At 40.2% G+C, this 57671-nt stretch carries 54 protein-coding genes, 1 pseudogene and 1 riboswitch (1 of these 56 only partly in view); of the genes and pseudogenes, 36 read left to right on the top strand and 19 right to left on the bottom strand.

Annotation, left to right across the window (positions count from 1 at the left end):
• The 3 genes from rnz to AA0Y26_RS13385 form a co-directional block, all read right to left on the bottom strand.
• On the bottom strand, positions 1-870 hold the 5' portion of the coding sequence (gene rnz, locus AA0Y26_RS13395) for a ribonuclease Z (RefSeq protein ID WP_413362450.1). The gene continues 69 nt to the left of window position 1, outside the view; the window shows 870 of its 939 coding nt (coding positions 1-870); it begins with the start codon at positions 868-870; its stop codon lies beyond the left edge, outside the window.
• An 18-nt stretch (positions 871-888) separates the two neighbouring features.
• Positions 889-1695: a S1C family serine protease gene (locus AA0Y26_RS13390; RefSeq protein WP_413362448.1), complete on the bottom strand. Its 807-nt coding sequence runs from the start codon at positions 1693-1695 to the stop codon at positions 889-891.
• 76 nt (positions 1696-1771) lie between these two features.
• Entirely contained in the window at positions 1772-2500 is a 729-nt protein-coding gene (locus AA0Y26_RS13385) for a sulfite exporter TauE/SafE family protein (RefSeq protein WP_413362446.1), read from the bottom strand.
• A 470-nt stretch (positions 2501-2970) separates the two neighbouring features.
• On the opposite strand from AA0Y26_RS13385, the gene AA0Y26_RS13380 reads away from it, so the two are divergent.
• A complete protein-coding gene (locus AA0Y26_RS13380) occupies positions 2971-4179 on the top strand; it encodes an NAD(P)-dependent malic enzyme (protein ID WP_413362444.1) in 1209 nt (402 codons plus the stop codon).
• A gap of 52 nt (positions 4180-4231) precedes the next feature.
• Here the strand turns inward: AA0Y26_RS13380 and pepF are convergent, their stop codons facing one another.
• The 4 genes from pepF to gdhA all read right to left on the bottom strand — a co-directional run bounded on the left by pepF (position 4232) and on the right by gdhA (position 9442).
• The gene (pepF, locus tag AA0Y26_RS13375; RefSeq protein ID WP_413362442.1) at positions 4232-6031 is read right to left on the bottom strand and encodes an oligoendopeptidase F; all 1800 of its coding nucleotides are present in this window, start codon (positions 6029-6031) and stop codon (positions 4232-4234) included.
• A 187-nt stretch (positions 6032-6218) separates the two neighbouring features.
• Positions 6219-6866 carry a Yip1 family protein gene (locus tag AA0Y26_RS13370; protein ID WP_413362441.1) on the bottom strand — a complete coding sequence of 216 codons (648 nt, stop codon included), beginning with the start codon at positions 6864-6866 and terminating at the stop codon, positions 6219-6221.
• 337 nt (positions 6867-7203) lie between these two features.
• On the bottom strand, positions 7204-7890 hold the full coding sequence (locus tag AA0Y26_RS13365) for a phosphoribosylaminoimidazolesuccinocarboxamide synthase (protein WP_413362439.1): 687 nt from the start codon (positions 7888-7890) through the stop codon (positions 7204-7206).
• Between the two features lie 178 nt (positions 7891-8068).
• Positions 8069-9442: an NADP-specific glutamate dehydrogenase gene (gene gdhA, locus AA0Y26_RS13360; RefSeq protein WP_413362437.1), complete on the bottom strand. Its 1374-nt coding sequence runs from the start codon at positions 9440-9442 to the stop codon at positions 8069-8071.
• Between the two features lie 175 nt (positions 9443-9617).
• On the opposite strand from gdhA, the gene AA0Y26_RS13355 reads away from it, so the two are divergent.
• The 3 genes from AA0Y26_RS13355 to AA0Y26_RS13345 are packed head-to-tail and all read left to right on the top strand — an operon-like array spanning position 9618 to position 11762.
• On the top strand, positions 9618-10073 hold the full coding sequence (locus AA0Y26_RS13355; RefSeq protein WP_413368197.1) for a YaiI/YqxD family protein: 456 nt from the start codon (positions 9618-9620) through the stop codon (positions 10071-10073).
• Between the two features lie 5 nt (positions 10074-10078).
• Complete coding sequence (locus AA0Y26_RS13350) at positions 10079-11401, top strand: D-serine ammonia-lyase (RefSeq protein ID WP_413362435.1); 1323 nt, start codon at positions 10079-10081, stop codon at positions 11399-11401.
• Between the two features lie 10 nt (positions 11402-11411).
• Positions 11412-11762, top strand: a complete 351-nt coding sequence (locus AA0Y26_RS13345) for a DUF4181 domain-containing protein (protein WP_413362433.1) — start codon at positions 11412-11414, stop codon at positions 11760-11762.
• A 186-nt stretch (positions 11763-11948) separates the two neighbouring features.
• Here AA0Y26_RS13345 and AA0Y26_RS13340 read toward each other — a convergent pair whose 3' ends face one another.
• Positions 11949-12782, bottom strand: coding sequence for a squalene/phytoene synthase family protein (locus AA0Y26_RS13340; RefSeq protein WP_413362431.1), 834 nt, complete (start codon positions 12780-12782; stop codon positions 11949-11951).
• Positions 12783-13011: 229 nt separating this feature from the next.
• Here AA0Y26_RS13340 and AA0Y26_RS13335 point away from each other — a divergent pair, with 229 nt between their 5' ends.
• The 4 genes from AA0Y26_RS13335 (at position 13012) to AA0Y26_RS13320 (ending at position 16666) form a co-directional block, all read left to right on the top strand.
• The gene (locus tag AA0Y26_RS13335; RefSeq protein WP_413362429.1) at positions 13012-14073 is read left to right on the top strand and encodes an exonuclease domain-containing protein; all 1062 of its coding nucleotides are present in this window, start codon (positions 13012-13014) and stop codon (positions 14071-14073) included.
• 57 nt (positions 14074-14130) lie between these two features.
• Positions 14131-14958: a type II pantothenate kinase gene (gene coaW, locus AA0Y26_RS13330; protein WP_413362427.1), complete on the top strand. Its 828-nt coding sequence runs from the start codon at positions 14131-14133 to the stop codon at positions 14956-14958.
• A 131-nt stretch (positions 14959-15089) separates the two neighbouring features.
• Positions 15090-15488 carry a MarR family winged helix-turn-helix transcriptional regulator gene (locus AA0Y26_RS13325; RefSeq protein ID WP_413362425.1) on the top strand — a complete coding sequence of 133 codons (399 nt, stop codon included), beginning with the start codon at positions 15090-15092 and terminating at the stop codon, positions 15486-15488.
• Positions 15485-16666, top strand: a complete 1182-nt coding sequence (locus tag AA0Y26_RS13320; protein WP_413362423.1) for an MFS transporter — start codon at positions 15485-15487, stop codon at positions 16664-16666. The genes AA0Y26_RS13325 and AA0Y26_RS13320 overlap by 4 nt, the downstream gene beginning before the upstream one ends.
• A 224-nt stretch (positions 16667-16890) precedes the next feature.
• On the opposite strand, the gene AA0Y26_RS13315 is transcribed toward AA0Y26_RS13320, so the two are convergent.
• Together AA0Y26_RS13315 and AA0Y26_RS13310 are read right to left on the bottom strand one after the other, a co-directional pair.
• A complete protein-coding gene (locus AA0Y26_RS13315; RefSeq protein ID WP_413362421.1) occupies positions 16891-18291 on the bottom strand; it encodes an aldehyde dehydrogenase family protein in 1401 nt (466 codons plus the stop codon).
• A 252-nt stretch (positions 18292-18543) separates the two neighbouring features.
• The gene (locus tag AA0Y26_RS13310) at positions 18544-18936 is read right to left on the bottom strand and encodes a ribonuclease HI family protein (RefSeq protein WP_413362419.1); all 393 of its coding nucleotides are present in this window, start codon (positions 18934-18936) and stop codon (positions 18544-18546) included.
• A 107-nt stretch (positions 18937-19043) separates the two neighbouring features.
• Between AA0Y26_RS13310 and AA0Y26_RS13305 the strand changes: the two genes are divergently transcribed.
• Complete coding sequence (locus tag AA0Y26_RS13305; protein WP_413362417.1) at positions 19044-19238, top strand: zinc-finger domain-containing protein; 195 nt, start codon at positions 19044-19046, stop codon at positions 19236-19238.
• 97 nt (positions 19239-19335) lie between these two features.
• On the opposite strand, the gene AA0Y26_RS13300 is transcribed toward AA0Y26_RS13305, so the two are convergent.
• Together AA0Y26_RS13300 and AA0Y26_RS13295 are read right to left on the bottom strand one after the other, a co-directional pair.
• On the bottom strand, positions 19336-20322 hold the full coding sequence (locus AA0Y26_RS13300; RefSeq protein WP_413362415.1) for a YecA family protein: 987 nt from the start codon (positions 20320-20322) through the stop codon (positions 19336-19338).
• Between the two features lie 249 nt (positions 20323-20571).
• On the bottom strand, positions 20572-21474 hold the full coding sequence (locus tag AA0Y26_RS13295) for a DMT family transporter (protein WP_413362413.1): 903 nt from the start codon (positions 21472-21474) through the stop codon (positions 20572-20574).
• 127 nt (positions 21475-21601) lie between these two features.
• Here AA0Y26_RS13295 and AA0Y26_RS13290 point away from each other — a divergent pair, with 127 nt between their 5' ends.
• The 3 genes from AA0Y26_RS13290 (at position 21602) to AA0Y26_RS13280 (ending at position 24306) form a co-directional block, all read left to right on the top strand.
• Entirely contained in the window at positions 21602-22489 is an 888-nt protein-coding gene (locus AA0Y26_RS13290) for a LysR family transcriptional regulator (protein WP_413362411.1), read from the top strand.
• A gap of 118 nt (positions 22490-22607) precedes the next feature.
• Entirely contained in the window at positions 22608-23504 is an 897-nt protein-coding gene (locus AA0Y26_RS13285; RefSeq protein ID WP_413362409.1) for a diacylglycerol/lipid kinase family protein, read from the top strand.
• Positions 23497-24306, top strand: a complete 810-nt coding sequence (locus AA0Y26_RS13280) for a VOC family protein (protein ID WP_413362407.1) — start codon at positions 23497-23499, stop codon at positions 24304-24306. Before AA0Y26_RS13285 ends, AA0Y26_RS13280 begins: the two co-directional genes overlap by 8 nt.
• A 244-nt stretch (positions 24307-24550) precedes the next feature.
• Here the strand turns inward: AA0Y26_RS13280 and AA0Y26_RS13275 are convergent, their stop codons facing one another.
• Positions 24551-24751: a cold-shock protein gene (locus AA0Y26_RS13275; protein WP_413362405.1), complete on the bottom strand. Its 201-nt coding sequence runs from the start codon at positions 24749-24751 to the stop codon at positions 24551-24553.
• A 188-nt stretch (positions 24752-24939) separates the two neighbouring features.
• Between AA0Y26_RS13275 and AA0Y26_RS13270 the strand changes: the two genes are divergently transcribed.
• From AA0Y26_RS13270 to AA0Y26_RS13245, 6 genes are all read left to right on the top strand, one after another.
• Entirely contained in the window at positions 24940-26613 is a 1674-nt protein-coding gene (locus AA0Y26_RS13270) for a formate--tetrahydrofolate ligase (protein ID WP_413362403.1), read from the top strand.
• 288 nt (positions 26614-26901) lie between these two features.
• A complete protein-coding gene (locus tag AA0Y26_RS13265; protein WP_413362401.1) occupies positions 26902-28488 on the top strand; it encodes a catalase in 1587 nt (528 codons plus the stop codon).
• A 311-nt stretch (positions 28489-28799) separates the two neighbouring features.
• Positions 28800-29429, top strand: coding sequence for an HD domain-containing protein (locus AA0Y26_RS13260; RefSeq protein ID WP_413362399.1), 630 nt, complete (start codon positions 28800-28802; stop codon positions 29427-29429).
• Positions 29426-31312, top strand: coding sequence for an ABC-F family ATP-binding cassette domain-containing protein (locus tag AA0Y26_RS13255; RefSeq protein WP_413362397.1), 1887 nt, complete (start codon positions 29426-29428; stop codon positions 31310-31312). Before AA0Y26_RS13260 ends, AA0Y26_RS13255 begins: the two co-directional genes overlap by 4 nt.
• Positions 31313-31326: 14 nt before the next feature.
• On the top strand, positions 31327-32448 hold the full coding sequence (locus AA0Y26_RS13250) for a conserved virulence factor C family protein (protein WP_413362395.1): 1122 nt from the start codon (positions 31327-31329) through the stop codon (positions 32446-32448).
• Positions 32449-33106: 658 nt separating this feature from the next.
• The gene (locus tag AA0Y26_RS13245) at positions 33107-34789 is read left to right on the top strand and encodes a methyl-accepting chemotaxis protein (protein WP_413362393.1); all 1683 of its coding nucleotides are present in this window, start codon (positions 33107-33109) and stop codon (positions 34787-34789) included.
• A gap of 123 nt (positions 34790-34912) precedes the next feature.
• Here AA0Y26_RS13245 and AA0Y26_RS13240 read toward each other — a convergent pair whose 3' ends face one another.
• Positions 34913-35758 (bottom strand): DegV family protein, encoded by an 846-nt coding sequence (locus AA0Y26_RS13240; RefSeq protein ID WP_413362391.1) that lies wholly within the window; start codon positions 35756-35758, stop codon positions 34913-34915.
• Between the two features lie 201 nt (positions 35759-35959).
• On the opposite strand from AA0Y26_RS13240, the gene AA0Y26_RS13235 reads away from it, so the two are divergent.
• On the top strand, positions 35960-36487 hold the full coding sequence (locus tag AA0Y26_RS13235) for a sigma-70 family RNA polymerase sigma factor (protein WP_413362389.1): 528 nt from the start codon (positions 35960-35962) through the stop codon (positions 36485-36487).
• Positions 36480-37994: a hypothetical protein gene (locus AA0Y26_RS13230; RefSeq protein WP_413362387.1), complete on the top strand. Its 1515-nt coding sequence runs from the start codon at positions 36480-36482 to the stop codon at positions 37992-37994. The genes AA0Y26_RS13235 and AA0Y26_RS13230 overlap by 8 nt, the downstream gene beginning before the upstream one ends.
• Positions 37995-38152: 158 nt before the next feature.
• On the opposite strand, the gene AA0Y26_RS13225 is transcribed toward AA0Y26_RS13230, so the two are convergent.
• Positions 38153-38299: a hypothetical protein gene (locus AA0Y26_RS13225; RefSeq protein WP_413368383.1), complete on the bottom strand. Its 147-nt coding sequence runs from the start codon at positions 38297-38299 to the stop codon at positions 38153-38155.
• Positions 38300-38880: 581 nt separating this feature from the next.
• Entirely contained in the window at positions 38881-40344 is a 1464-nt protein-coding gene (locus AA0Y26_RS13220; RefSeq protein WP_413362385.1) for a bifunctional metallophosphatase/5'-nucleotidase, read from the bottom strand.
• A gap of 164 nt (positions 40345-40508) precedes the next feature.
• Positions 40509-40690: riboswitch (cobalamin riboswitch) on the top strand.
• A gap of 276 nt (positions 40691-40966) precedes the next feature.
• On the opposite strand from AA0Y26_RS13220, the gene AA0Y26_RS13215 reads away from it, so the two are divergent.
• From AA0Y26_RS13215 to AA0Y26_RS13165, 11 genes are all read left to right on the top strand, one after another.
• Entirely contained in the window at positions 40967-41191 is a 225-nt protein-coding gene (locus AA0Y26_RS13215; RefSeq protein ID WP_413362383.1) for a glutaredoxin family protein, read from the top strand.
• On the top strand, positions 41188-41553 hold the full coding sequence (nrdI, locus tag AA0Y26_RS13210; protein ID WP_413362381.1) for a class Ib ribonucleoside-diphosphate reductase assembly flavoprotein NrdI: 366 nt from the start codon (positions 41188-41190) through the stop codon (positions 41551-41553). The genes AA0Y26_RS13215 and nrdI overlap by 4 nt, the downstream gene beginning before the upstream one ends.
• Positions 41553-43646, top strand: a complete 2094-nt coding sequence (gene nrdE / locus AA0Y26_RS13205) for a class 1b ribonucleoside-diphosphate reductase subunit alpha (RefSeq protein WP_413362379.1) — start codon at positions 41553-41555, stop codon at positions 43644-43646. Before nrdI ends, nrdE begins: the two co-directional genes overlap by 1 nt.
• On the top strand, positions 43634-44632 hold the full coding sequence (gene nrdF / locus AA0Y26_RS13200; RefSeq protein WP_413362377.1) for a class 1b ribonucleoside-diphosphate reductase subunit beta: 999 nt from the start codon (positions 43634-43636) through the stop codon (positions 44630-44632). Before nrdE ends, nrdF begins: the two co-directional genes overlap by 13 nt.
• Positions 44619-45152 carry a hypothetical protein gene (locus AA0Y26_RS13195; RefSeq protein WP_413362375.1) on the top strand — a complete coding sequence of 178 codons (534 nt, stop codon included), beginning with the start codon at positions 44619-44621 and terminating at the stop codon, positions 45150-45152. The genes nrdF and AA0Y26_RS13195 overlap by 14 nt, the downstream gene beginning before the upstream one ends.
• 23 nt (positions 45153-45175) lie before the next feature.
• Positions 45176-46108: an ABC transporter substrate-binding protein gene (locus AA0Y26_RS13190; protein WP_413362373.1), complete on the top strand. Its 933-nt coding sequence runs from the start codon at positions 45176-45178 to the stop codon at positions 46106-46108.
• Between the two features lie 174 nt (positions 46109-46282).
• Positions 46283-46870: a dienelactone hydrolase family protein gene (locus AA0Y26_RS13185; RefSeq protein WP_413362371.1), complete on the top strand. Its 588-nt coding sequence runs from the start codon at positions 46283-46285 to the stop codon at positions 46868-46870.
• Between the two features lie 183 nt (positions 46871-47053).
• Positions 47054-47521: an HXXEE domain-containing protein gene (locus AA0Y26_RS13180; RefSeq protein ID WP_413362369.1), complete on the top strand. Its 468-nt coding sequence runs from the start codon at positions 47054-47056 to the stop codon at positions 47519-47521.
• Positions 47522-47633: 112 nt separating this feature from the next.
• On the top strand, positions 47634-48014 hold the full coding sequence (locus AA0Y26_RS13175; protein ID WP_413362367.1) for a group-specific protein: 381 nt from the start codon (positions 47634-47636) through the stop codon (positions 48012-48014).
• Between the two features lie 7 nt (positions 48015-48021).
• Entirely contained in the window at positions 48022-48531 is a 510-nt protein-coding gene (locus AA0Y26_RS13170; RefSeq protein WP_413368195.1) for an RNA polymerase sigma factor, read from the top strand.
• Complete coding sequence (locus AA0Y26_RS13165) at positions 48518-48769, top strand: hypothetical protein (protein WP_413362365.1); 252 nt, start codon at positions 48518-48520, stop codon at positions 48767-48769. Before AA0Y26_RS13170 ends, AA0Y26_RS13165 begins: the two co-directional genes overlap by 14 nt.
• Before the next feature lie 174 nt (positions 48770-48943).
• Here the strand turns inward: AA0Y26_RS13165 and AA0Y26_RS13160 are convergent, their stop codons facing one another.
• Entirely contained in the window at positions 48944-49831 is an 888-nt protein-coding gene (locus tag AA0Y26_RS13160; RefSeq protein ID WP_413362363.1) for a DMT family transporter, read from the bottom strand.
• A 635-nt stretch (positions 49832-50466) separates the two neighbouring features.
• Between AA0Y26_RS13160 and AA0Y26_RS13155 the strand changes: the two genes are divergently transcribed.
• Complete coding sequence (locus AA0Y26_RS13155) at positions 50467-50994, top strand: RNA polymerase sigma factor (RefSeq protein ID WP_413362361.1); 528 nt, start codon at positions 50467-50469, stop codon at positions 50992-50994.
• A complete protein-coding gene (locus AA0Y26_RS13150; RefSeq protein ID WP_413362359.1) occupies positions 50978-52189 on the top strand; it encodes a DUF4179 domain-containing protein in 1212 nt (403 codons plus the stop codon). The genes AA0Y26_RS13155 and AA0Y26_RS13150 overlap by 17 nt, the downstream gene beginning before the upstream one ends.
• Positions 52190-52365: 176 nt before the next feature.
• Here AA0Y26_RS13150 and AA0Y26_RS13145 read toward each other — a convergent pair whose 3' ends face one another.
• Together AA0Y26_RS13145 and proB are read right to left on the bottom strand one after the other, a co-directional pair.
• On the bottom strand, positions 52366-53628 hold the full coding sequence (locus tag AA0Y26_RS13145; RefSeq protein ID WP_413362357.1) for a glutamate-5-semialdehyde dehydrogenase: 1263 nt from the start codon (positions 53626-53628) through the stop codon (positions 52366-52368).
• 10 nt (positions 53629-53638) lie between these two features.
• Complete coding sequence (gene proB / locus AA0Y26_RS13140) at positions 53639-54724, bottom strand: glutamate 5-kinase (RefSeq protein ID WP_413362355.1); 1086 nt, start codon at positions 54722-54724, stop codon at positions 53639-53641.
• A 550-nt stretch (positions 54725-55274) separates the two neighbouring features.
• Between proB and AA0Y26_RS13135 the strand changes: the two genes are divergently transcribed.
• The 3 genes and pseudogenes from AA0Y26_RS13135 to AA0Y26_RS13125 all read left to right on the top strand — a co-directional run bounded on the left by AA0Y26_RS13135 (position 55275) and on the right by AA0Y26_RS13125 (position 57495).
• On the top strand, positions 55275-55757 hold the full coding sequence (locus tag AA0Y26_RS13135; protein ID WP_413362353.1) for a sigma-70 family RNA polymerase sigma factor: 483 nt from the start codon (positions 55275-55277) through the stop codon (positions 55755-55757).
• Positions 55758-55885: 128 nt separating this feature from the next.
• Entirely contained in the window at positions 55886-56068 is a 183-nt protein-coding gene (locus tag AA0Y26_RS13130; RefSeq protein ID WP_413362351.1) for a hypothetical protein, read from the top strand.
• Positions 56069-56138: 70 nt separating this feature from the next.
• Positions 56139-57495: pseudogene (locus tag AA0Y26_RS13125) on the top strand (IS3 family transposase).
• Positions 57496-57671: the final 176 nt, after the last annotated feature.

Genomic DNA, 57671 nt, shown 5'->3' with positions numbered 1-57671 from the left:
GAAGACTTCACGGCTTTCATTAACTAGCCGTTCTACATCGGTCTTTAGAAAACGTGCGCTGATATGTGTAAGAATGAGGTTTTTTGCATTTGCCAGTTTGGCCACAGTTGCGGCCTCAACATTGGTCGCATGCCCGTAACTGGCTGCTAATTCAGCTGTTGAAGAGTCAAATGTTGCCTCATGAACGACAATATCCGCTTCTTTCGAAAGGTCAACGGAGGCGTTGCAATACTTTGTATCTCCGAGAATTGTTACTGTAAATCCTTTCTTTGCTTCGCTTAGAACCTCGCTTGCTTTCACGATTGTTCCATTTTCAAGAGTAACATCGCGCCCTGATTTTAAATCCCGGTAAAGCGGGCCTCTCGGAACACCTTGTGCCTGAACTTTTTCAATAAGTAATTGACCAGGCAGATCCTTTTGCTCGACACGATACCCAAAGCATTCAATAACATGCTGCAGTTTTTTTGCATGAACAATAAAATGTTCATCCTCAAAAATGACACCTTCCTGTACTTCTATATAGTGAATTGGATAGGTAATATGTGTCTTGGAGTAACGGATGGCAGCTTCAATAAAATCTTTTGCTTCTGGAGGTCCGTAAATTGTCAGCGGGGATTCACCGCCGAGGAAGGAACGGGATCCCAAAAAACCAGGAAGACCATAAATATGATCCCCATGCATATGGGTAATAAAAATTTTATCAATTCTCCGCGGTTTGATTGATGTTTGTAATATTTGATGCTGGGTCCCTTCCCCGCAATCAAACAGCCATATACTGCCGATTTCATCCAATAATTTTAGCGCGATAGAAGTCACATTCCGCTCCTTGGAAGGCATTCCGGCTCCTGTCCCTAAAAATTGTAATTGCATAAATATCCCTCTTTTCTTTTATTGATTGGCTTGATGAAAGGCGTCGATTGGTACAAATAACCCAACCTTGCCATATTCTTCAGTATCCAAAGTGGCGAAAACAATGCCTGTTACTTCACCTGATTCTGAGATGACTGGGCTGCCGCTATTTCCTTTATATACGGGTGCGTCCATCATCATGACCGGTTGCTCCCAATCATCTAACTGTACCCAATCAAGAACCGTTCCTTCATTTGCGATACCTGTGAAATATAGAGGGTTTCCGATAAAGTATACATGTTCTTCTGCGTCATATCGATAGGTATCTGCAATATCTAAATGCGGTAAATCGACTCCCTCGACTTTAATAAGTGCTGTGTCGATATCAGGATAAGAAGCAATTACTTCCGCTTCATAAATGCCGTCCTCTGGAAAGACAACTGTCAATTGCAGGGCCTGATCAATAACATGATGGTTTGTCAAAATAAGGCCGTCAGTAGAAATCGCAAAGCCGGTTCCTTTACTGTTTCCTGTAGAAACTTCAACAACGGCCTTCTTGTATTGTTTAATATCCTCTTGTGAAGATAATCTTGTAGAGACTTGTATAAATTCCACTGCTGGAATTGAAAAAATATTCAACAAAAGGGCAAAAGTATTAAAGACGAGGGCAAGCGCTATGATCCATACGAGGATACGGGCAAAGGGCTTTTGTTTTTTAGGTTTATTGTATCCTTCTAGCCTGCGTAAACGCTCTTCCTCCAAAGCTTTGCGCTGCTCCTCCAATACAAGCTCTAAAAATTCTTCCTCTGTTAATTCCTCATGCCTATCTGTATTGGTTTGCGTCATCTAAATCCCCCTTATCCCCAATTTAAGTGTAATAGAAGAAATTGAGCACATCAATGGATAAGTAGGGGAGATACTGTTAAAACAGCTCAATAATCAATTGAATAATTAAGATAGCAGTGATGACACGCAACAAATATTTAGCGAGCAAGGCGCTTACTTTTCTTGCTAAAGTAATCCCAATCTGCGAACCGATAATGGAACCGATCATTAAGGCAAAAGTTTCAGCCCATAAAACCTGCCCGTTAAGTACATACATAATAGCTGCCCCGAAGCATGTAGCGAAAATGCCGACTCGACCAAGTACGACCGCCTTCATATATGCTAGCTTTTCATTTGCATAAATGTAGAGAAGAAGAGTACCGCTGCCAGGTCCAAAAAGTCCGTCGTATACGCCAACTCCTACTAGCAAGCTTGCAGTACGCTTCTTCAAGCGGAGTTGTAATTCTTCTCCGAAATCTGTTTTTCCTAAAAATGAAAGGATGAGTGCGAACAGTAACAGGCAGATAGCAATGACTGTCAATGTTTGTTCTGTAAAGAGAGAGGCAAGGCCTCCACCGAGCAGACCTCCGATGAAGCAAAGTGCAAGAATAGGGAGCACCTCATTTAAAGTAGCCTCTTTTCGTTTAAATACGCTATAGAAATTGGAAAGAGTGGAAATAGTATTTGCCACTTTATTAGCCCCGATTGCCGAATGGACTGGCATACCAAGTAATAGCATAGTGGGCAATGTAATGAGCTCCCCTCCGCCTGCAAGAGTTCCAATTAAATTTCCGACGAATCCAATTATAAATAAAATACCTAGCATGCCGAAGCCTTCTTTCGATTATTATTGACGTTCTCACTTTACAGGAAGTGGAATAGAAAAGAAAGATAGAATGAAAAACTTCAACATAGTAAGAAAAAACCTAGCTGAATTGTGTATAAAATGTGTCTTTGTGTAAGTTTTCACAAATGAATTTCCGAAAAAGTTTGTGAAACTTTTCATATATTGCATGAAAAAATGAAACGTGTAAAGTTTCACAATAAAAGTAGAGGCAGCTTAACGTTTTTAAAATAAGCAAGAGATTTTTTATTATTTAAAAATAATAATTTTTATTCTCTTTATTGTATAAATTACATGTGAAAAAGTGAGCAATATGGTAGTAAATTAAGTATTGATAAGGTTTTGTGATATTTTTTCTAAAAATTCTAACATTATCGTTGACTTTATTTAATTAAAGCAATATGATACTGGAATATAAAGAAAATTCTGATATATTGAAAGGATGGATGAAAATGGATTTAATGAAAAAGGCCTTGGAAATGCATGAACATTTCGGTGGGAAAATGGAGATTCGATCCAAAGTGCCTCTGCAAGACACTTATGACCTCAGCTTAGCGTATTCACCGGGAGTAGCTGCACCATGTATAGAGATTGAAAAAAACCCCTCTCTTGTCTATGACTATACAATGAAAGGAAATTTAGTGGCCATCATTACGGACGGAACGGCAGTGCTTGGGTTAGGCGATATTGGACCTGAGGCGGCGCTTCCAGTAATGGAAGGGAAGGCGCTGCTGTTAAAACGGTTTGCCAACGTAGATGCAGTACCAGTCTGTTTGGATACAAAAAACGTGGATGAAATTGTACGTATCGTCAAAGCAATTTCACCAACCTATGGCGGCATTAATCTCGAGGATATTTCAGCACCGCGCTGCTTCGAAATTGAAGATCGTTTACGTGCTGAATGTAACATTCCTGTTTTCCATGATGATCAACACGGAACAGCAATCGTAGTAGGTGCAGGACTAATCAATGCAAACAAAATCATCGGCAAAGAGGTAGAAAAGATGAAGGTTGTCATCAACGGTGCTGGTGCTGCAGGTATTGCGATTTTACGTATCCTTCTTCAAATGGGATATAAAAATGTCGTTATGTGTGATACCAAAGGAATCATTTATGAAGGACGCAAAGAGGGCATGAATCCAATTAAGGACGGAGTTGCCCATTTGACAAATCCAGAAGGTCTTCGCGGCTCATTGGATGTTGCGTTAGAAGGCGCTGATGTATTTATTGGTGTCTCTGTAGCGAACTTATTGACAGAGGCTCATATTAAGTCGATGGCTAAGGACCCGATTGTATTTGCACTAGCAAATCCAAATCCCGAAATTACGCCTGAAAATGCAAAAGCGTGGGGTGTGCGTATTATTGGTACCGGACGTTCTGACCATGCGAACCAAATCAACAATATGTTAGCGTTCCCTGGTATATTCCGAGGAGCTCTCGACGTGAGAGCAACAGATATCAATGAGTCGATGAAGTTAGCCGCTGTTGAAGCAATTGCTTCATTAGTAACAGATGAAGAGCTGAAGGAAGAGTTTATCGTACCAAGTTCAATGGATGAACGCGTGGCGGGGGTTGTAGCAAAAGCAGTAGGGTCAGCTGCCATTGATTCAGGTGTGTCTGAGCTGTTTAATCAGCCAATTAACAATTCGTTGGCTATTTAATAGGTATAATTATAAAAATGGGTGCCCGTCTTGAACAGGCACCCGCTTTTTATTAGTTTAATTGCGCTGTCAGTTGTTCCAATTCGTCGATTAGGCTTCCGATGTAGGCAATTGTATCCCGTAACGGCTGCTCTGTCGTAATATCGACACCTGCATGTTTGGCAAGCTCAACAGGCGTTTTTGTTCCGCCCATTTTTAATACTTCGATCCAATCTGCCACAGCAGTTTCGCCCTCATTTAAAATTCGATTGGCTACTTGCGTAGAGATTGTTAAACCTGCAGAATAAGTATAAGGATATAGGCCCATGTAATAATGCGGTTGGCGCATCCATGTTAGCTCTGCACCTTCATTAATGAAGACCGTATCACCCCAGAATTCCTCCAGTACTCCACGCTTTAATTCGTTTAGCCTTTGGGCAGTAACAGAGCCGCCTGTATCAATAATTTCATAAACTTTCCGCTGATAGGCTGCTTCAAGTAAATGAGTAACAAAGTTATGATAATACGTACGTGAAATAATTGTAGAAATCACCCATCGTTTAAAGCGTGCATCATCAGAATTTTTTAATAGATGATTTGCCATCAGCATTTCATTCATAGTAGATGGGGCCTCAATAAAATATAAAGATGGGCGTGCATTATAAATATTTTGTTCGGCATTTGCTAGATAGAAATGTCCTGCATGACCTAGTTCATGGGCAAGTACAAACACCTCGTTCATTCGGCTTGTCCAGGAAATTAATATATAAGGATGGTAGCCAAATGGACTTGAACAGAATGCGCCTGTCGACTTTCCTTCATTTTGGGCAAAATCGATCCAACGCTCATCGAATGAACGGTCCAACATCTTGCTGTAATCTTCTCCCATAACAGCTAGCCCATCTTTCATATATTTACGAGATTCTTCTATTGTAATATTAGGTTCAAAGTCCGGATCAAGTGAAATTTTTAAATCTGCAAAGGTCATTTTATCCAATCCATGTACTTTTTGCAGAAGTTTTGCATAGCGGCGCATATGCGGAGCAAGCTCAGACATAATTAAATCAATTTGACGGTTGTAGAGATCACGATCTACCTCCTGTGATTCTAATAAAAAGTCGAAAATAGAGGAATAGCCGCGCAGATCGCTTTCTGTCTTTTCGATTTTTAAATGTGTGTCATATGTTTTTGCTGTCGTATGCTGATAGTCACGTAATTTGGAAGAAAAAGCGTCGAATGCAGTCCGGCGTATCTCCCGGTTACTTTCAAGCTCCCAATCACCCTCAAATAGATTATAACTCAAAGGATAGCTATTCCCATTCACTTCAAAATTGGGAAATTTCATATCTACTAGCTTGGTTGTATTGTAAAGTCCATATGGCGCATTGAATGTTGTACTAAAAGCTGCAAGGGCTTTTTCGGCTTCTGGATGAAGCTGGTGAGCTTTTTGCTTTAGCAAATTTTTAATATAGCGCGTATAACCGGGTTCAATCGTACTTACTTGTTGCAGCTCCGACTCCTCCAACGCAAGTAATTCACTTTGAATGAAAGAAAGTTTTGCACCAATGGCACCAGATATTTGACCAACCTTTGCCGAACGCATTTGCGCATCGTTATTTGTTTGGTCAACGTTGAGAGCAAGATTGGCGTATGTACTGATTGGCACAAGTTTTTCGTACAGCTTTTCATATGCAGCAATCACATCGACAGCCTCTTTACTTGTTTGAATATTTCCCTTAAATTTTGTTTCTAACGAGTCAGCATCTTTTTTTACTTCCTCAATAGCGTTGTCGAATGCTTCTTCTGTTTTAAACAAGTCTTCTAAATTCCAAGTTTCCGCTAAGTTTACTTCATGACGCTTTAAAGTCGACATAGTAGTCCTCCTTAAATATTACGGTTTACGAAATGAATTGTACCATATGTTTGATTTTTTAGAAAGTTCACAGAAAAACAAAAATATATTTTAACCCCAAACCTCTTGTTCCATTGTCCGGCTGAATATTTTTATACTTCTAAATATAAAAAAGCCCAGCAAACAATATGCTGGGCATGTAGCGGGATCATCCAGAAAAAATACTAAAGAAGGCGATACCGACAATGGCAATGATGGCGATAATGAAAACAACTACTATAATGGTTGGTATTAGCAACGTAAAGAATGCTCGCCAGTTCGAGTAGCGATGTGCTTCGGAGAGAGCTGCAATGTTAATGACAAAGCTCCAAATGCCAAGCCCGAAACTTATTAAAGGAACAATAAACGAAAAGGCGCTTGTTTCATATACACTAAAGTAGCTTTCAGGGGAAAGGAACATCCACAGATAGTAGAAAAAACCTGTAATAAGCGAAGGGATATATGTTAGAGAACCAGCCTTAAAAACGTCCCAAAAAGATCCTGTCCCTCGAAGCAGTTTTCCGCACAAGTATAGAACTCCACCATAAATGAACATCATAATAATACCGAAAATCGGTCCAATAAATAGGGAGATGAAAACAAGAATCGCTATGGACATAGTATCGTTAAACTCGCTGTTAATATAGCCGCTTCCGAAAGCAGCAAAGGAACCGATTGCAATCAATAGAAATACAAACCATAATGGTTTGTTGTCAATCATGTCACGCGCAGTTTGCTTTGGGTGCAGCCAAACAGTTAAAAACGGATTCAAAATGATCACCTCTAAGTTGATTTCTTCTGGTAAAACATTTTCCAATTTTGTAAATCGTACATAAAATCATAGGCTTTGGCATTGATTATCTACCCAGCGACTTAACATTTAAAACTAGACAGCACAAATTCAACAAAAACAGAGAAATTCTTTATTTGGAACCTTACCATAGTATGAACGCTTATACATGCAATAATCGGGCGGCATATGATAAAGCAACAGGATTAAATTATAAAGACAAGGTATGCAGTTCCAAATTAAGATGTTCAATCAAATATATGCTGCCGCGGTGAAATCAACACTTAAATAAAGCAATAAATATGAGAGCAGGCTAGTTGAAAAGAAAAAAGCCTCCCTATTGAATAGGGGAGGCATGTGCAGATTAATCGGCTAACATAATTTTTTCAAGTTCAAGAGGTTCAATGTATGTGCCGTCCTTATAGGCACGCATATTTCCACCTGAAATCTCATCAATTAGTAAAATTTCATTTGTTTGTGCATCACGGCCGAACTCCAGCTTAATGTCATAAAGAGTTAACCCTTTTTTCTCCAGCTCTTCAGCAACAAATTTTGAAATTTCAATTGTGCGTTTCTTTAAGATAGCGTATTCCTCTAATGACAGAATACCAAGCATATCCAAAGCATCTGCAGAAATAGGCGGATCAAGTCGCTCGTCATCTTTAATTGTTACTTCAACATAAGAAGGAAGCTCTTGACCCTCTTGTACGTAGGCACCATAACGGCGAAGGAATGAACCGACAGCCTTGAATCGGCATATTACTTCTAAACCTTTGCCAAAGACGGCTGCGGGTTTCACGGTCATTGTGGCATCACTAAAATTGGCATCCACGTAGTGAGTAGGAATGCCCTGTTCGTTTAATTTGGAGTAGAAGAATGAAGTCAGTTTAAGACCGGCTAAGCCAGCACCATCAATTGTGAGGCCAACTGTGTTTGCTCCTGGATCGAATACGCCGTTTTCGCCAGTGACATCATCTTTAAATTTTAACAAATAATGACCGTCCTCTAGCCTGAAAACATTCTTTGTTTTACCTGTATAAATTAATTCCATAAAAAACCCTCCGTTATGTAAGATTATATTTATTATAATACGAACGTTGATTAGTTGTAAGTATAGAAATGTTCGTTTATCAAAGAAAGACGGCTACCGATTGCCGGAGAAAAAGATGATGACGAAAGTCACCATCTTTTCCGAACAAAAGGCAGCTAGCTTTGTTTCTAAACTTTACTTAATAAACACCTTCAGCGACCATGCCATTTGCTACTTTCACAAAACCGGCAATATTGGAACCAACAACAAGATTGCCCGCATAACCGTATTTTTCAGCCGCTTCACTAGATTCAGTATAAATAGATTTCATAATGTCTTGCAGCTTTTCATCTACTTCCTGGAAAGACCAAGCTGTTCGGCTGGAGTTTTGTGCCATTTCCAACGCGGAAACTGCAACACCCCCAGCGTTAGCAGCCTTGGCAGGGCCGAAATAAATATCATTTTCAAGGTAGATATTGATTGCTTCTAAATCAGAGGGCATATTAGCACCTTCCGCAACAAATTTTGTACCATTTGCTAGTAATAGGCGGGCTGAATCGCCATTAATTTCATTCTGTGTTGCACATGGAAGGGCAATATCACATGCTACAGTCCAGATATTTGTACAGCCTTCGTGGTATTCTGCATTTGGACGGTAATTTAAATAAGTTTGTATACGATCGCCTTTTACTTCCTTAATTTCTTTAACCGCTGCAAGATCGATGCCTTCAGCATCATAGATATAACCTGAAGAGTCAGAGCATGCAACAACTTTGGCACCGTAGTGCTGGGCTTTTTCAATTGCATAAATGGCAACATTACCCGAACCGGATACAACCACCGTTTTATCAATGAATGTTTCGCCTTTTTCGCGTAGCATTTCTGCTACGAAGTATACTAATCCATAACCAGTGGCTTCTTTACGAGCTAATGATCCGCCGTAGCCAGGCTTTTTCCCAGTCAATACGCCTGCTTCATAAGCACCGCGTAAACGCTTGTATTGGCCCCACATAAAGCCTACCTCACGCGCACCTACACCGATATCCCCGGCTGGAACATCGACATCTGGACCGATATGACGGTATAATTCAGACATGAAAGCTTGGCAGAATCGCATAATTTCTGCGTCCGACTTACCTTTCGGATTAAAATCAGATCCGCCTTTACCGCCGCCGATCGGCTGCCCGGTTAAAGCGTTTTTGAAAATTTGCTCAAAGGCAAGGAATTTCATGATTGATTCGTTTACTGTTGGATGGAAACGCAGACCACCTTTGTATGGTCCGATGACATTATTGAATTGGACACGATAGCCGCGATTCACCTGTACTCTGTTATTGTCATCCTGCCAGGATACTCGGAATGAAATAATTCGATCCGGCTCCACGATACGGGCTAAAATGTTATGCTCAATATATTCAGGGTGCTGTGCTAGCACCGGAGTCAGTGAGAATAAGATTTCTTCTGCTGCCTGAAGAAACTCAGGCTGATGTGAATTTTTTTGTTTTAGTTGTGTAAACACGTTATCGATATATTCTTTGGCACGTGCATCGTTTGTCATTGCAATTGTCGTCATTATGTTACCTCCCAAAAAATTAGATAGCAGTATCGTATTATGATTTTTCGAACAATTCAATATAATTTTCATCTCACATATCCTTGTTAGATACATGTGAGGTGAAAGGAATAACGTAAATTGATATTTTAAAATAATAAAAATCAGTCAGTTTTGAATGGAGTGGATTTGAGTGATTCAATTGTTAATTGATGCAGATGCTTGTCCCGTTATTGATTTGGCGCTGTTTGTATCATCTCGATATGAGATAAAACCTATCTTATTTTGCGATACTTCGCATCGTATAGAACGTGAAAATGCAATAACAATTATTGTACCGAAAGGACCAGATTCGGTTGATTTTAAGCTGGTGAATACGCTTACAAAGGGGGATATTGTCATTACAGGTGATTATGGTCTTGCTGCAATGTGCATCGCGAAAGGAGCGTATGTTATTGATTCAAATGGAAGAGAGTTGACATCAGACAATATCGATCAACTACTTGCTTTTCGTTATGAAAGTGCAAAAATAAGACGCGCTGGTGGTAGGTTGAAGGGACCGAAAAAACGTACGGAAGAAAATAATATTTCATTTGAAAATAAATTTCGACAACTTTGTGAACGAGCAAACTTAACAAAGAAAGAAGGATAGAAAACATGAACAATTCAATCAACTTAACACAACTATATTCGGATTTCCCATCTGTTAAACAGCTGCAAAAAGGAGAGTATGTGTTTTGGGTGAATAAAAAGCGAAATGCTGCATACTCCATTTTTGATGTTTCAATGAAGGATGTTTTGGATGCTGAGGGAAGGTTACAACGCTTTTCTTCTTATTTAAAATTAGCATTTCCTGAGACGCGTATTTTAAACGGTATAATTGAATCGGATATTAGGGAAATTGCTGAAATGAAAGCATTGATTGAAGGCAGACGAGCGATTGAAATTCCTGGCAGGCTCCTGCTAAAATGTGATCATGCCTTACCAATATCAGGATCCATTAAAGCCCGCGGCGGCATTTATGAAATACTGAAATTTGCTGAAACACTAGCTATTGAGCATGGCTATTTGAAGGAGACAGATGATTACGAGATTTTATACTCAGATAAAATGCGTCAATTCTTCTCTAAATACAAAGTCGCGGTAGGTTCTACAGGCAATCTTGGCTTAAGCATAGGGATTATTAGTGCGAAGTTAGGTTTCCAAGTAACTGTGCATATGTCAGCAGATGCAAAGGAGTGGAAAAAGAGGCATCTCCGCGATCTTGGTGTAAAAGTAATTGAGTATAATCAGGATTACAGCGTGGCTGTGGAACGCGGTAGAAAGAAAGCTGAAAGTGATCCGATGTGCCATTTTGTAGATGATGAAAATTCAAAGGACTTATTCGTCGGCTATGCTGTAGCTGCTCTGCGTTTAAAAGAACAGCTTGTTTCGCTGAATGTAAAAGTTGATGAAGATCATCCATTATTCGTTTATCTTCCATGTGGTGTAGGGGGAGCTCCAGGCGGTGTTGCATTCGGTCTGCAGCAGATGTTCGGTGAGCATGTGCATATCTTCTTCGGGGAACCGGTTCAATCCCCATGCATGCTGCTTGGAATGATGACCGGGCTTCATGATGAAATTTCAGTAAAAGATATTGGGTTAACGAACGAAACCGAAGCTGATGGGCTGGCGGTTGGCCGACCTTCAAAATTTGTTGGTTCGCTTATGGAAACAATAATCAGCGGCTGCTACACTGTCGACGACAGCTTTTTATGCAGAAGTATGAAAGCAATGTTTGAATTAGAAAATATTTTTATGGAACCATCAGCCCATGCCGGTGTATTTGGTCCAATTCAGCTTGTATCAGAAGGAGCTGCCTATCTAAAAGAACATCAGCTAATGGATAAAATGAATAATGCGGTACACTTGGTCTGGTCTACTGGAGGAAATATGGTACCTGAACCGGTCCGACAGGAGTATTTACAAACAGAGAAATAGGAGATTCATAATGTTAGTAACCATTTTAATAGGTGCTGTCATTGCAGCCGGAGTGTTCGATCTATATTTACGAAAAAAGTTTACTATTGAAAAAAATGAAAAATTTACTGATCAATTCATCAATAAAAAGCACATGCTTTTTGAAATAATCGCATGTGTCTTCTTTCTTTCATTTATATCTGCAAGTGGAACGACTGGAAAGCAGTTATATTTCCTGGTTTTTTTATTCTTCGCTATGTTATACGCGATTCGCACGCTGCTTGAACGTCTGTTTTATAAAGAAAAGAAAAAATATATCATTTCATTTGTTTATGTATGCATTTGTTTAGTGTGTGCCTTTGGTATTCTTGTATTTTTATAATATGAGCAATATAAGAAGCAGTGTGTATAAAGTTAACCGAGGAGTGTTTGACTGGGAATAAAAGAAGATGAACCATTCTAGAAGGCTAAATGTAAGGGCAGATGATGAGGACGAGCTTCTACAAGGATTATATAAGAGGAACAAAAAGAAAAAAGGAGGCGGACTAGGCCGCCTCCCTTAATTTAATTATTCGTCGCCTTCTTCGGCTTTCACTTCTTCTACTGTTTGTTCCACTTCGGCACGTGTCATTTTTTCACGGCCTTCCTTCATTACGGCCAGCGTTTTATGTGCCAGCACATGGGGAAGCTTTGCAAACATATATACTTTCTTTTTGCTGCGAGTACTTTCAATATAAGCGTCGCCATGAGTCAGCTGTTCGTCCGCATATGCGAATAAATCGTCCCGTGTCCAGCCATCAGGTACAAAACTTACACCACGCTCTTCCATATCCTCTTTTTCATTACGTAGGATATTTACGGCTTGCAAGCCTCTACCGTAACCGATTGCAAGGTCATAATCAGTTTTTAAGCCGGTATCCCATTCAAACATTTGTGACAGCATACGTCCGACAAGACCGGCTACATAGTATGTATATTCATCTAAATCTTCTCTTGTCTTCACATTAAAGTCTTTTAGAGCCCATTTTCCCATACCATACGCCATTTCTTCACACGACTTAAACATAATCTCGCGTGCGCTTTCAGGACATACTTCAATCCAATCCTTCATACGCAAAGTAACTTCCGGCATTTTATCTTTTTCTTCACCTAGTGCTTCTAAGTATGCTTCCTCATTGAATGGATATTGGAATAAATCCTTTACCTTCATTAACATATCATGTTTTTTGGAATTGGCTACCTGTTCATTATCTTCAATTTCGTCTAATGCACGCATGCATAAGTACGCACAGCCCACGGCATATTTTAAGTTCGTACCTAAAAAAGTAATAGGAATATAAAATGTACGACTTGTTTCTTTTAGTACACGCATGGCATCCTTTTGCAGTGCCTTTTCGTTCATTGAGTGTTCCTCCAGTCTATCTTACATACTTCTATCGTATCGCAAAATCTATAAAAGATAAAATATAAAGTATAACAATCTAGGTGTTGCTTTCATAAAAATAAAATGCTGAAAGGAAAAATAACCTAAATTCTAAACAGGGGCGTGTCCAATACTTGGATTTTGCGTTACAATATGAACAGGGAGTTGGGGTGCAAAACTTCATCTCGGAAAGTTGTAGGTGGGAAAATTGACAAGAAAGCATACATATATTTGTGTCGATATAGAGGCGGCGCTTATCCGCGGTCGACAATACATAATTGAACTAGGGGCTGTTAAGTGGAATGCAGATGGGACAACTGAAACATTTACCCAACTTATCCAGCCGTACAAGTTCAAGAAATTGAACCCTCATATCCAAAAGCTCACTGGCATTAAAACAGAACAGCTGTTGGATGCCCCATCCTTTAAAGAAGCAATGTACAAGTTTAAGCGCTGGTGCAAGAGGGACTGCATCTTTCTTACATTTGGGGAATTTGATCGAAAAGTACTGGAGTCTGAGCTGGAGAGGAATTATATGAAAAATGATTTCATATTCCCGATGATCGATTTCCAGCAAAAATACATGATCGCCCATCATATAAAAGAACAGCCAAGCTTACTTGGTTTGATGGGACAATTAGGATTAGAAGCAGAAATACAACATAGAGCACTGGCTGATGCAGATAGTTTGCGCCAAATTTTTGAGGCGACCAACGGAGAACAGCTTATCGAAGAGCAGAAAACAAACGAAGTGCGGGTGCTGCTTTCTAGTCTGAAGCCTGCTGAAACTCATTATGATTTACTCATTTCCTCTATTGATCTTCGCGTTTCTCCGGAGGGCATTGAGAGAGAAGGAATAACGACACTTTATGAAAAGTTATCGTTTACGACTCGGGAGGAGAAGCGAACGGATGCAGAAGGTAAAGTAGAAGTGATACAATTAACAACAATCCACCCAAGTAAAAGGGCAAAGGAAATGTTGGCTAATATTGTAGCAACAGTTGATGGAAGAGTTATTTTGACACGCGCAGGATTGAGACCGCTTTCAAAAGTCTTCCGTCTACATGGTTATAGCTTACCGAAAACAGAAGTAATGACGCTTCAGCAGCTTCTTCTTGATGAGGAAACATTAGGCCGTTTTTCTATGCAGGAAGAGTCTACCCATGCATTTGAAGCGAAGGTTTGCCGTTTGCTTAAACAATATGAACACCTTATTATAGAAGAGTTTAATAAACGAGATTTATTCCCGAAAGAAACAATTGAAGTGTAGCGATGTTCGTGATATACATAGGGTGAAAAAGGCGCTGCATAAAAAGGAGTAAGGCGAATGGCTAAGGTAATAGGCATTGATACGGGCGGTACTTTAACGAAGCTTGCCTATATCAATCAAGAGGGCGAATTAACATTGGAAGTATTCCCGTCTAATGAAATGGAGCGGGTAAAAGAGTGGATAGAAAGACATCCGCAAGTCGATGAGATTGGTGTGACAGGCGGACGTACAGAGCAGCTGCGTGATGTGTTGAAAACAATGAAGTCGATCCAGTATATCGTCGAGTTTGAAGCAACATTGAAGGGCGTGCGCTATTTGCTCGAAAAAGAGGGGCACCAAATCGATAAAAGTATCATTACTAACATCGGTACTGGTACATCAATCCACTATATGGACGGGGAATCCCATTCGCGTGTAAGTGGGACAGGTATCGGCGGAGGAACACTCGTCGGACTTGCCGGACTGCTTACGGGTATTACTAGTTTTGAGGAGATTACTACACTTGCTGCAAAAGGAGACCGTTCCGCAATCGACTTATTAGTGAAGGATATTTTCCAAGGTATGGAGTCACCAATCGATGGCAGTCTTACAGCGAGTAATTTTGGCAAAGTAGGTATTACACGCTTAGTTGAACATCCGATTGAAAATGTATTAGCCACTGTCCAAGGGCTTGTTGGTGAAGTGATTACGACGCTGAGCATCCAGCTTGCCGAAGAACGGGATGCCAAATACATCGTTTATATTGGTTCAACCCTGACGGATAATGAGAATTTACAAAAGGTAATCTCTCATTACACGATTTTAAAAAAACATACACCAATTTTTTTGAAGGACTGTGGTTTTTCGGGAGCAGTAGGAGCGCTTTTGAATATTACTGGACAATAAAATTAACGCATATTTGCTTGGTCTGTATCCAGAATTTCTGGATACAGGCTTTTTTGTTGTCAAAATATTATAGTAGGCGTAGACTATGAAAGTGATTATTTACTTAGGTAAATAAAAATGGAGGGATAAGGATGAACCCATTATTTCATACTTTTTTTCAGCAAAACCGTTTTTTAGTTAACCACTTGAATGAGGCATTAAAGGAGCATGGTCTGTTTAGTTCACAGTGGACAATTCTTTTTTTGTTGAAAAAGGAAGGTCCGATGACATTGACGGCTATTTGGAAGTATTTAAATGTAGAAGCCCCTACCATTACAAGAACAGTGGCACGTCTGGAAAAACTGGGCCTTGTCAGGAGGGAAGAAGGAGCGGATCGCAGAGAAAAAATTGTCTATCTCACAGAAAAAGCACTCCAGCAAATGCCGGCAGTCGAAGCTTCCGTGTTAAAATTCGAAGCTGAAATGACAAAAAACCTCTCAGAAGAAGAAACAGTACAGCTAATACAATTACTGGACAAAATGAAAGGATGACCTTCTTGGAAGTAAAGAATCAAATATTTACAAAGCGTTTTATCGCACTCTTTTTGACCAATTTATCGGTCTTTTTAATTTTTTATGGACTTATTACTACGTTGCCGCTCTATGTAACGGGCAACCTTGGCCGCACAGATGATGATGCTGGTCTTTTAGTAACTGCGTTTCTTATCTCAGCAATTCTTGTGCGCCCGTTTAGCGCAAAAATGTTAGATATATATGGTAAAAAGAAAATGCTGGTAATCAGTATGATCATCTATCTGCTATGTACCATCTTGTATGTATTCATAAAACCATTTGCTATCCTGCTTGTTTTACGTTTCCTACAGGGAATTTGGTTTAGTATCGCAACAACAGCCACAGGTTCACTCGCAGCAGACATAATTCCGAATAATCGGAAAGGGGCCGGACTCGGTTATTTTACAATGTCCTCAAATCTTGCCGTTGTTATTGGCCCATTTGTTGGCCTATTTATTGTGCAAAGCGCGTCTTTTGAAACACTATTTATTGTTCTATCGGCAATTGGGTTACTAGGATGTGTTGTTGGCTTAACAATTAATACTAGTGACATAGCTAGACCGGAAGTGAAGCCGAAGTTGAGCTTCTCCTTTAATGACTTATTTGAGCGAAAGGCACTTCCGATAGCCTTGCTTGCATGCTTGCTGGCATTATCATATTCCAGTGTCTTGTCCTTTATCTCAATTTATGCAGAACAACAGGGAATGCTAAATGTAGCAAGTTATTTCTATGTTGTCTTTGCGGCAGCTATGCTGATTATTCGTCCATTTACCGGAAAGATATATGATCAAAAAGGTCCAAAATACGTTGTCATTCCATCTTTTATTTTGTTTGGAATCGGTTTATTTATGCTGGCCTATATGGATAGTTCATGGGAATTCCTTGTAGCTGCAATTTTTGTCGGCAGCGGCTATGGGACGCTCACAACAAGTATGCAGTCACAAGCTGTACAGTCAACTTCTGTTGCACGCAGCGGTTATGCAACAGCCACGTATTTTACATTGTTCGATACAGGTATCGCAATCGGATCCTACATTCTCGGCCTAATTGCTATGTCTTTCAGCTATCAGGCAGTGTACTTACTTTGTGGCGTGCTATTGGCAGTAAATATGATCATTTATATACTTCAATTTTCAAAAAAACCGAGCGCTTCTTAGCGTTCGGTTTTTGTTTATTTAGAGAGTTAAAGGAAGGGCCTTAAGAGCGGGAAGGCAGTTAAAAAGAGATATGGAATTTAAATGGAAAGAAAAAAGGAGAGGCGGGATCTTTTTGGTATAGAGGGCCGTTAATGTCTCCTCTATAAAATGGAGTAAAAAACCGGCTGTCAACATAGCTTGACAGTCGGTTACTAATCTACTGTGAGCTTTAAATCAAAAGATGTTTATTGGTCGGTGTTCTGCAGAAACATTTCAAGCTTCCCTTTGTAGGGAGGCATCATAAATTCTTCATAGGGATTTGCCGCTGCCTTTAGAACAGCCCTTGTATGAGAAAATTCTTTGAATCCGTGAATACCATGATAACTCCCGATACCTGAGTGGTTGACACCACCAAATGGCAGATTAGGCTCCGTGTTATGCATCATAATATCGTTTACACAAACTCCACCAGAAGGTATGCTCGAAATAGTTTCTTGAACAAATTTTTCATCTTCACTAAAGATATAGAGTGCAAGCGGCTTCTCTTGATTGCGTACATATATGATTGGTTCTTGAACGTTTGTATACGTCATAATCGGAAGAAGGGGGGCGAATATTTCCTCCTGCATAATCTTCATCTCCGGGGTAACATTAATAAGTAGTGTCGGTTCCACTAAAAGATTGATATCATCAAATTCACCACCGCTTAGCACAGTTGCTCCCTTTTCAATTGCATCAGTATACAGCGAGCGAACACGATCATAGTGAATGCGATTGATAATTTGGGTGCGGTCCTCACTGAGAAGCTGGCCGTTTTCGTCCCGGTAGCTAGCTGTTATCCAGAAAGAGAACGCTTCTGTAAATGCTTCTACATCATCTGTATGCAAATATAAGTAGTCAGGGGCAATGCAAGTCTGTCCGCTATTCATCATTTTCCCCCATGCGAGTCGTAGAGCCGTTCGCGTAAGATCAACACCGCGGTCTACAATTACCGGCGTCTTTCCACCCAACTCAAGGGTAACGGAAGCAAGATGATTTGCTGCTGCGCGCATGATAATTTTTCCTACACGGGAGCTTCCTGTAAAGAAAATATGATTGAATGGCAGTTCAAGTAACGTACCGGCAGTGGCTGCATCTCCTTGTACTACAGCTATTTCCTCTTCATTGAATATCGAACGAAGGATACGCTCAGCTAAAGCTCCGATGGTCGGCGTGTATTCAGAAGGCTTAATAATCGCACAGTTTCCTGCCGCTATCGCATCTACTAGTGGATGGAATAAAAGGGTGAATGGGAAGTTCCAAGCCCCAATTATACATACGACACCTTTTGGTTCGTACACCACAAAAGCTTTTGCGAGGGGATTTGCTGCGGGCACCTCTTGTGGCTGCAGCCACTGTTCTAAGTGAATCCCTGTATGCTGTATTGCGCCTAATACTTGGCCTACTTCATTAAAAACTTCATAGGAAGGCTTTTGTACGTCCTGAATGGTTGCAGCAATGATTTCCTGCATATTTTCTGAAATAGCCTTTGCCAGGCGCGCCAGTTTGTCTTTTCTTGTAGCAGCGTTTGTTTGACGGACTGTCCATTGATAGCTCTGCTGTTTTTTAAAAATCTCCTGTATACGGCTTGCTGTCGTTTGAACCATAAATTGACCCCTTTCAACTGATAGCTTCCCATTTCATACTTTATCCCAGTGGTAATAGTTCCAAAGGAATGTATATTGTCCAAAGGTAATGCATATTCATTACTTCAAGGTATTGTTAATACTAATAGATATGAATAGAATGGGGGGTATATGCCTTTTCTTCCCGATAGGATGGGGAAGCAGGTGGGCAGGGGTGATTTTCAAATGAAAAGAGCCTGCAAAATGGTTTGTCATTCTGTAGGCTGCTTGTTGTCATTTTTTATTTTTATGGATAGCTTCCCGGGCGAGAGCATCCGCTGCTTTGTTTTGACTATCCGGTATCCATTTGATGAAAAATAGCTCGATCTCCTCGACCAGCTGTAAGGCACGTTCTAAATAAGGCTTATACTCCTCGTTTTTTACATATTCTTTTTCTAACGAACTGACAACGATTTTTGAGTCAGAACGCATAGAAACGAGCTGAGATCCTAACTTGACAGCCTCTTCAAGACCGCGTATAAGCGCGGAAAATTCCGCGATATGGTTGTTTGTTTCTCCGATGTACTCGCTTATCTTTAATTGATGGCCTTCTCCTTTTATATAAATGCCAATGCCGCTCGGCCCAGGATTACCTGCGCTTGCAGCATCAATATAGATTTCCAGCATATTCAACCCTCATTTCCAAGATTACTACCAGTATAGCAGACAATTTTAATGGACAAAAGTTTTTTCAGCGTAGTAAAATAGTAAGACGTCTACAAAGGGGGCCGCATATGAATAAAGTTTCTGTTATGAAAGAAATAGATGAATTAACTGACGTTTATTGTACAGATTGCCTTGTCTTACGCGATCTTCGAAAAACGCGCGGCAAGACGGGCGCCCACCGATTCTGTATTGAGCAATGTACGGTCGGGGAACAACTCAAATTTTTAGGCGAAGAGCTGATGAAAGTTACTGACGATCAATAATTATTTCTGTTTAATATACAAAAGGACTGGCATGAAACGGTAATATCCGTCATGGCCAGTCCTTTCTTTATATGTTCCTAAAAAGAGTATCTGTAGCTTATGCGAGAACAGCTTGATATTCAAGCAGCTCTTGATAGTATTTATTAAGTGAAGAAGACGAAACGCCGAAGCTTTCAGAAATTTCCTTCACCGTAAATGTTTTGCCTTCAAATAGGCCGCGTTCCTGGCCGTAGCGAATTGCACCAGCGGCAATTGCTGAAGATTTACGTGCTTTTGGCTGCTGCTCCACTAAATAATCTTCCAGTACAGCAATTAGTTTATCCCCAGCAAGCTCCTGCTCTTTTAAGAAGCCTTTTGCTTGCTGCAGAACATCCTGTTCGAATGTCGTGAATTCTTCCCCTTCATATCCACCTGCAACAAGCTTTGTCCAAAGTGCCAGATGGTTATCTTTTAGGAAAGTGAGGGCATTCAGCTCCTGCGAATCAAAATCCCTTTTAATTTGTTCAAAAACTTTTGCATGGTCAGCTGGGAAGAAGATCAACGTAGAAACTGCTAATTTATGCTGTTCCTTTTCTGAACCATCAGGTAGTAAGAATGCGAATACATGCATACCTTCAGGAATTGGCTTGTTATTTTCACGACGGATCATCACAGCTTCTTCTGTTAATGTATGAACTGCTTTAAAGTAATGATCTTCAATAGAATCCACTTTGCCGATGAAAATTTCAGGTGAAGCCCATTGCTCATATAAAGCAATTGTCTGCGGACGAACTGTGCGCTTCATCTGACGTTTTAGGTAACCTTCCCAAATATCTGGACGCTCATGGAAGAAAAATTCATCCAATACAACTGCTTCAATTAGTTCACGTTGAAGTTTACCGTTCATGGCTGGAGACCACTTTTGTAACAATTCGATATACTCGCGAATATCTTTTCGTTCTGGATATACAGAGTAGAATGTTTGTAATGTGCTTTCTATTTCTTCATTAAATAGATTTTCTACTTTTACCTGTTGTTTGCCTTCACAGCATTTTTTATATTTTTTCCCGCTACCGCATGGGCACTGGTCGTTACGTCCTACCATGTAAACACTTCCTTCGTTTGTTTAATAAAATATACGATAAAAATAGTACATACCTAATAATAACGTCAGTTTGTTGGAATGAAAAATGATTGTATATTGAAAACGTTCTGACATTTGCGGCCTATTAGCTAGTCTATGTTTTTTCTAGCAATTATATGACAATATAGATGGTATTCTAGAAAAGTCGAGAAAAGCTAATAGAGAGCGTTTGTTCTATTTAAGAGAAATAAAAACGGCTTAAGGGTCTCCTTAAGCCGTTTTTTCATGCGTTTTCGATTTACGTAAAAATCTAGTTTGATGAAGCTGTTCCCACTGTGCAACCAGATTGCCTGCTAAAATAAGAGCTCCTCCGACAAATAGCTTAAGCGTAAATGGTTCAGCGATAAACAAAATTGCGAAAAGTGCGGCAAAAATCGGCTCCAGTGAAAAAATGAGGCCCGTATGAGTAGGGGATGTATACTGTTGTACTACAGATTGTGCGATAAAGCAGAAAGCTGTACAAATCAATCCGAGTCCAAGAATAGCTATCCAGCTTTTCGGTGATGAAGGCATCGCCGGTGTCTCAAAAGTCACCATACAAATAATACCGAATAGGGCTGCAAACCCTAGTTGATACACCCCGTAAGCAATTGAATCAACAGATTTTGTGAATTTACTATTGAGTATTAAGTAAATAGAATATGCAAACGCTGCAACAGCTACTAGAATATCTCCAATTTGAAAAGACAGCGATTCCTTCAACGTCAGGAACGTGATTCCTGCCATAGTACATATAACGGCAATACTTACAGCACCTGATGGAAGTTTTCGTTCCAATAAACTTGAGAAAATAGGAACAATCACGACTGTCAAACTTAAGATGAAACCAGCATTAGAGACGCTCGTCGTTTCTAAACCAAAGAGGCTCAAGGAAAATACAGCAAATAATAAAAATCCTTGAATACCTGCATAAGTCAATGTTTGCTTATTTATATTTTTCATTCTTTTGTAGAAAATGAATCCCGCAACAATAAAAGCGATCGAGCATCGCCATGCAACAATATTAAATGTTTCAAGCGATTCTAAACCCATTCTCATAAATGTATAGCTTACGCCCCAAAACATTGTGACGATGACCATAAGTGTATTTGCTTTTCCTTGTAAACTCATCATTCCACCACCAACTATCAAACTGTTATAACACAACTATACGGCGGTATTTGCGATTAGTAAAACGAATGTTTATAATAATTAACATTAAAAAAATTCATGTTTATTAAATAAAGAAGGTGTAAATCATATGAGTTTAATAAAATATCAGATTTTACAAAGGGTTGCAGAAGCCCAAAGTTTCACAAAGGCGGCTAGACAGCTTGGTCTCACACAGTCCGCAGTCAGCCATGCTGTGTCTAATTTAGAGAAAGAATTTGGGTTTCCATTGATTCACCGGAGCCGCTCGAGTGTTACTCTGACATCAGATGGCCATACAATGCTTATTGCTATGCGAAAAGTGCTGCAAGCTGAGGAGCAGCTTCAACAGGAAGCCTCCCGTATTAATGGTTTAACGAAAGGGACAGTACGTGTTGGCTTAATTTCGAGTATTTCAACGAAATGGATGCCAACGATCATTCGATTAATGGAACAGGAATATCCAGGAATTCGGATTGAGCTGAGGGAAGGGGACTATTATCAAATCGAAAAGTGGCTAATCGCCGGGGAAATTGATTGTGGGTTTTTAAATCGGCCAAGCTCTAAGCAGTTCCAGTATATTCCCCTAATAAAGGACCCGATGCTGTGTATTATATCGTCTGATAGTCCGCTGTATAATATGACACAAATTAACTTGAAGGATATTGAAGGGGAAAATTTTATCATGCCTTCTTACAAAGGAACAAATGATGTTATAACGATTTTTGAGAAGTATGGTATTAAACCGAATATTCGATTTGAACTGTTTGATGACAAAGGAATTATTACAATGGTAGAACACTCGTTGGGAATTACAATTATGCCGAAACTTGTACTAGGCAGCTTACCGGACAATGTAAATGCCGTTTCTTTTGAACAAGAGACTTTCCGTATTATAGGGTTATCAACATCTTATAATGTCTCTCCAGCAGCAGGAAAATTTATTGAAATCCTTCAAGACTGGCTCCGTCAAAACGAGGAGAACTTCTATATTATGTAAATATGGTGTTTTGTTCTATATATTTCATAGTAGCCTCGTTATAATGGGTACAAAAGGGTGACATATTTCCTCCTAAAGGGGTATGGATAAGAATCTATCGCTACTAGGGGGAGTAAGAATGAAAAAAGCACTAATTATTTTAAATCCGACATCGGGAAAAGAAGAGAGTCTTCATTATGAGCAAAAGATTTGTGACCAGCTCTGTGCCACGCATGACATAGAAGTCGTAAAAACTACATGTGAAGGCGATGCAAAACGCTTGGCTGAAAAAGCCTGTGAGGAACGATTTGATACTGTCATACTTGTTGGAGGAGACGGAACGGTGAATGAAGGAATTAATGGGATAGCAGAAAAGCCTTTCCGCCCTAAAGTAGGCATTGTTCCGCTTGGTACCGTTAATGATTTTGCCCGAGCCTTGAATATCCCACTAAGTCCAGATGAAGCAATTAAACTTCTTGGAGGAATGACGGCATATGCAGATATAGGAAAGGTAAATAATGAATATTTTACGAACGTTGTGGCCATCGGTGCTCTTCCAGAGGCAGTTGGTGAAGTATCCATTGAACAAAAAACAAGACTTGGTTCCCTTGCTTATTTAATCGAAGGGGCCAAAGCGATTTTTGACAACGAGATTTTTACCCTTCGCTTATCGTATGATGACCAAGTGGTTGAAAAGGAAGCTATTCTATTTCTTATGGCGCTTACAAATTCGGTAGGGGGCTTTTCCACTATTGCAGATGAGGCAGATGTTACAGATGGTCTTGTGCATTGCTTCGTTATTAAAAGCGACTCTACCTTCCAAACATTGAAAATTGCAACAAATATGCTCTTTAATTCATTGAAGGATGATGAGAATGTGCACTATTTTAGTACAAAAGAGTTGTACGTTGAGGCTGATCGGCAGCTGGAATTGAATGTGGATGGCGATATGGTTGGTAAATTACCAATTTCAATTTCTGTCCTGCATAGACATATTGAAATATACACTAGAAAAACGGAGGGATTGGATGTATAAATTGGATCATATTGTCCATTTTGTTGAAAGTCCGGAAGAAGCCGCTGAGGGATTGCGCTCTGAGGGGCTTCACGTTGTGCCAGGGGGAAAACATGAGCAGTGGGGCACATATAATGCGCTATGTTATTTTGAAGAATCTTATATTGAATTGATCAATATTTATGATCAAGAAAAGTTTAAAGAGGCTTCGACTATTCCATATACACTTCATGAAACATATGCCCGAAACCAATTTGAGAATGGTTTAACACGTGTGGCTATCAGCACAACGACAATCGAACAGGACGCTGAACAGTTTAAGAGAGCGGGATATGATGTAATAGGGCCTGACCGTTTCTCTCGTACCAGACCGGATGGATCGATTGTCAGCTGGCAGCTTCTTCATATAGGAGATCAAAATAATCAAATTGACTTGCCGTTCTTTATCCAGTGGGACCAGCCAGAGGAAGACCGTGTTCAAGATATGAAAGAGCGGGGGATCATCCATGAACATGCTGCTGGCCCTTTGCAAATTGCAGAGGTATCTTACATAGTTTCAAACTTCGAAATGGCTCGTATCCTGCTGCAGCTTTGCCGTCTGGAAAGTACTTTAATAATAGATGAGAAAACGAATGCAGAGGTTCTGACCATATATACTCCTTCCGGTAATCTGTCTTTTTATCGTCCTTATGATGATGGAGCGGTATGGGATGTTCTCTTGGAGAACGGGCCGGGTCTCCATACAGTTGTTCTAAAAGGAGCAAGGGAAGAACGTGTTCTACATTTTCAAAATGCCATATACATGTTCACAGAAACGTATTAATTATTTGGAAAGCTCTTATTAAAAAGAACAGTACGGCGGACCACAGTATTTTTAAATGGATATGGGAAAGATGAGTCCGTCCACTACAGTGCCAGCATCCAGAATGTCGTGACGACAATGAGGGGTAAAAATGGCAGAAGGGATTTTGTTCTTGTAAAGAATAGAAATAAAGGCTGCTCGAAATTTTCATCGAGCAGCCTTTTCTAATGGAAAATAAAAAACACCGACGGAAGCCGGCGTATACTTAATCTGTAAACACATTTGAAGCCTGGGGACCTCGGTTCCCCTCTACAATTTCAAATGTTACTGCCTGTCCTTCCTCCAGTGTACGGAAACCTTCACCTTGAATGCCAGTGAAATGCACGAAAACGTCCTCACCATTGTTACATTCAATAAACCCATAACCTTTTTCGTTATTAAACCATTTTACTTTCCCTTGGTGCATGAGCGTTCTCCTCCCATACTTGCAGTTATAATAATCTTAATCGAAAAATTAAGACAATTATGCTTAAAAATATACAGGAACAGATATATACTGTCAACAAATTGGCTATATTTCTTCAAGATGAGTCGGTTGCAGCCTTCTTATTTTGTATATAATAAATAAGATTACATGTGAAAGTAGGGTGTACAATGACAGTAACGAAACCATTAACAGACCTAGAAATCGCCAGTAAAGCCGTAATGAAGCCAATTACGGCCATTGCTGAAGCAGCAAAGATTCCTGAAGAAGCAATAGAGCAGTATGGAAGGTATAAAGCAAAGCTAGACCCTTCTAAAATTCCAGGCTCTTCAACAGGGAAAGTTGTACTGGTGACAGCAATCAGTCCTACCCCTGCTGGAGAAGGGAAGTCAACTGTGACAGTAGGGCTGGCTGATGCATTACAACAGTTAAACCAACAGGTGATGGTAGCTTTACGAGAGCCTTCTCTTGGACCAGTAATGGGTATTAAAGGAGGAGCAACAGGCGGCGGTTATGCACAAGTATTACCAATGGAAGATATTAATCTTCATTTTACAGGAGATCTTCATGCAATTACGACAGCAAACAATGCACTAGCTGCAATTATCGATAACCATATCCACCAAGGCAACTCCTTAAATATTGATCCACGTCGCATTTTATGGAAACGTGTGATGGACTTAAACGACCGTGCATTGCGGAAGGTTGTCATCGGTCTAGGGGGTCCGGTGCAAGGTGTACCTCGGGAAGATGGATTTGATATTACGGTGGCATCTGAAATTATGGCGGTATTCTGCCTAGCTACTAGTATAGAAGACTTGAAAACACGTCTGGCAAACATTGTCATCGGTTATACGTATGAGCGTGAGCCTGTCTTTGTAAAACAACTTGGCGTAGAGGGAGCATTGACGCTCTTGTTGAAAGAAGCGTTCAAGCCAAATCTTGTTCAGACGATGGAAGGGACACCTTCTTTAATACATGGAGGCCCCTTTGCAAATATCGCACATGGCTGCAATTCCATTATTGCGACACAGACTGCCAGAAAGCTGGCAGACATCGTTGTGACGGAAGCTGGATTCGGTGCGGATTTAGGGGCAGAGAAATTCATGCATATTAAAGCACGTCAAGGCGGGTTTAAACCGGATGCAATAGTTATCGTAGCGACAATCCGTGCGTTAAAGATGCATGGGGGCGTACCGAAAGATATGCTCTCAACAGAAAATGTAGCGGCTTTAAAGATGGGTATTGAAAATTTGGCAAAGCATGTAGAGACAGTGCGAACGTTTGGTGTTGAGCCGGTTGTCGCTCTCAACCGTTTTGTTACCGATACAGAAGAAGAGCTGAAGGCGATTCTGGATTGGTCAAAAAATGAAGGTATCCGTATCGCCCGTACGAATGTATGGGAAGAAGGCGGAAAAGGCGGTATTGATCTTGCAAAGCAGGTGCTTGAAGTGTTGGAGCAACCAAACAACTTCCACCAGCTTTATGAGCTAGATCAATCCATCGAAGAGAAGGTTGATGGCATTGTCAAACATGTGTATGGTGGAGAAGGTGTACAGTTTACAGACGCTGCGAAGAAGCAGATGGCCCAAATAAAAAAATTCGGCTGGGATGCGCTGCCGATTTGTATGGCAAAAACGCAGTATTCATTGTCTGATCAGCCGGCGCTCCTCGGTCGCCCAGCAGGATTTACGGTTACTGTGCGTGAAGTCATTCCAAAACTTGGTGCGGGTTTCCTGGTCTGTCTGACAGGAGACATCATGACAATGCCTGGACTGCCAAAGCAGCCGGCTGCACTGCGTATGGATGTAGATAAAGAAGGACATGCAGTAGGGCTGTTTTAACGAGAAGTAAGCGGGAGGAAACTCCCGCTTTTTTGTTTGTAAAATAGCGAGTAATTAAAAATTTGCGAGTAAATTTATCGTTACTTCTAAAAAAAATAGCTCTTCATAAAAGTTAATTTTCCAACTCAGAAATCTTGGTATTGAGAAATGGAAGATAGATTCTATCGGGGTTTTGTAGTGTGAAAAAATGAGAAATGTCACCAAATGAACAGAAGATTGGAGATTTTTCCGTTTACCGTTCTTGAATAGTGGATAAACTACTTCTATATAAGTAAAGGAGTGAATGGAATGGATAAAAACCAAAATCATGAAACTAATATCGAAAATGAAGATACGTTAACGAACAGACAAGGGCATCCGGTTACAAATAACCAAAATATCCGAACTGTAGGAAACCGGGGTCCTGCTACACTGGAGAACTATGATTTCATCGAAAAAATCAGTCATTTCGACCGCGAACGTATCCCTGAACGAGTGGTGCATGCTCGTGGTGCCGGGGCGCATGGTTATTTTGAAAGCTATGGTATGGTAGGCGACGAGCCAATCAGCAAATATACACGTGCTAAGCTGTTCCAGGAAAAAGGAAAACGCACACCATTATTCGTACGCTTCTCATCGGTAATCCATGGTGGGCATTCACCTGAAACATTACGAGACCCTCGCGGTTTTGCTGTGAAATTTTATACAGAAGATGGTAACTGGGACTTAGTAGGTAACAACCTGAAGATTTTCTTTATTCGTGATGCAATGAAATTTCCTGATATGATTCATGCATTCAAGCCAGACCCGGTGACGAACCGCCAGGATGCAGAGCGATTCTTCGACTTCTGTGCAGCCTCTCCTGAAAGTTTCCATATGGTAACACTTGTTTATTCGCCATGGGGTATCCCGGCAAACTATCGTATGATGCAGGGGTCAGGCGTTAATACGTACAAATGGGTGAACAAGGAAGGCGAGGCAGTCCTTGTTAAGTATCACTGGGAGCCTTTACAGGGCATTAAAAACTTGACGCAAAAAGAGGCAGAGGAAATCCAAGCAAAGAATTTTAACCATGCGACACAGGATTTATTCGAAGCGATTGAAAAAGGTGATTATCCAGAATGGGAGCTGTATGTACAGATCATGAGCGATGATGATCACCCTGAGCTTGATTTTGACCCATTAGATGATACAAAGCTTTGGCCGCCGGAGCAATTCCCATGGCAAAAGGTCGGTAAAATGGTGCTGAATAAAAATCCTGAAGATTACTTTGCAGAAGTAGAGCAGGTGGCATTCGGTACAGGGGTGCTGGTGGACGGGCTTGATTTCTCAGACGATAAAATGTTACAGGGCCGTACATTCAGCTACTCCGATACACAGCGTTATCGTGTAGGACCGAACTATTTGCAGCTGCCAATTAATGCGCCGAAGAAGCGAGTGGCAACAAATCAGCGAGGCGGTCAAATGGAATATTATGTTGATAAAGGAGCTAACCAAAATCCGCATATCAACTATGAGCCGTCCATCTTGGGAGGACTCCAAGAGGCAGAACAGACAGGCAAGGAATACACACCTGAAATTAAAGGGAAGCTTGTCCGTGAATCAATTGATCGGGAGAATAACTTTAAACAGGCTGGCGAAACATATCGAGCATTCGAACAATGGGAGAAAGATGATCTCATTCTTAATTTAGTAACCGACTTGTCGAAGTGTGATCCAAGAATTCAGGAAAAAATGATTTCGTATGCGGAGCAAGCTGATGAAGAATATGGCAGACGCTTGCGTGAAGGGTTGAAAAATGCCTCATCATCGGAGTCTGGACCACTTGGGAATGCAAAAAATGATCAAGCAGTAAAAGAAGCTGTTGATAAAGGGCATGAAGCAGATCCATATTGATTCTTCACCTGCCCTAGCTTTTATCTAAATAAGGAAGAAAAGTGCGCTGGATTATCTGGCGCACTTTTTAATTGTTTTATGGGCCGCTATGAAAAGTTACAAGTCGAGATCTTCCAGCAACAATCGGTGATCATCAAAGCATACTCACTCATTTCATGTTTGAGAAAAATATCCTTATTTATCTTTGATTTATCTTCTCCTGTTGGGAAATAATACTTCCCATAGTATATAATGAATCTATTATATTTCTTATACTTTAGAAGTACTTATAATAATTTAAACAATGAAATTCTGAAAGAAGGTCCAGTGTAATGAATAATTTAGACACATGTACGGAGCTAGTAAGAGAGATCTACGACAACATGGATGCCAGCCATGATTTCCAGCATATTGAACGCGTATATAAAAATGCAGAAACGATTCTAGCGTCAGAACCGGAAGCTAATAGTGAAATTGTAAAGCTGGCTGTACTGCTGCATGATGTAAGCGATGCAAAATATACAACAACTAAGGAATCGGAAGAGCGTATTTTAGCAGCGCTTGATTTGACAGAAGAAGAGCGTAACTTCATTCGGGAGGTCATTGCTTCCGTTTCGTTTAATGGAGGAAATGAGCTGGAGGCAAAAACGATAGAAGCAAAAATCGTTCGTGATGCAGACCGTCTTGATGCAATTGGTGCAGTTGGTATTGCGCGAACTTTTGCTTTTGGGGGAGCGAAGGGCCGTAAACTGTATGATGATGCAGAAGAAACCCGTTCTAATATGTCTGTTGAGGAATATCGAACAAAATCGACTGCATCAGTTACCCATTTTTATGAGAAGCTTCTATTGTTGAAAGATCTGATGGTGACGGAAAAGGGAAGGCAAATGGCTGAAGAACGTCATGAATTTATGGTATCCTTTTTAAGACAGCTTAAAAATGAAAGAGACGGGATTGTATGAGTCATTTAATCGTAAATAATTTAACCAAAACAGTAGGAGACAAAACACTGTTTCAGCGTATAGAATTTACTATCAACGAAGGGGACCGAGCAGGTTTGATCGGTATTAACGGGACTGGTAAATCTACGCTTCTTTCCATCCTAGCGGGTGTTCAAGATGCGGATTCTATTTCGCTTGATCATCCTAATAAATACCGGATAGCCTATTTAGAGCAAGACCCTGCTTTTCCAGCTGGAATGACGGTATTACAGGCGGTATTTGATGGCGATTCACCAATACTGCAGCTCAATCGTGAATATGAGGAGGCAGTAGCAGCCCTAGCAGGCAGACCGGACTCTGAACAGCTTCAAAACACCTTGTTTGCCCTTCAGCAAAAAATGGATAGTGAAAACGCATGGGATGTCAATGCACTTGCCAAACAAGCCTTGACGAAACTGGGTATTGATATGTTTGATCGGGTTGTGACGGAATTATCAGGCGGTCAGCAAAAACGAGTAGCACTTGCCAAAGTACTTATTGAACCGGCAGACCTTTACCTGTTGGATGAGCCGACAAACCATCTGGATGTCGAATCGACAGAATGGTTACAGGAAATGGTATCCCGCTTAAAGGGTGCCGTTATTTTCATTACCCATGACCGGTATTTCCTAGATGAGATGGCAACGCATATTTATGAGCTGGCAGATCAGACGCTCTATCGCCACACAGGAAATTATGCGGACTTTTTAGAGGCACGTGCTATACGAGAAGAAATGAATGCAGCAAGTCAGGCGAAACTCCAAAATCGCTACCGCTCGGAATTGAAGTGGATTCGAAGAGGAGCAAAAGCGCGAACAACAAAGCAGAAGGCGCGAATTCAACGCTTTGAAGAACTTGATAAATCCATCGACCGCTCAAGTGATGATGCTGATTTAGAGCTGGCCCTTGCTACGACACGTCTAGGCCGAAAAGTGCTGGAAGCAGAAAAGATTTCGAAAGCATTTGGTGATCGGGTTATTCTTAAAGATTTTGGCTTCCTGTTGCAGCAAGGTGACCGAATTGGCATTATCGGAGCAAACGGTTATGGTAAGTCAACATTGCTGAATATTTTGGCTGGAGAGCTTGAGCCTGATGAAGGTGAAGTTCTTGTAGGCTCTACTGTAAAACGACTGCACTTTAAGCAAGTATTGCCAAAGATGAATGAGAATGAGCGAATGATTGAATACATCCGTGAAGCATCAAATGACATTACAGATGCACAAGGCATCCGCTATTCAGCGGCACAGATGCTTGAACGCTTTTTATTTCCCCTACATACACATGGGACACCAATAGGCAAGCTTTCTGGTGGTGAGCGCAAGCGACTGCATTTACTTCGATTATTGATGGAACAGCCAAACGTGCTATTACTAGATGAGCCAACAAATGATTTGGATATTGAGACACTTGGAGTACTGGAAGATTTCATCGAGCATTTCCCAGGAGTTGTCGTTACGATTTCCCATGACCGTTTCTTCTTGGATCGAATTGCCAAAAAGTTATGGATTCTTGATGGAAAGGGAAATGTTGAAGAAAGTCTGGATGTTTATACAGATTACTTAGTAAAGAAGCAGGAACAGGAAAAGCTTGATGTAAGGGAAATCAAGCAAGACAAACTGAGACAGGAAAAACCGAAATCAGAAAAGAAAAAACTGAGTTTTAAAGAGCAGAAGGAATGGGAAACTATTGCAGAGACGATTGCAAAAGTGGAAGAAGATATTATGAAGACAGAAGAGGGCATTTCGACAACGGGTTCTGACTTTACAAAGCTGCAAGAGCTGACAGCAAAGCTTGAGGAGCTGAATGCCCACTATGAACATCTAATAGAGCGCTGGAGCTACTTAGAGGAAATCGTAAATAGTTGAGGAGGAAACATTCCATGAAAATCATCACAATTGAACCAACACCGAGTCCAAACTCGATGAAAATTGTCATCGATCAAGATCTACCTTTTGGTAAAAGCTATAATTATACAAAAGAAAATATCGAACAAGCATCCCCAGAAATTCAGGCTATCTTTCACGTAGAAGGAGTAAAAGGTGTATACCATGTCTCAAACTTCCTGGCTGTGGAACGTAATGCTAAATTTGCCTGGGAAACTATTTTATCAGGTATCCGGACTGCTCTGGGGGAAACGAATGGTCCAGCAGAGGAAGGTACTACTGTAAACGAGCATTTTGGAGAAGTATATGTACATGTCCAAATGTTTAAAGGTGTACCTCTTCAAATTAAAGTATTTGATAATGAATCAGAGACGCGCATTGCTACAGGGGAGCAGTTTACAAAAGCGTTTAAGTCAATTGAAGCAAAGGAAACAGATGAAAATTATATCTTCCAGCGTAAATGGGTAGATTACGGTGTCCGTTACGGAGAAAAGGAAGAAATTGCTCAAGCCGTTCTGCAGGAAGTGCTCGCAACATATCCGGATGAACGGCTACAGTTGATTGTTGATGCAGCAAATTCAAGTAAGAAAGCTGTACCGCAGGAGAAGCAGAAGGTGAAGGTGGAAATGTATAAGGAGCACGAAGATTGGCAGCAGCGCTTCCAGCTCCTTGATCAACTGCCGGATCCGGAAGTAGACGATCTTCCTCTTTTGGCCTTAGCACTGGACGATGACCAGATGGCGATTCGCCGATTAGCTACTGTTTATCTAGGAATGATTGAGGATACAGCAGTTGTTCCAGCATTATCAAAGGCATTGAAGGATAAGAGTGCAGCTGTTCGCCGGACGGCAGGGGACTGTATGAGTGATCTTGGCTTTGAAGAATTTGAATCTGCAATGATAGAGGCTTTAAAGGATAAAAACAAGCTGGTTCGTTGGCGTGCAGCCATGTACCTATATGAAACAGGTACAGAAGCTTGTTTACCTGCCCTTCATGAAGCAGAGAACGATCCTGAGTTCGAAGTGAAACTTCAGGTGAAGATGGCGATTGCTCGCATTGAACAAGGAGAAGAAGCAAAAGGGTCCGTATGGAAACAAATGACCGATGCTCGATCCTGAATAGGTAGATTACATTAGACCGTTTGCTTCAGATACAAAATAAAACACCTCGAGAGCTTAATCTCTCGAGGTGTTTTGTGCTTTCAGGGAAAATTCCCTGAAATTTTGCATGTAAATCGTCTATACAAGAAGGTTAGATCATAAATCAGCAGCTTGAACAAGTCATGTGGAAAAATTATCTAAATTCATTGCAGCAAATCTTTTGAGGAGCAATTTTTAGGTCCTCCAAGGGGATAGCTGGTGTAAATAAGGCCTTTTTTTCGCACCAGCAGGCACGGTCAATTGTTACTGTTTCCAGATGCTCAAGGACTCTAATCTAAAATTTTATCTTTATGATATTCAATACCTCTCCATCTTAAACGAGTTAGAATGCAACACTTTTTCATTAGCACACGCTCCTCAACTGAAGGAGCAGCGTTATGAGCCCAGTTATATGAGCGGTAATTGGAATAGAAATCAATGGTTTTATCGGGTATTTAGATAGAAAAGCCAGAAACAATTAAAAAATTTCTATAATATTTATTTATATATTGAATTATATGTAAAAAAAGCGTGCTTTTTATCGCGGTTAAATACTCACGAAAAATATATCTTCTATTTCTTATAGGGGGACTTTAGTATATAATTTTACTAATAACATACAGATGAGGTATTTACTATGACTATCAGAAAAAAATTACTTGCATCTTACTTGGGCATCCTTATTATTGTAATTCTCGTCTCAATTATTAATTTTATGCAGATTCAACGTATGAATTCTAACATGCAGACAATCGTTGATGAACAGCAATCTGTACTTTTATTAGCGAGTGAGATGAAGGACAATTTGAGTACCCAAGGGATGCTTGTCAGGCAATATGCCCTTTCAGGGGATTTGAGTGTGCTTAAGGATTTGGATACAGCCCGGATAGAGATGGAAGAGGAAATTAAGAAGTTAAATAGCGAGCCATCGAAGGCAATGGCCGAGGTAATTGAAACATTTGTACAGGAAAATGAACAATTCAATCTTGCAGTTGATAAAGCAATCGAGCAAACCCGGGTTTTTGACGATGAAGGGGCTAAAATAACGATTAATAATGAAGTACGGCCGCCGAGTCAAAATATGTCCAATCAGATAGACAAACTTATTGCTTATTATGATGAGCAGTTTACGACGATGAACAATAAAGTAAAAAATGAGGCAAGAATGGCTATTTGGATGACGATTGTGCTTGTTGCTGTATGTATAATAGTTTCGATTTCAGCAGCATTTATTATGGGCAAGGTGATTGGCGCCCCAATTCAAAAACTGCAGCAGGCAGTCAGTACCATTGCTGCAGGTGATTTAACAAAGGAGAATGTTGAGACAAGCTCGACAGGTGAAGTGAAAGAGCTTGCTGAATCATTCAACAGAATGAAAGAATCGCTTACGACTCTTATTCAAACAATGAGAAAGAATACCCAGCAGCTTTCGAGTTCAAGCGAGGATTTAGCTACCCATTCGGATAAGGCACTTACATATATCGAACAAACGGCTGATTTGGCTGACCGGTTATCAAATAATGCAAAGACATCAGCCGAAAATGCAAATGTCAGTGCCGATTCGATGAAGGAAACAACATATGCTGTGCAGAAAATGGCCAAATCTACCTCAAACATTCATCTAAATACGCAGAGAATGAAAAACCTAGCTGATAGAGGGATTAAATCCATTCATGCAATCGAAAGTCAAATGGAAGAAATATCTTCTACTACAAACATAACAGAAACAATGATTGCTCGATTACTTGAACAGTCAAATGAAATTCAGCAAATGACAAAGCTCATTACAGATATTACAGATCAGACGAATCTGTTAGCGTTAAATGCAGCGATTGAAGCAGCACGGGCAGGAGAGCATGGAAAAGGATTTGCAGTAGTGGCTGATGAAGTGCGCAAGCTGGCTGAACAGTCGAAGGAATCGGCTCATCATATTCACCGTTTAACGAATGAAATCCGTAACGAAACAACACAGGTAGCGGCTTCTGTTGAGCAAAGTGTGAGGGCCTCTGAAAGCGGTGTGGCAATTGTTAAGCAGGCTGGGGAGACATTTGTACTAATTGAAAAGGCTGTTGATCAAATAGCAGATGAAATTGGCGGAACGACCTCAGTAGTTGATAAAATCTCTGCTTCTGTAGAAGAAGTAACTGTTTCAGTGATTGGAATTTCCGAACAATCCAGCGAATCGGCCAGCCATGCGGCGAAAGTAGCGGAGACAATTGAAGAGCAGGTAGGCATCATACAGGAAATTAGCGCTGTATCCCAGCAGCTGACGGCAGAGTCAGAATTCCTGGAGAAAATGGTGGATAATTTTAAAGTATAAAATGAAAGCATGCAGACCTGTAAGTTTGCATGCTTTTTTTCTAATCGAGCATAGGCAGCTAGATTTGGAGAAGTTATAGGGAATCAAAAAGCCTGCTGATTTAACCTTCAGCAGGCTTGACTGTTAATCGTTTGTAAAGAAAATAGCAATTGTCCCGGAACCTACGTGGGACCCAATAACTGCGCCAATATTAGTCACGTCAACTGCCTTAGGCTGTAAACGTTCTTCAATTACCTTTCTTACGTCAGCAAGAAGCTGCTCATCATTGCTGTGGGAAATGCCCACAACTTTTTCTGAGAAGTCACCGCCGCGTTCTGCCATGATATCGATCATACGGTTGATCGCTTTTTTATGTCCTCTTATTTTCTCAATTGGAATCAATTTTCCGTCTTCCACATTCAAAATAGGTTTAATATTCAAAAGTCCGCCTACAAACGCGCTTGTTTTCGATACACGTCCGCCTTTTGCCAAATAATCCAGATCAGCAACCGTGAAGAGATGCTCGATTTTCGAGGCATAATTTGGTAGTAATTCGATCAGTTCCTCATAGGTCTTTCCCTCGTCACGGAGTTTTACGGCTTCCTTTACGACAAAGCCTTGTCCAAGTGACGCGCATTTCGTATCGATGATGGCAAGCTTCATATCGGGATATGTTTCAAGCAATTCATTACGTACCATCATTGCTGTCTGGCATGTGCCGGATAGCGGTGAAGAAAATGCAATATATATGGCTTCCTCTTTATTTTTCGCTGCTTCTTCAAATGCATTATAAAAGGCCTCCGGAGACACTTGTGATGTTTTCGGCTGGGCACCTGCCGCGATCGCTTTGTAAATGTCCGCTGGGTCAATACCGAATACATCATCGTATTCTTGTCCATTCACATGGACTCGCAGCGGAAATAAGGATACTTGATGTTCCTCATAATAGCCCTTTGGCAAATCACATGCGCTATCAGTAAAAATCTTCAATTCCATCGCCTCCTGTATGTATACTTATACTATTGTAAAAAAGTTTGCAAGTAAGTCAATTTACATTTGTCATATCTTTAAAAAAATGCACCTTTCTATCTATATGAGTTTACCATTTGAAATAGACCAATACAATTTCTGGGATTTGTGAAACTATAGGGAGAACTCTACCGTCAAAGGGGCAATAAGTGAGGTGAGCACATGCTATCGAATAGAGAAATGAATGAATTAATGGATACATATAGCGGCTACTTGCTGCAAGTTAGTTATACATATGTGAAGAATTGGGCGACCGCCGAGGACTTGGTGCAGGAGAGTTTCATCAAATTCTTCAAGTCATACGGGCAGTTTCGTGAAGAGGCGACCGTGAAAACATATTTGACGAGAATAGCCATCAATACATGCCATGATTATCTGCGCAGCTGGAAAAATAAAACGCAAATTTTTTCTAACCTACTAATAAAGAAAGAAGCTGACCGGCAAAAAGGAATAGAGGCAAGGCTGATTGCATCGATCGAACAAACAGAACTGACAAAACATGTCATGCAGTTACCCATCATCTATCGAGAGGTAATATTGCTCTTTTATTATGAAGAATATACGAGTGTTGCTGTTGCAGAACTTTTAGGACTATCTGAAAATACTGTGAAAACAAGGCTTAGAAGAGCAAGAGCCATGCTAAAGGAGCGGCTTGGTGAAATGGAGTGGGAGGTGTTATCGCATGAATAGATTTAAACAGGAGCAGCAGGAGATTTTTGGAGAACTAAGACTTTCCGATGAAAAGAAAAAGAAGGTGCTGCAGATGACTCAAAAAAAGAGGTATAGATGGGTGCCGATTGGAGCAGTGGCAGTTTTTTCAGTCGTTTGTTTTTTCCTTGTCATGAATGGTTTTAAGGTGGATAAAGGCTATTCTCAGGCAGGTGCCATTGCTGCATACGAAGAGTTTTTACAGAAAGAGCGCAATAATATGCAAGTCGATATCCGGCATGTCAAGCTGTCTTTTAATCAAAAAAATGATGCCCTTATTGTTGGTATTTATGATCAGGGAGAAAGTGAGGTGTATTATTTTCAATATATGATCTATGAGGATAATGAATGGGAATTTGGACTGTCAGGGGGGGCTGGTATTAGAGCCGATAAAATGAATGAAGAGCCTCTAAACTGGACTTATGAAGATTATCACGGTGAAAATGGAGAAGTCATTTTTGCTGGTAAATTGAAAGATGGCACAGACTCAATAATTGTAGGAGAAAAAGAAATAGAATTGTTTACAATTGACAGAGATAAAATATGGGTTGCCTTGGTGCCTTCAGTAGGAACACCTGTTTATTTAGTAAAGGATGGAGTGAAGAAGAGAGCAGAACAAGTTCCACGTCCAGATATCATAACGGAATTGCCAATTGTTTATGAGCTTGTAGGGGACGATTATATCCTTTCCTATGAGAAGGATACGATGCATGTGTACGGAGAGGAATATTCCCAATTCGACATTGTAGTTGACCCTGATTATTATGAAAAGAATGCTTTTAATTTTACCGATGTTGTATTGGTAGAAGGAAGAGATGGGCCGGAAGTCGTTCGCATTCAGGCGACAAATGAGATGGGAAGTCATGGGGTTTCTGTAAAAAAAGAAGAAAGCTCTATTGTAATTAATGAAATAGGTATTCTTGAACCCTATGGCTGGGCAAGGGCAGAGGGCTATCCTGATTACAAGACTAGCGAAACAGTCGACTATGGTCAAATGGCAGAAGATGAGCTGTTCGTCCATCCTGATAACTGGCTGAGTGATGGTGTGCAAGGATATATAAAAAAAGATCAGATTATCGGAAAGGTACTTGGCTATTCCATTGCCGACATTGAAACGTCATGGTCTTCTGCAGAAGTGACTTTGTACGAAGAAGTAAAACAAAAAGGCTACACTGCTGCGGCAAAAGCTGCTCCAAAAGAGGTAGCAAGAGTCCAACTGTATGCTTTACTGCAAGCTGATTACAAAACAGCGCAAGCTTTGACAAGTGATATTTCCTATGAAAGACTGGAGAATTATTTTAAAGAAATCAAACAAGATAACCTGAAGCACTACTTCAGCTACTATGCCTATATGTTGGAAACGGCTGAATTTAATATAATAGAAGAGAAGTTAATTGTGGAAAGTTCCCAAACTGGAAAAGAAATATTTGAATGGGAAATGGCAAGGGATGGTGGCTGGAAAGTGAAGTTTAAATCAACAATATATTAGCAGGGAAGAGGCGTGTCAAAAAGACGCTCTCAGAGTGAAGACAAAATGCCTTGAGGGACGGACTCTCAAGGCATTTTGTCATTTTCGTAGGTAGTTGAATGTAATTTTCAACTGAGTTTTCTTTGTGAATCGCCTCTACGAGACGCTTTCATCTCATATTAGGAAACTTGCCATGTCCAAGTGGTAAGCTTTTTTAAATTCATGGCAGCATCCAGTTTACGGACCAGATGGTCATTTGGTATAAGCTGCTCAATTGTCAGCATTTCAAGTTGTTCGCGTTCATTGATTTGGTTATTCGTCATCATAATTATCATCACCTCAAAATAGTAGGAAATGTAGAAGGGCCACCCTTTTTCAGTAGCTGATACAAGTCGATTGAAGTGGCAGGCGAGAAGACACCAACGGGAACAGCGAATTTATGTGCGACGAAAGGAACAAAGGCGTTGTCACATCGTGTGACAACGCCTTTGTGACCAACATCCTGTTGGCCCGAAGCACCCGGACGGAGCGCAGCGAGGGAGAAGGCTGAGGCCGTGCCCGTGGTAAGCGTAGCGCCTAGAGTGGAAATCGACGATTTCTTACTATGTATTGTAAATAGAAAAAAGACTGAAGACAATTTCAAATTTCTTTGAATTTGTCTTCAGCCTAGGAGTGTCAAAAAGACACTCTCTTTTTAATAGAAAATGATGTATTTTTAAATAATAAAAGGTATGTCTATCATAAAGTTAAGTAGCTATTTTGCACTGAAGTCCAGATAGGTTGAAGTTTTCTGGACAGATGTATCTTCATTGGCAAGATCCATTACGAATATGGCTCATATAGTTTATATACTTGTCCTTCTACGACTTTCAGACACCCGCTTTAAGCATGTATGGAATGAGAAGATTTAATAGATGGAGGGAGTCTCTGCTCTTCCAGCTGTGACTTGAAAACGCCCGTGCTCCCGGTGTGACAAAGGGGGGTGATCCTTGATGTATTTTATGATGAGCTCGGGTACAATCTCTTTCGTTTCTTCCAGCAGGGGCTTATTTCGAAACATAGGAAAGTCGGCACCTGTTGCGCGGTAGCTGTTCATCACGACTTTAAACGTCATATCATTTGTAACAGGTTTACCATCGTAGAGCATATTTTTTACACGAGATCCAACTGGATCGCTTATTAATAGCTCATAATCGAGGCCGCCCCAAAAATCGTATACATAGGGAGCTAGCACGTCAGGGTGTACATTTAAGGAAAAATCTATATCTCCATCCGCATTCACTGCAAACACAGCCGCGCATTGTTCGAGTGCTTCCTTAATATCCGCTCCTGTGAGCTCTAATACTTTCAAGGTATTTGGACGTGAAAAGTTTTTTAAAACATCAAAATGGGTAATAGCACCAGTGAACCCTCCGTATTCGTGATAAGATAATTCGACGACGGATAACTGGGCATCAGCAGCCGCTAGCTGGATATCGTGCATAAAATCAACGAACGCATGATTCTCAAGCCGGGAAGCAAGCATTCCTTCATAACGAAAGTCTACTTCCGTATAACCGATCCGCTCCTTAAGCCATCTGCTTACTTCGCTGGGATAGCATTCGGGGATGGCTGTAACATGGTGTAGTTGTACATCGAGTGCCTTCTCGTCATTAAGTCCGTATGTTATATGGCCGAAACAAGAGCCGTTTGCACCAGGCTGGATAACAGGAATTCCATTTACAATACAAGAGATTTCCAGGTGCTGGTGACCTGTGATTAAGATGTCGACCTCCGGAATATCAAGCAGCTGATTTCCTTGGTTTTCTCCATCATTCTCTGCAAATGGAGCACCGGTTTTAGGATGGTTTGTGAAGCCGCCATGGTAACTAAGAATAACGACATCTGCATATTCTTTTTTCTTAACATATTGAACCCAATCGCGTGCAGCTGTAAAGGCTTCTGAAAATTGAAGATCACTTGTATATTGATGTTCGTCCCAAAAAGGGGTAACATGTGTAACGATGCCAATGATCGCCACTCTCTTTCCTTTGATCTCTTTTATGACATACGGCTTTGCGAAGTTTCCAATGTTAGCTGCTATCCAGGGAAACTCGCATTGTTTCCTCATGAATTCTACTTCTTTTAATGGATAATTGAATTCATGATTCCCAAAGACGGCTGCATCATAGCCAAGATTATTAGCGATTGCAATCATTGGGTGCGGCCCGGGCTTTACATGGTCGTAGTAATAAGTTATTAAACTTCCTTGCAGAAAATCGCCGTTATCGATAAGAATGTCAGGCTTTATTTGTTCAATGTGCTGCGCTATTTTTTGAAAACGGTCCAGCCGCCCGTGAAGATCGCTTGTAACGCAAATAGTAAGATACATAAAGTCACCCGCGTTTTTGAATATCGTACCATAATGCATGAATTTAAAAATGGAATCTGTATTTTTTGCATGAAATTTCTAATGTTAGAAGGGAAAGTGAAATTTACATTTTACATTTCGGAAGGGACTATGCTATACTGACTTCAGTTACTTAAAACAATATATTGTGTTAGTTTTATCCAGGTACTACTATATGTAGTTTAAAAGGGAAGTCCGGTTAGATTCCGGCGCTGTCCCCGCAACTGTGAATGCCGACGATGATTCGTAGCCACTGTGCTTAATGCATGGGAAGGGAATCAAAGAATGAAGCAAAGCCAGGAGACCTGCCTGAATAAAGCGACTTTACATTTCTTCGGGGATTGAGAAATGGAGACGGGTTTTTTACGTTTCCATTTCTAGCTATCTCTTTAGGAGGTAGCTTTTTTTATGTTCGGCTTGTTTCAACCGAAGATACCCACTAATGTAAGCAGCGGGGCAAATACGGATAAAGGCACCTTTTTCGTTGCTCCTCTACTGTGCACTATTAAAAGTAAAAGCCTCCAAGTGGTGATAGGATGTGATGTTAAGCTCACATTCCCAAAACAATTACTCGAGGCATAATGAATAAGAAAGGATGAGTTTCATGAAGTTATACACGAAAACAGTCTGCCCAAAGTGTCTTTGGGTCAAATCGGAGCTTGTACAAGCAGGAATAGAGGCAGAAGTAGTCAATTTAGATCATAATCAAGAAGCTATGCAAAGAGTAACGGAGGCCGGATTTTCCTCAGTACCGATTTTACAAGTGAATGATGAACTAATTGGAAGTGTCCCAGCTATTTTGGAAAGAATCGGACAGATAAGCAAGTGATTGTCTATGCCAGCAGAACGGGAAATGTATCCTTTGTGGTTTCTAAACTCAATTTACCGAATATTGAGATAAATGATGGAATGCAGCTTAGAACTCCTTTTTTACTGTTCACCTATACAGATGGATTAGGCGATATCCCATTTCAAGTGGCCCGTTTTATGGAGCAGAACAATTCATTTTGCAGGGGCGTAATCGTTAGTGGCAATAGTAATTTCGGTCATCATGTTTTCGGGATGGCCGGTGATAAATTGGCTGCAGAATATGGAATACCACTTGTCTGCAAGCTGGATTTAAGAGGCTACCCCCAGGATTACGAAAAAATTATCCAGTTTTATCATCAACAAGTAAAAGAGGTTGTGTAATGAAAACATATTTAAAGTTGAACAATGAAGTATTGAATCAATACGCTACGACAGGCAGTATTGACACTGCAAAGGACAAGGAAGCGACACGCAGTTATTTCCTTGAAGACGTGAATGTAAGAATGCGGCACTTCATTAATTTGGAGGACAAGCTAAAATACTTAATAGAAGAAAGCTATTATGAGAGCGAATTCTTGGAATTATATAATTTTGAATTTATTAAGAGTTTGTATGAAAAAGCATATAGCTACAAATTCCGTTTCTCTTCCTTTATGAGCGCAAGTAAATTTTATGAAGGCTATGCTATGAAGAGCAGAGACGGCAAGGAAATACTGGAAAAATATGAAGACCGTATTGTTATTATTGCTCTTTATTTGGCGCAGGGTGATGAAACATTAGCGGAACAGGCTGTAGAAGCGATGATGGAAGCGTACCAGCCTGCTACACCGACTGCCCTGAATAGCGGGAAGAAGGCAAGAGGCGAACTCGTTAGCTGCTTCAAGCTGACAATGGACGATACAATGAACAGCATTGCGGAGAATATCGGCTATTGTCTGGAACTGTCACGCCTTGGGGGAGGTGTAGGAGTAAACCTTACAGATGTTCGCCCGCTAGGTGATCCTATCAAAGGAATTTTAAACAAAGCAAGCGGTGTCATTCCGGTAGCGAAGCTGCTCGAAAACTCATTCTTATATTCAAATCAATTAGGACAGCGAAACGGTTCAGGTGTCGCTTATTTGAATATTTTCCATGGGGATATTGAAAATTTCATCTCCTCTAAAAAACCGAATGCTGATGATAAGATCCGTCTGGCAACTCTATCAACAGGCATTATTATTCCGGGTATTTTCTTTGAGTTAATGAAGCGTGATAAGGATGTTGTTCTCTTCAGCCCATATGATATTTTCAAAGAATATGGAAAACGTATGTCCGAGCTGTCGATGAGTGAAATGTATTATGAATTGCTCGATAATCCAAATATCCGTAAGATTAAGCGACTTAATGCCCGAAAGCTCTATACAGAAATAAAAAAAGCGCAATTTGAATCCGGTTATCCATTTGAAATTTTTGATGATAATGTAAACAAGGCGCATCCTTTAAAGAGAATTGGCCGGGTGAAGATGTCAAATCTTTGTACAGAAATCCTTCAAGTGCAGGAGACAAGTGTTATTACGGATCAAGATCAGCCTAATGAATATGGACTAGATGTGTCTTGCAATCTTGGTTCGCTTGATATTCATAAGGCTACCAAGGTGAATGACTTTGGGCAGCTAATAGACACTTCCATCCGCTTATTAACGAATGTTTCAACAATGACTTATATTCGAAATGTACCATCTGTTGCAAAGGCGAACCGGCTAATGCATTCAATTGGCCTTGGTGTTATGAATCTTCATGGACACCTTGTACAAGAAGGTATTCCTTATGGTTCACAAGATTCCATTGCCTTTATAGATGCCTTTATGGAGGCTGTGAATTACTATTCGCTGCGCTCTTCGATGGAAATTGCCAAAGAGAAGGGGCAGACTTTCCACCGTTTTGCTGATAGTGAATATGCTAATGGCGAGTATTTTAATCAGTATACTGATAAAAAAGTAACCTCTCACTCTTCTAAAGTAACAAACGCTCTAGGTTCTGTACCGCTCATTACTGCACAGATGTGGAACGAATTGAAAGCGGAAGTAATGGAGCATGGTCTTTATCATGCATACCGTTTGGCGATTGCTCCGACAGGCAGTATTTCCTATATCCGTAACAGCACCGCTTCTATGGCACCTTGTACAGAGCGAGTAGAAATCAGAGATTATGCAGACAGTCGAACAATCTATCCGATGCCGTTTATGAATAATGATAATAAGCATCTGTATACGGAAGCATATGAGGTGAATCCTTATGAATTGATCGATGTCTACGCCGCTGCGCAAAAGCATGTAGACCAAGGAATTTCTATGACCTTGTATGTAACGGATCAATGGACGACTGAGCAGCTCGCGAAAGTGTATATCTATGCCTGGATGAAAGGCATTAAATCGGTTTATTATGTGCGGCAGCGTCTGCAATCTTTAGAGGAGTGTGTAGCATGTCAAATTTAGCTTATGAAGCAGTCAATTGGAATGCCCCGACATCGGAGCTGGCAAAGGTGTTTTGGGATCAGCAATGGAAGCAAATCTGGTTTCCTGAGGAAATTGCCGTCAGTAAAGATATTAGCCAGTGGCAGACATTCGAACATCAAGATACGTATAAGAAAGTGTTTGGCGGTCTAACGCTGCTGGACACTCTACAAACTAATGTCGGAATGAATGAAATTGCCAAGTTTGCTCCTGATCTGCAGGAAAAGGCAGTACTTACGGTATTTGCAGCCTTTGAAGCAATTCATGCAAAATCGTACTCTTATATTTTTACGACGCTTTGTAAAAATGCCGAAATCGATGAGATTTTTGAGTGGGTAAAAAAGAATGAGTTCCTGCAATATAAAGCATCCCGCATCAGCGACATTTACCAATCAATTAAAGAAGATGACCCGGAAAGCTTATGGAAGGCAATGTATGCCTCTGTCATGCTTGAATCGTTCCTTTTCTATTCAGGTTTTTTCTACCCGCTCTACTTAGGAGGCCAGGGGGTATTACGAAACAGTGCTGAGGTGATATCTCTTATTCTACGCGATGAATCCATTCATGGTGTAGCAGTAGGATTCTTTGCCCAAAATATTTTCAAGCGATTCAGCCAAGAAAAGCAGGATGAGCTGAAAGTATGGGGCTATGAATTTCTATTAGATCTTTACCAGAATGAATTACGCTACACAGAAGATGTGTATGCGGAAACTGGACTAAGTCCCGAGGTGAAGGCATATGTGCGCTATAATGCTAATAAAGCACTCATGAATGTTGGCTTTGAGGCAATGTTCCCGGAAGAGGAAGTAAACCCGATTGTTATGAATGGGATCCGGAACGAAGGCTCTACTTATGACTTCTTCTCACAAAAAGGTTCAACATATGCAGTGGCTAAAGTTGCCCCAATTACGGATGATACATTTAATTTCAGTCATTTTGAAGGGATCGAAAGCGATGAAGAAAAATGATTGGCGTTATAAAAGCTATCCATTTATGCGTGAGAAAAGCTGCCTGGTAGACTACGAAATCCGTACAGATTCAATGACGACTCAAATAGGACATGCGATTGCTGTACTGGAGCAAGAAACTGGAACTGAGGAGATCGTGACTATTCTTCGCCAAATACAGCCCCTTGCCTATCATGTAAATGGTTCTGTTCGTGGGCGGCTGTCCATTACCATTGAAGATTTAGCATGGCTGGACAGCATTTATGATGATTTTGTTGAACGCGCAGGAGAAGCGATCAAGCAGTTTGTACTGCCGCAGGGAAGCCACGGAGCCTCGTCCCTTCATGTTTGTAGAAGTGAAGCAAAAAAATCGTACCGGGCACTTCATAAAGTCAGTGAGGAGCGGGAAGTACCGGAAATTCTATTTCAATTTTTAGGACTGCTCGCCAATGTTTTTTTTGTGCTTACAATAGAAGTGAATAAACTGCAGAATATTGAAGAAGTTATATTCGTATCCAAATCATATGGAAAGAAAGATTGAGGGATAAAAAAATGAAGTTCAAAATGAAGTACGCGGCACCATTAGCAGCAATGCTTTTATTAGCTGCCTGCAATAGTGACCAAACAAATGATGAGAAAAAAACGGGGGACGATGTTCAGGAGAAAGAAACAAGCACCTACACAGTTGTCGATGACCGCGGCAAGGAAATCACATTCGAGAAAACACCTGAAACAATTGTTTCCCTTCAGCCAAGTAATACAGAGATACTATTTTCATTAGGTGTCGGCGATAAAATTATAGGTGCTACAGATTTTGATACATATCCAGAAGCAGCGAATGACATTGAGCGGGTCTCAGATTCTACGACAATCAATGCCGAGCGAATTGTTGAATTAAATCCGGATGTAGTTATTGCCTATACAAGTGGTGATGAAGCACAAGTTACACAGCTGGAAGACGCTGGATTACAGGTGTTTGTAATCAAATCCGCTGCTACATTTGAAGATGTATACGGGGACATCGAGCAACTTGGTGATGTGGTAGGCAAGGCAGACATTGCAGATGAAATAATCGAAGACATTCAGACACAGATTGAGGATGTTCAGGAAAAAACAGCAACAGTAGAACAGAAGAAAAAAGTTTATCTAGAAATCTCTCCAGCTCCGGATATTTGGACAACTGCTTCAGAAACCTTCCAAAATGAAATTCTAGATGCGGCCGGTATAGACAATATTTTTGCTGATCAAACAGGCTGGTTCAGTGTTGCGGAGGAAGATGTAATCACAAAAAATCCTGAATTGATCATAACAACGGTTAACTATATTGAGAACCCAATTGGAGAGATTAAATCACGAGCAAGCTGGAATACAATTCAAGCTGTTAAAAATGATGAAGTATACCAACTGGACAGTGATATTCTAAGTCGTCCTGCAACAAGAATTGGAGAGGCCGTTCAGCTTGTTGCAGAAACGGTATATCCAGACCTTTTCAAGTAACCTTTAAAATCAATCGAATGATATAAAGGTTTTAGGGCAGTACCATTTCATTAAATTTTCAGTACGTTAAAAATCTCCTGTCTGCCTTGCCTGATAAAGAATCATAATAATTGGAAGAAAGGCTACCGTTACGGTTTTATTCTGTAACGGTAGTTTTTTATAGGAGGAATGCCCATGTTTCAGTTGATTGGCAACAATAAAAAATTGATTATTATATTACATGAAATATATGGGCTTAACGGTCATATTCGGTATTATGCCGGATGTTTTTTCGAGTTCGGTTATGATGTGTTATGTCCAAATTTTATTCAAAAGGAAGAGGCATTCGCTTATGAAAATGAACAAACAGCGTACGCTCATTTTATAGAACATGTCGGCTTTGAAGATGTTTTTAAAGAAGTTTCTTCTCTTATTAGGCAGGAGAGGGAGCATTATGAGGAAATCCACATTATTGGATTTAGTATAGGAGCTACCGTTGCATGGTTATGCAGCAGTATGGAGGAGGTGACAACCGTTTCTGGATATTATGGCTCACGTATTAGAGATTACCTGTATGTACAACCAAAATGTCCTGTACTCCTTATCTACGGTGAGGAAATATCCTTTGATGTAAAAAAATTGGCTGGGAGTCTAACAATGAAGAACGTCTTGGTCCATGTAATAGATGGCAGCCATGGATTTGCCGACCCGTATGCGCCAGCCTTTCATGAAAAATCATCCAAAGCTGCTCTGTCTTTGATTCACTCTTTCATTCAAACATAAAAAAGTAGTTGCCCTCATTTCTTACGGCGAATTAAAGGTTACATTTTAAGTAAAACCCCTTTGGTTCTATAATATTTTGTTTTGGTAAGGGGTTAGTTATAGTATATTGAAATAAATGGAAGGTGTAGTTTCCATGATTTCAGATTCAGCAAAAAAAGAACTCGTTAGGAGGATGGGAGTGAGATGGAACTTCTCGTGGTGCTTTTTTGTTTCGCTATTACATTACATAATCTAGAGGAGGCAATCTGGCTTCCTGCTTGGTCACAGCAAGCATCCAGATTTCAAAAGCCAGTGACAGAAGGAGAGTTTCGTTTTGCTGTAACGATTATTACAGGGCTTGCATATTTATCGGCAGTCAGCTATATGATCTGGCCTCATGTAGATTTAGCGAAATGGATATTTGTCGGCTTTTTAGGATCGATGATTGTAAATGCAATCTTTCCACATCTCATTGCTGCGCTTAGTATGAAGCAGTATGCTCCGGGCCTAGCTACAGGGCTTCTGCTGAATATCCCTGTTAATGTCTTTATTCTGTATCGCATGCAAGGAGAGAATATTGTCTTACCATCGGAGATACTCCTTTCTACACTCGTAGTAGGGGTAGTTATTCTGTCGTTGATACCATTACTATTTAAAGTGGGGAAAAAATAACAGAAATAAAATGAACCTTTTCATCTTTTCATTTGTATAGTTAATGAAAGTAAATATAGGATGCATCTGGATATAGAATCATTGACAGGCATTCGAAGGATAGGTGATAAGGATGGAGATAGGGTGGATTGTTTCATTAGGAGTGATGGGAGTATGGATTTCAGTGTTATTGGCTATTGCTGTTCCCTTTGAAAGGAAGTACATAGTACGTGAAAATCGTAAAATTAATTATAAGAAAACAACTATCTTTCTACGATGGAATGTATTTGACACACTAACGCTTGTTGTAGCAATCTATACGATTATTTGCGTGCAGGCATTGAACATGCTGTTAACGTTCGGGAAGACGATTGATAACCCGTTTGTTCAGTTTTTTACGAACCAGTCGCAGGCATGGGTTATTGTGACGGTGTGTTATCTCGTTTCGCGTGTGTCGCTGACGCTCAAGTCCGTTAATGCTCACTTGGGAGGAAAGCAGGATGAAAAGCAATGAAGAATGGATGGCAGCCTATCAGCAAGGTAACCAGGAGGCTTTTGCCATCCTATATGAAAGGCTGTATGAGTCATTATATAGCTTCCTGTTCCGCTACACACGTGAGGAGCAGCTCAGTATCGATACTGTCCACGATACTTTTGAAGTACTGCAAAAAACATCCATCAATTTCAACTGCAATAAAGGGACGGTCAAATCATATGTATTCCAAATCGGCTACCGGTTGCTTCTTAATAAACTAAACAGACGTAAAAAATGGCGAACGCTGCTGCCATTTCTCATTCCTACAGAAGTAACTCGGTTTTCTACGGAGGAAAAAATGACAATCCAACAGGCGATTGCCGCCTTACCTGAAAAACAGCGTGCTGTTATTTTGCTCGCTTATTATCATGATTTACCTCAGGATGAAATCGCTCATATACTATCCATTCCGGTCGGGACCGTCAAATCAAGGATGCATGCTGCAATGAAGAGCTTAAAAGAACAGTTGAAGGGAGATTATTATGCTGAAGGATGAATTCCAAAAAGAAGAGCAGTTGAGAAAGCGGTTGGATGACTATAGAGTTGATGTTCCGCAAGAGCTGGCTTGCCATCGAAAGCGTAATAAATGGGACAGCTTCCTTGCCTACCTCGCTTCCCCAGCAAAAGATCCATTGGCAGAGGTGACTGCTTCTGCAGGAGGCCACCTGGCTTTTAAAATTATACCGGTGGCAGGAGCGGTTTGTATTGCCGTTTTCCAGGCGCTTTTGTCCTAATCTATGCGATGAGCAGAGGGCTCTAAAAGCAATGGTAAGGCAGTTCTTTTACAAAGACCATGCTGTATCGATTGACCAATAATAAGAATGGTTCATTATGTTTAGAAATGGAATATTGAAATAGAGGGGCTGTTCGATAAGTTTTGTTTATCGAACAGCTCTTTTTGAGTGAAGCTATCCTTGTTCTTCTACTATAACGCTCTTTTTAGAAGGCTGGTAAATGGTGTAGATAATCGCTCCGAAGATCAGCAGAATTCCGAATATTTGAAGCAGGGAAGGGCGGAACGACAATAATATGACATCCAGCAGAATTGCCACAACTGGATCGACGAATACAAGTACGGAAACAACAATCGTTGTTAGATTACGGATACTATCAAAGAACAGATAATAAACAAAACCGGTATGAATAAGACCTGTTCCTGCGATATAGAGCCAATTAGACGTTGTCAGTCCATTGAATACGCTGAAATCACAGAAGGGTGCCAACATAAAAATGCCGACAGTCGTCTGGATAAAAGTAAGAGCATACGAAGACAATCCGTTAATTGTTTTACTTATAAACATTGTCAGCGCATAACAGATGGCCGAAAGTATTGCCCATATAAAACCAGAACCCACAAAATCCTCTACAGACGTAAAATTATCGATACCTACAATAAAAATACTGCCGATAAAGCAAACAACTGTTGCAAGGATTGCGCCAACCGACATTTTCTCTGCCAAAAGAACGGCTCCTAATATGAGGACAAAAATAGGAGCTAAATTGTAGATGGAAATCGCGATGGAGATCGACATCTCTTCGAAGGCTTTAAAAAGAAATACCCAATTCAGTACGATAAAGATCCCGCAAAGCAATGTCTTGCCGACTTCACGTTTCTCCCATTTCTCTGTTTTATGTCCACCGGTAGCTAACCACATACTGCCGAGAAAAAGAGTGGCACAGATGCACCGTACGAATACAAGCTCAACTGCCGGGATACCTGTATGTATTGTGAAAAAACCAATGGAACCAAAAATGGCCATTGAAATGCTTAGTTTCAACATAGCTGCTATATTCACTTTGCAATCCTCCTATCTCTATCAATATAACAAATCTAAAAGAAAAATGAATATATTTTTTTGAATAATAAGAAAGGTAGCGTCTGGAGGCAAAATAAAAGACCTGAGCCTGTTACAAAACCGGAATCAGATCTTGGAAGGTGTTTATATTATTCATCTAACTTTTAGGGTCAACTTTATCTTCTTGTTGCTAAATCAATTGTGCGGATCAATAGGACCTGTTTTTCTTGTTGTAGATTACAATTGAGAGAGATGATATAAGGGAGTCGAAGGTGGTCTAAGAACAAGGCTAGTTGTATAAAGTAATGAAAATGAACCTTTTGATATTTTTATACGAACATTTTCATTAATCTTGTGAAAGGAAACATAGTCATTGTTACGACAGCTTCGATGAAAAGTATTATCCCTTCAAAATTTACTTGATCAAAAGGAGTAATAATATGTCATTTGAGAGGTAGTGTATCTACTACCACTGGCTTGTAATGCCTGGATTAATAGAATCCATCCATACTCTTGAAAAAGGTAATTTATGGAATAATCTCATATAAAAAGCCGAAAAAACATTTAATTTTTCATTTTCTTTAAACTTTTTGAAGGTCTAAATACTCTAATTAATAGAAAAAGAGGTGAAGTAAGTGAAAAGGCTTGTAAAAAAAGCGAGGCAAGGGGATAAAGAGGCGCTTATGCAACTCGTGCTGGCGGCAAAGGATGATTATTACCGACTTGCCTATACATATGTGAAAAATGAGCATGATGCGATGGATGCGATTGAGAATATGATTGTGATTTTATATGAAAAAATTGAAATGCTGCAAAAACCAGAATCCTTTTACTCTTGGAGCAAAACGATTTTAGTAAACGAATGTCGCTCGTTACTTAGAAAAAGAAATAAAGTAGTATTTTTAGACGAGAAGGAGTCTGCTTCAATAATTGATAATACAACGATGCTTGCAACGGAAGAACTTACGTTTAACGAATTACTTATTTCACTTAGTCCGGTTCAAAGAGAAGCGGTGCAAATGAAATATTTACTCGATTATGACTATGAAACAATTGCTGAGCTTACGAATGTGCCGGTCAGTACGGCGAAATCACGTGTATTTCATGCATTAAAAATTTTACGCAAAACCTTAGGAGGGAAAACCGATGAAGGAGCTCGATGAAAATCGGAGAGAAATCGAAAAATTGCAAGCACCAGCTGACTTTGAAGCACGATTACGAAGCAAATTAGCAGAAGTTCCATCGAGAAAGAAGCGAGTGACACCCTGGCTTCTCGCAGTGGCCGTTTTATGCCTGGCATTTGCTTCGTTGAATTACTCGGCGCTGGCATTTTACGGGAAAACTTTGTTAGGCTATGAGGAGTTAATGAGTAAAACAATTCAACAGCTCTATCAGGAGGGCTACGGTCAGCAAATAAATAAATCGATTAATCTTGATGACGGCTCAGTTTTAACGATTGAAGGGGTTATGTCGGACCGTAATCAATTTGAGGTTTACTATTCCATTGCCGGGGTGGGGGAAACTTTTTTTGAAGAAATAAATTTTTATGAGATAAAAGGTTTTTTTACATCTGCTTCTCCAAAAAGCGGGGTATTTGATAGATCCGTAAATAAAGGTGTGCAAACATTTGAAAGTGTAAATGCATTTGCGAAAAAATTAACGTTCCATTTTAATTATCAAGATAAACACTATGCGGTAGAATTCCCATATGAAGCAAATAAAGCTGTTCCAACGACAATTAAAAAACAACTAAATGAAACATTCACTTATGATTTTGGTTCATTAAAATTTAAAGCGCTTTATGCCACAAAAGGAACAACACGAATAGAGGGAACGCTACAGGAGAAAACAGACCGCAATATTTCCTATGATTTATCGAAAATCATATTAGTAGCAGATGGGAAAGAGTTAACTGCACTAGGCTCAGGAATGCAAAGCTCAACTGGTTCAAGCTATAAATTTGAAATCGACTATGCAGCCCTCCCAAGTAATCTTAAAAACTTAATGATTGAAATTCGCCAGTTTAATGGGAAGGAACATGTAAAACAATCCATTCCGACTCAAGTAGGAACATATTCGCTAGGACCAGTCACGCTCGAAGTTTTATCTGTTCAAGTTGCAGATGGGAAAACTAAAATACGTATTTCCTCTAGTTACGACGTAATGTTTGATCAAGTGTCCGTTGAAACAAAAAATGGATTTACACCACTAATAGGTACGGAAAGCTACAATGAGGGAACTGAGAACAAAGAGCGTACGTTGCTATTTAACACGACAGATGAAGTGCAAAAGCTGTATGTCGAAAGTATTTATTACGATAAAATTTACACAAAAATGATTAACATCCCAATAAAATAAGAAAAATGCTATGTATATCATATCGCGTCTCAGCGTATTGACGAAGCGCCCTGTAAGTTCGACCTTACAGGGCGCTTTGTAGCTTTTTAATATAGAGAAAGACTGTAGACCATTCTCAAATTTCTCTGAGTTTGGCTACAGCCAATGATGCCCAGTGATACATCGGCATCATTGAATTAACCACGTGTTTGGCCGTCGCCATACACATAATATTTTGTAGAAGTTAAAGCAGGAAGACCCATCGGACCACGTGCATGGAGTTTTTGGGTAGAAATTCCGATTTCCGCACCATAGCCAAATTCAAAACCATCCGTGAAGCGTGTTGATGCATTATGATAGACTGCTGCAGCATCAACCGAATTTAGAAACATTCCTGCATTCGCAGCGTTTTCCGTTACGATTGCTTCTGAATGATTTGTGCCAAATCGGTTAATATGCAAGATTGCCTCTTCTACTGTTTCAACAATCTTCGCACTGATTGTTAAGTCAAGAAACTCCTCTGCATAGTGCTCTTCTGCTGCCTGCAAAGCTGCTGGTAATACACTACATACTTTTTCATCACCGTATATTTTAATGCCCGCATCCGAGAACATAGCTAACAACTGCTCACCATTCACTTCGAAAAAGTCTTTGTGGATAAGGAGGCTTTCTACAGCATTGCATACGGAAGGGCGCTGTGTCTTCGCATTTAAGACAATTTTAGCCGCCATATCATAGTTTGCCGAAGCATCGATGAAGACATGACAGTTACCGGCACCCGTTTCAAGTACCGGCACACTCGCTTCACGTACTACAAGGTCAATCAAGTTTTTTCCCCCGCGTGGAATTAGTACATCTAAATATTCGTTTAAGTTGAATAATGTTTTAGCTGTTTCACGGGAGGTATCTTCAATTAGTAATACAGCATCCTGCGGGAATGCGGCCTTTTCCAGCGCACGGTGAATGGAGGCCACAAGTGCCATATTTGAAAATTTGGCAGACGAAGAACCACGCAGCAGGACAGCATTGCCTGTCTTTAAGGATAGAGTGGCAGCATCGACCGTTACATTCGGTCTTGCTTCATAAATCATCCCGATGACCCCAAGAGGGACCCGTTTTTTCAAAATATGAAGACCATTTTCCTTTGTAATATCCTCCAATATTTCACCGACAGGATCGGGTAAATCTACAAGCAGACGGATAGCCTCGCTCATAGCGAGAATACGCTCTTTATTCAGCATGATTCGGTCAAGTGTAGCAGTTGATAAACCTGATTCCTTTCCGTCGTGTAAATCCTTTTCATTTTCAGCAATAATTTGTCTTTGATCAGCCACTAACTGATCAGCAATAGCAAGTAATGCTTCATTTTTTTCGGCAGTTGTCTTTGTGTTCATCACAAAGCTAGCTGTCTTTGCACGTTTGCCTTTTTCAATTACTTCGTTTTCGACGATTGTACTCATAATATCCTCCTTATACTTGCACCCAATTATTTCGATGAATGACCACTTCTATTGGACAATTCGATTCACCAGTCCGTTTCCCCATTGCTTTTTCAAGTGACTCACTTGAATAGAGGGTTTCTCCACGGCCTATTAGAATATGGCGGTCGTATACTTCTACTACATCGCCCTTTTCAAAATGTCCCTCAAATGCATAGATACCTGCAGGGAGCAGGGATTTGCCGCCGGTCGTCAACGCTTTGACAGCCCCGTCATCAATAAATAGCTTTCCGCTTACTTCTGTTAAGGTCAGCCATTGTTTATTCATTGGCAGGATGGCACATGAATCATTTTCAAAATAGGTACCATCACCATTGCCTGCTAAAATTGTCGTAAGCTTATTTTCACCTGTACCATTTCCAATGAACACTTTTACCCCTGCATTCATCGCATAACGTGCAGCGACAAGCTTTGATTGCATACCGCCTGTTCCTACTTTGGAGCCCGCTCCACTTGCAAAACCAAGCATTTCATCCGTTATTTCTTCAATCCGATCAATGCGCTTAGCGTCTGGATCTTTCAATGGGTTAGCATCATACAGTCCATTGACATCTGTCAAGATAATCAGATGATCTGCATGGACGAGTCCACTAACAAGCGCTGAAAGCATATCATTATCACCGAAAGTCAGCTCTGTAATAGATACGGTGTCATTCTCGTTAATGATCGGGAGGATGGAGCGCTCCAAAAGCTCTGCAAATGTAGCATAAGCATTTTTATAACGCTTCTTCTCGCTAAAGTCTTGTCGTGTTAATAAAATCTGGGCGGGTATAATACTGTATTCACTAAAGGCCTCTGTATAACGCCCAATTAAAAGACTTTGTCCGACAGCTGCAGCGGCCTGTTTTCCTTTAATTGTGACTGGCCGTGAAGAGTAACCGAGCATACGAAAACCTGCAGCGACAGCACCTGATGATACAAGTAGAATGTCATGTCCCTGCTGCTTTAATTTAGCGATTGCCTGGATATGATCCATAAATTTTAGTTGATCAATCTCACCTTTTGAGTTTGTCAGCGAACTGCTTCCAATTTTTATAACAATTCGTTTACGTTCCATACAATTTTGCCCCCATTGTGTAAAGTCCTTGGCAGAGGAGGACTCTGTCTTTCTAATACTTTTTTTGATAGTAAAAAAGCCCTTTTTCGCCTACTATATAGGACGAAAAAGAGCTTCCGTGGTACCACCTAAATTGAATGCATAAGCATTCCACTTATCTCATAACGCTGAGTCGGCGCCTGGTTTTGCCAGGAGCTTGGTCGAAGCAGGTTCAACGTCTTTTGCGTGCACGCACCTTCCAGCCTATGGGTGTCGCTCTCTATTGCAGCTAAGTGTCGTTTACTAGTCTTCGCTATGCTTTTATATATTTGAGTATAAGAATGCACGACAATATATCTTTTGTCAACTCGGTTTGTAAAAGTAAAGCATAAAATAGATTTTAATTAAAGGAATTTTAAGAAAATTATGTTTTTAACGAATGAAGTTGAGTTATAATAACTGTTTTTGAAAGAAATAAGAAAAAAGGGTTTTTGTAGGTATTAGGAAATTTTTGTACGTTTAATTTACCTAGGAATAAAACGGATCATGCATGTTCTAAAAGGAAAATTACATGGAGTTTGAACAGCTTGTTATGGAGATGAATCCGATGATTGAAAAGATATTGAACAACTGCAAAATTTATAAAAACCGAGATGAATATAGACAAATTGCATTAATTGCTTTGTGGAAGGCATATTCAAGCTATGATAAGAGTAAATATAAGTTTAAAGCGTATCTATATAATCAAATCCGATACGATGTGATTGATGCATTAAGATATTGTGCCAAAAGAGAAGCGCTATTTGTCCCAACAACTGACGAAATACTCTCTATTCACCTTGAAAACACCAGAGAATCGCTAACTTCAAGCGTTATATTAGAAAACATGTTTAAACATATCTCGGATGAGGAAAAACAATTATTGCATGCCATTTTTGAAGAACAAAAAACAAATGAAGAGATAGCAAAAGAATTAAGTATTTCTATAGAGGCTTTGCGAAAAAGAAAATACCGACTCCGTAAAAAGCTAAAACAGCTGAGTAATAGTGACTAGGACAAATGTGGTTAAGATTAGAGTAAAAGTAATAGTTTTTCGGGTTTTTTGGTTAGGCTTTTGGGGTATGTGATTATTATAATATAATGAATATTTTTGGTTCGTTTTTTCGTATGGGAGGGGATTACATGCAAAAAAGTATTGAATATTTAAATAAGCTAGATCAGCTTGAAGAATTGGTACAAAAACGAAACCAACTGGAATCCATAAAAGATGATGACACAAAAAAGGTTTCTATTTTGGAGGATCATATTCGGTTAGTGCTAACTGAAATCCGAAAATTAGAATTGAAAATAATGGATGCTAATTAAAAAAACTGATTCGTCTGTGAACTGCCCCGTAAAAGTTAGACACCAATCTAACTTTTACGGGGGTTTTTTTATGGCCAAAATAAGTGCTGAACAACGTATTCAAGCAGTCCAACGATATTTAAATGGAAGTGAACTTATGATCGAAATCGCGAAAGATATCGGAGTGTCAGAACAGATTGTAAGTGAATGGGTTCGCCGTTATCAAAAAAATGGTGTAAAGACTTTCTTAAAATCCTATACAAAATATTCAGCTGACTATAAAATGAACGTACTTAATTATATGAACGAGACAGGTACATCTTCGCTTGACACAGCTGCGCTATTTAATATTTCATCTCCTGGCATGGTTCGGAATTGGATGATAAAGTTTGAGGCCGGTGGTTATGATGCCCTCGTTTCTAAGAAAAAGGGGCGCCCATCCGTGAACAAAGAAACAAAAAGAATAACGAAATCAAAACCAGCTGAAGGATCTGTTGAGGCGTTAGAAGCACGTATTAAACAATTGGAGATGGAGAATGCGTACTTAAAAAAGTTGAATACTTTAGTTCAAATGCAAGGAAAATTACCAATCAAATCAAAGCGCAAGTAATTTTTGAACTAAAGAAAATCTATGAAGTGGTGGAATTAATCAAAGTCGCTGATATACCGCGCAGTACGTATTATTACTGGGAAAAGCGTTTGGATCGTACTGATAAGTACGTTGAGGTGAAAGTCGCAATTCAGTCCATTTATCATGAACATAAGGGACGTTATGGTTATCGTCGAATTGTCAAAGAACTAAAAAAATACAGCATTCATCATGATCCAAAAACGATTAACTGTTTGATGAATGCCATTGGCATAAAGTGTAAAGTCCGCATGAAGAAATACCGTTCGTATAAAGGTAACGTCGGAAGAATTGCCCCCAACATATTAAAACGCAATTTCACAGCGAAAAAATGAACGAGAAATGGGTAACAGACGTGACAGAGTTCCATCTATTTGGTGAGAAACGCTATTTATCACCTGTCCTTGATCTATGTAATGGCGAAATCATTGCCTACACGGTAATGAATCGTCCAGTGTATAAACTAGTCCATAATATGTTAGAACAAGTATTGGAGCGCCTCGAATCAGGTGATCAAGTTATTCTTCATTCAGATCAAGGTTGGCATTATCAAATGAAAAAGTATCAACAAACATTAAAACAACATGGGATTACGCAGAGTATGTCCCGTAAGGGCAATTGTTTGGATAACGCAGTCATTGAAAATTTCTTTGGCTTATTAAAATCTGAACTCCTGTATCTACAAGAATTTGAATCCATGGCACATTTTGAACAGGAACTCAAAGACTATATTCACTACTACAATCACAAACGAATGAAAGAAAAACTAAAAGACCTAAGCCCGGTGGAGTACCGAACTCAGGTCTTAGAAATGGCTTAACTAAACATGTCTAACTTTTTTGGGTCAGATCAATTTATAAACCATAGCCGACAGCGCTCCCTCTCAAACGACAATTTTAAATTTGGTTTTAGGTCACTATGAAGGGCTCGCCAGCTTCTTTAAAATGAGTGATTTAACACACCTTTTCAAAGGCTGATGTAATAGGTGGAAAGAAG

The sequence above is a fragment of the Lysinibacillus canaveralius genome (assembly GCF_047301505.1).
In the GTDB taxonomy this organism is placed as follows: Bacteria; Bacillota; Bacilli; order Bacillales_A; family Planococcaceae; genus Lysinibacillus_B.
Note: the sequence above shows the minus strand (reverse complement) of the source record. Positions and strands in the feature narration are given on the sequence as shown.

Bases quoted from the DNA above. Each gene is read 5' to 3' on its own strand.
- AA0Y26_RS13390 (WP_413362448.1), bottom strand. From the start codon at position 1,695: ATGACGCAAACCAATACAGATAGGCATGAGGAATTAACAGAGGAAGAA.
- AA0Y26_RS13385 (WP_413362446.1), bottom strand. From the start codon at position 2,500: ATGCTAGGTATTTTATTTATAATTGGATTCGTCGGAAATTTAATTGGA.
- AA0Y26_RS13380 (WP_413362444.1), top strand. From the start codon at position 2,971: ATGGATTTAATGAAAAAGGCCTTGGAAATGCATGAACATTTCGGTGGG.
- pepF (WP_413362442.1), bottom strand. From the start codon at position 6,031: ATGTCGACTTTAAAGCGTCATGAAGTAAACTTAGCGGAAACTTGGAAT.
- AA0Y26_RS13365 (WP_413362439.1), bottom strand. From the start codon at position 7,890: ATGGAATTAATTTATACAGGTAAAACAAAGAATGTTTTCAGGCTAGAG.
- gdhA (WP_413362437.1), bottom strand. From the start codon at position 9,442: ATGACGACAATTGCAATGACAAACGATGCACGTGCCAAAGAATATATC.
- AA0Y26_RS13350 (WP_413362435.1), top strand. From the start codon at position 10,079: ATGAACAATTCAATCAACTTAACACAACTATATTCGGATTTCCCATCT.
- AA0Y26_RS13345 (WP_413362433.1), top strand. From the start codon at position 11,412: ATGTTAGTAACCATTTTAATAGGTGCTGTCATTGCAGCCGGAGTGTTC.
- AA0Y26_RS13340 (WP_413362431.1), bottom strand. From the start codon at position 12,782: ATGAACGAAAAGGCACTGCAAAAGGATGCCATGCGTGTACTAAAAGAA.
- coaW (WP_413362427.1), top strand. From the start codon at position 14,131: ATGGCTAAGGTAATAGGCATTGATACGGGCGGTACTTTAACGAAGCTT.
- AA0Y26_RS13325 (WP_413362425.1), top strand. From the start codon at position 15,090: ATGAACCCATTATTTCATACTTTTTTTCAGCAAAACCGTTTTTTAGTT.
- AA0Y26_RS13320 (WP_413362423.1), top strand. From the start codon at position 15,485: ATGACCTTCTTGGAAGTAAAGAATCAAATATTTACAAAGCGTTTTATC.
- AA0Y26_RS13315 (WP_413362421.1), bottom strand. From the start codon at position 18,291: ATGGTTCAAACGACAGCAAGCCGTATACAGGAGATTTTTAAAAAACAG.
- AA0Y26_RS13310 (WP_413362419.1), bottom strand. From the start codon at position 18,936: ATGCTGGAAATCTATATTGATGCTGCAAGCGCAGGTAATCCTGGGCCG.
- AA0Y26_RS13305 (WP_413362417.1), top strand. From the start codon at position 19,044: ATGAATAAAGTTTCTGTTATGAAAGAAATAGATGAATTAACTGACGTT.
- AA0Y26_RS13300 (WP_413362415.1), bottom strand. From the start codon at position 20,322: ATGGTAGGACGTAACGACCAGTGCCCATGCGGTAGCGGGAAAAAATAT.
- AA0Y26_RS13295 (WP_413362413.1), bottom strand. From the start codon at position 21,474: ATGATGAGTTTACAAGGAAAAGCAAATACACTTATGGTCATCGTCACA.
- AA0Y26_RS13290 (WP_413362411.1), top strand. From the start codon at position 21,602: ATGAGTTTAATAAAATATCAGATTTTACAAAGGGTTGCAGAAGCCCAA.
- AA0Y26_RS13285 (WP_413362409.1), top strand. From the start codon at position 22,608: ATGAAAAAAGCACTAATTATTTTAAATCCGACATCGGGAAAAGAAGAG.
- AA0Y26_RS13280 (WP_413362407.1), top strand. From the start codon at position 23,497: ATGTATAAATTGGATCATATTGTCCATTTTGTTGAAAGTCCGGAAGAA.
- AA0Y26_RS13275 (WP_413362405.1), bottom strand. From the start codon at position 24,751: ATGCACCAAGGGAAAGTAAAATGGTTTAATAACGAAAAAGGTTATGGG.
- AA0Y26_RS13270 (WP_413362403.1), top strand. From the start codon at position 24,940: ATGACAGTAACGAAACCATTAACAGACCTAGAAATCGCCAGTAAAGCC.
- AA0Y26_RS13265 (WP_413362401.1), top strand. From the start codon at position 26,902: ATGGATAAAAACCAAAATCATGAAACTAATATCGAAAATGAAGATACG.
- AA0Y26_RS13260 (WP_413362399.1), top strand. From the start codon at position 28,800: ATGAATAATTTAGACACATGTACGGAGCTAGTAAGAGAGATCTACGAC.
- AA0Y26_RS13255 (WP_413362397.1), top strand. From the start codon at position 29,426: ATGAGTCATTTAATCGTAAATAATTTAACCAAAACAGTAGGAGACAAA.
- AA0Y26_RS13250 (WP_413362395.1), top strand. From the start codon at position 31,327: ATGAAAATCATCACAATTGAACCAACACCGAGTCCAAACTCGATGAAA.
- AA0Y26_RS13245 (WP_413362393.1), top strand. From the start codon at position 33,107: ATGACTATCAGAAAAAAATTACTTGCATCTTACTTGGGCATCCTTATT.
- AA0Y26_RS13235 (WP_413362389.1), top strand. From the start codon at position 35,960: ATGCTATCGAATAGAGAAATGAATGAATTAATGGATACATATAGCGGC.
- AA0Y26_RS13230 (WP_413362387.1), top strand. From the start codon at position 36,480: ATGAATAGATTTAAACAGGAGCAGCAGGAGATTTTTGGAGAACTAAGA.
- AA0Y26_RS13225 (WP_413368383.1), bottom strand. From the start codon at position 38,299: ATGATGACGAATAACCAAATCAATGAACGCGAACAACTTGAAATGCTG.
- AA0Y26_RS13220 (WP_413362385.1), bottom strand. From the start codon at position 40,344: ATGTATCTTACTATTTGCGTTACAAGCGATCTTCACGGGCGGCTGGAC.
- AA0Y26_RS13215 (WP_413362383.1), top strand. From the start codon at position 40,967: ATGAAGTTATACACGAAAACAGTCTGCCCAAAGTGTCTTTGGGTCAAA.
- nrdE (WP_413362379.1), top strand. From the start codon at position 41,553: ATGAAAACATATTTAAAGTTGAACAATGAAGTATTGAATCAATACGCT.
- nrdF (WP_413362377.1), top strand. From the start codon at position 43,634: ATGTCAAATTTAGCTTATGAAGCAGTCAATTGGAATGCCCCGACATCG.
- AA0Y26_RS13195 (WP_413362375.1), top strand. From the start codon at position 44,619: ATGAAGAAAAATGATTGGCGTTATAAAAGCTATCCATTTATGCGTGAG.
- AA0Y26_RS13190 (WP_413362373.1), top strand. From the start codon at position 45,176: ATGAAGTACGCGGCACCATTAGCAGCAATGCTTTTATTAGCTGCCTGC.
- AA0Y26_RS13185 (WP_413362371.1), top strand. From the start codon at position 46,283: ATGTTTCAGTTGATTGGCAACAATAAAAAATTGATTATTATATTACAT.
- AA0Y26_RS13180 (WP_413362369.1), top strand. From the start codon at position 47,054: ATGGAACTTCTCGTGGTGCTTTTTTGTTTCGCTATTACATTACATAAT.
- AA0Y26_RS13175 (WP_413362367.1), top strand. From the start codon at position 47,634: ATGGAGATAGGGTGGATTGTTTCATTAGGAGTGATGGGAGTATGGATT.
- AA0Y26_RS13170 (WP_413368195.1), top strand. From the start codon at position 48,022: ATGGCAGCCTATCAGCAAGGTAACCAGGAGGCTTTTGCCATCCTATAT.
- AA0Y26_RS13165 (WP_413362365.1), top strand. From the start codon at position 48,518: ATGCTGAAGGATGAATTCCAAAAAGAAGAGCAGTTGAGAAAGCGGTTG.
- AA0Y26_RS13150 (WP_413362359.1), top strand. From the start codon at position 50,978: ATGAAGGAGCTCGATGAAAATCGGAGAGAAATCGAAAAATTGCAAGCA.
- AA0Y26_RS13145 (WP_413362357.1), bottom strand. From the start codon at position 53,628: ATGAGTACAATCGTCGAAAACGAAGTAATTGAAAAAGGCAAACGTGCA.
- proB (WP_413362355.1), bottom strand. From the start codon at position 54,724: ATGGAACGTAAACGAATTGTTATAAAAATTGGAAGCAGTTCGCTGACA.
- AA0Y26_RS13135 (WP_413362353.1), top strand. From the start codon at position 55,275: ATGGAGTTTGAACAGCTTGTTATGGAGATGAATCCGATGATTGAAAAG.
- AA0Y26_RS13130 (WP_413362351.1), top strand. From the start codon at position 55,886: ATGCAAAAAAGTATTGAATATTTAAATAAGCTAGATCAGCTTGAAGAA.